General features: G+C 72.4%; 53 protein-coding genes and 5 pseudogenes (1 of these 58 running past the window's edge). 29 read left to right on the forward strand and 29 right to left on the reverse strand.

The window, feature by feature from the left end:
• On the reverse strand, nt 1-632 hold a 632-nt coding region (locus tag ACFYTE_RS17295), incomplete at its 3' end, for a CBS domain-containing protein (protein WP_388710393.1).
• A gap of 238 nt (nt 633-870) precedes the next feature.
• Here ACFYTE_RS17295 and ACFYTE_RS17300 point away from each other — a divergent pair.
• On the forward strand, nt 871-1,737 hold the full coding sequence (locus tag ACFYTE_RS17300) for a universal stress protein (RefSeq protein ID WP_388710395.1): 867 nt from the start codon (nt 871-873) through the stop codon (nt 1,735-1,737).
• 79 nt (nt 1,738-1,816) lie between these two features.
• Here the strand turns inward: ACFYTE_RS17300 and ACFYTE_RS17305 are convergent, their stop codons facing one another.
• On the reverse strand, nt 1,817-2,806 hold the full coding sequence (locus ACFYTE_RS17305; protein ID WP_388710397.1) for an Acg family FMN-binding oxidoreductase: 990 nt from the start codon (nt 2,804-2,806) through the stop codon (nt 1,817-1,819).
• Nucleotides 2,807-3,104: 298 nt separating this feature from the next.
• On the opposite strand from ACFYTE_RS17305, the gene ACFYTE_RS17310 reads away from it, so the two are divergent.
• Both ACFYTE_RS17310 and ACFYTE_RS17315 read left to right on the forward strand, forming a co-directional pair.
• Nucleotides 3,105-4,013 carry a universal stress protein gene (locus tag ACFYTE_RS17310; RefSeq protein ID WP_388710399.1) on the forward strand — a complete coding sequence of 303 codons (909 nt, stop codon included), beginning with the start codon at nt 3,105-3,107 and terminating at the stop codon, nt 4,011-4,013.
• A 123-nt stretch (nt 4,014-4,136) separates the two neighbouring features.
• Nucleotides 4,137-4,982: a CBS domain-containing protein gene (locus ACFYTE_RS17315; protein WP_388710401.1), complete on the forward strand. Its 846-nt coding sequence runs from the start codon at nt 4,137-4,139 to the stop codon at nt 4,980-4,982.
• Between the two features lie 103 nt (nt 4,983-5,085).
• Here the strand turns inward: ACFYTE_RS17315 and ACFYTE_RS17320 are convergent, their stop codons facing one another.
• Together ACFYTE_RS17320 and ACFYTE_RS17325 are read right to left on the reverse strand one after the other, a co-directional pair.
• Nucleotides 5,086-5,745, reverse strand: a complete 660-nt coding sequence (locus ACFYTE_RS17320) for a CBS domain-containing protein (protein ID WP_388710403.1) — start codon at nt 5,743-5,745, stop codon at nt 5,086-5,088.
• A 135-nt stretch (nt 5,746-5,880) separates the two neighbouring features.
• The gene (locus ACFYTE_RS17325) at nt 5,881-6,444 is read right to left on the reverse strand and encodes a hypothetical protein (protein ID WP_388710405.1); all 564 of its coding nucleotides are present in this window, start codon (nt 6,442-6,444) and stop codon (nt 5,881-5,883) included.
• A 356-nt stretch (nt 6,445-6,800) separates the two neighbouring features.
• On the opposite strand from ACFYTE_RS17325, the gene ACFYTE_RS17330 reads away from it, so the two are divergent.
• Both ACFYTE_RS17330 and ACFYTE_RS17335 read left to right on the forward strand, forming a co-directional pair.
• The gene (locus ACFYTE_RS17330; protein WP_388710407.1) at nt 6,801-7,892 is read left to right on the forward strand and encodes a zinc-dependent alcohol dehydrogenase family protein; all 1,092 of its coding nucleotides are present in this window, start codon (nt 6,801-6,803) and stop codon (nt 7,890-7,892) included.
• A complete protein-coding gene (locus ACFYTE_RS17335) occupies nt 7,889-8,605 on the forward strand; it encodes a helix-turn-helix domain-containing protein (RefSeq protein ID WP_388710409.1) in 717 nt (238 codons plus the stop codon). Before ACFYTE_RS17330 ends, ACFYTE_RS17335 begins: the two co-directional genes overlap by 4 nt.
• A gap of 35 nt (nt 8,606-8,640) precedes the next feature.
• On the opposite strand, the gene ACFYTE_RS17340 is transcribed toward ACFYTE_RS17335, so the two are convergent.
• Nucleotides 8,641-9,291: a CBS domain-containing protein gene (locus ACFYTE_RS17340; protein ID WP_388710812.1), complete on the reverse strand. Its 651-nt coding sequence runs from the start codon at nt 9,289-9,291 to the stop codon at nt 8,641-8,643.
• Between the two features lie 244 nt (nt 9,292-9,535).
• Nucleotides 9,536-10,264 (reverse strand): CBS domain-containing protein, encoded by a 729-nt coding sequence (locus ACFYTE_RS17345; RefSeq protein ID WP_388710410.1) that lies wholly within the window; start codon nt 10,262-10,264, stop codon nt 9,536-9,538.
• 535 nt (nt 10,265-10,799) lie between these two features.
• Here ACFYTE_RS17345 and ACFYTE_RS17350 point away from each other — a divergent pair.
• Nucleotides 10,800-11,699 carry a universal stress protein gene (locus ACFYTE_RS17350; RefSeq protein ID WP_388710412.1) on the forward strand — a complete coding sequence of 300 codons (900 nt, stop codon included), beginning with the start codon at nt 10,800-10,802 and terminating at the stop codon, nt 11,697-11,699.
• A 48-nt stretch (nt 11,700-11,747) separates the two neighbouring features.
• Here the strand turns inward: ACFYTE_RS17350 and ACFYTE_RS17355 are convergent, their stop codons facing one another.
• Together ACFYTE_RS17355 and ACFYTE_RS17360 are read right to left on the reverse strand one after the other, a co-directional pair.
• Nucleotides 11,748-12,773, reverse strand: coding sequence for a 6-phosphofructokinase (locus ACFYTE_RS17355; RefSeq protein WP_388710414.1), 1,026 nt, complete (start codon nt 12,771-12,773; stop codon nt 11,748-11,750).
• 183 nt (nt 12,774-12,956) lie between these two features.
• Entirely contained in the window at nt 12,957-13,382 is a 426-nt protein-coding gene (locus ACFYTE_RS17360; RefSeq protein WP_388710416.1) for a cupin domain-containing protein, read from the reverse strand.
• 142 nt (nt 13,383-13,524) lie between these two features.
• On the opposite strand from ACFYTE_RS17360, the gene nsrR reads away from it, so the two are divergent.
• From nsrR to ACFYTE_RS17375, 3 genes and pseudogenes are all read left to right on the forward strand, one after another.
• Nucleotides 13,525-13,968, forward strand: coding sequence for a nitric oxide-sensing transcriptional repressor NsrR (gene nsrR / locus ACFYTE_RS17365; RefSeq protein ID WP_388710418.1), 444 nt, complete (start codon nt 13,525-13,527; stop codon nt 13,966-13,968).
• Nucleotides 13,969-14,036: 68 nt separating this feature from the next.
• Nucleotides 14,037-15,205, forward strand: a pseudogene (locus ACFYTE_RS17370) (FAD-binding oxidoreductase).
• Nucleotides 15,206-15,250: 45 nt separating this feature from the next.
• Nucleotides 15,251-15,601, forward strand: a pseudogene (locus ACFYTE_RS17375) (hypothetical protein); the annotation flags it as partial.
• Between the two features lie 49 nt (nt 15,602-15,650).
• Here the strand turns inward: ACFYTE_RS17375 and ACFYTE_RS17380 are convergent.
• Together ACFYTE_RS17380 and ACFYTE_RS17385 are read right to left on the reverse strand one after the other, a co-directional pair.
• On the reverse strand, nt 15,651-17,462 hold the full coding sequence (locus ACFYTE_RS17380) for a stealth family protein (RefSeq protein WP_388710420.1): 1,812 nt from the start codon (nt 17,460-17,462) through the stop codon (nt 15,651-15,653).
• Nucleotides 17,463-17,476: 14 nt separating this feature from the next.
• Complete coding sequence (locus ACFYTE_RS17385; protein WP_388710422.1) at nt 17,477-19,174, reverse strand: stealth family protein; 1,698 nt, start codon at nt 19,172-19,174, stop codon at nt 17,477-17,479.
• Between the two features lie 327 nt (nt 19,175-19,501).
• On the opposite strand from ACFYTE_RS17385, the pseudogene ACFYTE_RS17390 reads away from it, so the two are divergent.
• Both ACFYTE_RS17390 and ACFYTE_RS17395 read left to right on the forward strand, forming a co-directional pair.
• Nucleotides 19,502-20,283: pseudogene (locus tag ACFYTE_RS17390) on the forward strand (helix-turn-helix transcriptional regulator).
• A gap of 303 nt (nt 20,284-20,586) precedes the next feature.
• Nucleotides 20,587-21,051 (forward strand): CAP domain-containing protein, encoded by a 465-nt coding sequence (locus ACFYTE_RS17395; protein WP_388710424.1) that lies wholly within the window; start codon nt 20,587-20,589, stop codon nt 21,049-21,051.
• Nucleotides 21,052-21,657: 606 nt separating this feature from the next.
• On the opposite strand, the gene ACFYTE_RS17400 is transcribed toward ACFYTE_RS17395, so the two are convergent.
• Nucleotides 21,658-21,996 carry a hypothetical protein gene (locus tag ACFYTE_RS17400; RefSeq protein ID WP_388710426.1) on the reverse strand — a complete coding sequence of 113 codons (339 nt, stop codon included), beginning with the start codon at nt 21,994-21,996 and terminating at the stop codon, nt 21,658-21,660.
• 223 nt (nt 21,997-22,219) lie between these two features.
• Between ACFYTE_RS17400 and ACFYTE_RS17405 the strand changes: the two genes are divergently transcribed.
• Both ACFYTE_RS17405 and ACFYTE_RS17410 read left to right on the forward strand, forming a co-directional pair.
• Complete coding sequence (locus ACFYTE_RS17405; RefSeq protein ID WP_388710428.1) at nt 22,220-23,422, forward strand: permease; 1,203 nt, start codon at nt 22,220-22,222, stop codon at nt 23,420-23,422.
• Nucleotides 23,423-23,569: 147 nt separating this feature from the next.
• Nucleotides 23,570-24,814 (forward strand): MFS transporter, encoded by a 1,245-nt coding sequence (locus ACFYTE_RS17410; RefSeq protein WP_388710429.1) that lies wholly within the window; start codon nt 23,570-23,572, stop codon nt 24,812-24,814.
• A gap of 108 nt (nt 24,815-24,922) precedes the next feature.
• On the opposite strand, the gene ACFYTE_RS17415 is transcribed toward ACFYTE_RS17410, so the two are convergent.
• From ACFYTE_RS17415 to ACFYTE_RS17425, 3 genes are all read right to left on the reverse strand, one after another.
• Nucleotides 24,923-25,084 (reverse strand): hypothetical protein, encoded by a 162-nt coding sequence (locus ACFYTE_RS17415; RefSeq protein WP_388710431.1) that lies wholly within the window; start codon nt 25,082-25,084, stop codon nt 24,923-24,925.
• 32 nt (nt 25,085-25,116) lie between these two features.
• Entirely contained in the window at nt 25,117-25,767 is a 651-nt protein-coding gene (locus ACFYTE_RS17420) for a dienelactone hydrolase family protein (RefSeq protein WP_388710433.1), read from the reverse strand.
• Nucleotides 25,768-25,940: 173 nt separating this feature from the next.
• On the reverse strand, nt 25,941-26,762 hold the full coding sequence (locus tag ACFYTE_RS17425) for an SDR family oxidoreductase (protein ID WP_388710435.1): 822 nt from the start codon (nt 26,760-26,762) through the stop codon (nt 25,941-25,943).
• A gap of 328 nt (nt 26,763-27,090) precedes the next feature.
• Here ACFYTE_RS17425 and ACFYTE_RS17430 point away from each other — a divergent pair, with 328 nt between their 5' ends.
• A complete protein-coding gene (locus tag ACFYTE_RS17430; RefSeq protein ID WP_388710437.1) occupies nt 27,091-27,285 on the forward strand; it encodes a DUF2795 domain-containing protein in 195 nt (64 codons plus the stop codon).
• A 56-nt stretch (nt 27,286-27,341) separates the two neighbouring features.
• Nucleotides 27,342-28,292, forward strand: coding sequence for a polysaccharide pyruvyl transferase family protein (locus ACFYTE_RS17435; RefSeq protein WP_388710439.1), 951 nt, complete (start codon nt 27,342-27,344; stop codon nt 28,290-28,292).
• Between the two features lie 435 nt (nt 28,293-28,727).
• On the opposite strand, the gene ACFYTE_RS17440 is transcribed toward ACFYTE_RS17435, so the two are convergent.
• Nucleotides 28,728-29,198: a pyridoxamine 5'-phosphate oxidase family protein gene (locus ACFYTE_RS17440; protein WP_388710441.1), complete on the reverse strand. Its 471-nt coding sequence runs from the start codon at nt 29,196-29,198 to the stop codon at nt 28,728-28,730.
• A gap of 407 nt (nt 29,199-29,605) precedes the next feature.
• Between ACFYTE_RS17440 and ACFYTE_RS17445 the strand changes: the two genes are divergently transcribed.
• Nucleotides 29,606-29,929, forward strand: a complete 324-nt coding sequence (locus ACFYTE_RS17445) for a hypothetical protein (protein WP_388710443.1) — start codon at nt 29,606-29,608, stop codon at nt 29,927-29,929.
• A 98-nt stretch (nt 29,930-30,027) separates the two neighbouring features.
• Nucleotides 30,028-31,236, forward strand: a complete 1,209-nt coding sequence (locus tag ACFYTE_RS17450; protein ID WP_388710445.1) for a PP2C family protein-serine/threonine phosphatase — start codon at nt 30,028-30,030, stop codon at nt 31,234-31,236.
• Nucleotides 31,237-31,363: 127 nt separating this feature from the next.
• On the opposite strand, the gene ACFYTE_RS17455 is transcribed toward ACFYTE_RS17450, so the two are convergent.
• Complete coding sequence (locus ACFYTE_RS17455) at nt 31,364-32,467, reverse strand: LacI family DNA-binding transcriptional regulator (RefSeq protein WP_388710446.1); 1,104 nt, start codon at nt 32,465-32,467, stop codon at nt 31,364-31,366.
• Nucleotides 32,468-32,769: 302 nt separating this feature from the next.
• Here ACFYTE_RS17455 and ACFYTE_RS17460 point away from each other — a divergent pair, with 302 nt between their 5' ends.
• The 7 genes from ACFYTE_RS17460 to ACFYTE_RS17490 all read left to right on the forward strand — a co-directional run bounded on the left by ACFYTE_RS17460 (nt 32,770) and on the right by ACFYTE_RS17490 (nt 39,444).
• Entirely contained in the window at nt 32,770-33,918 is a 1,149-nt protein-coding gene (locus ACFYTE_RS17460) for a Gfo/Idh/MocA family protein (protein WP_388710448.1), read from the forward strand.
• Complete coding sequence (locus ACFYTE_RS17465; RefSeq protein WP_388710450.1) at nt 33,915-34,838, forward strand: PmoA family protein; 924 nt, start codon at nt 33,915-33,917, stop codon at nt 34,836-34,838. The genes ACFYTE_RS17460 and ACFYTE_RS17465 overlap by 4 nt, the downstream gene beginning before the upstream one ends.
• On the forward strand, nt 34,832-35,560 hold the full coding sequence (locus ACFYTE_RS17470; protein ID WP_388710451.1) for a cupin domain-containing protein: 729 nt from the start codon (nt 34,832-34,834) through the stop codon (nt 35,558-35,560). The genes ACFYTE_RS17465 and ACFYTE_RS17470 overlap by 7 nt, the downstream gene beginning before the upstream one ends.
• 127 nt (nt 35,561-35,687) lie before the next feature.
• Nucleotides 35,688-37,028, forward strand: a complete 1,341-nt coding sequence (locus ACFYTE_RS17475) for an ABC transporter substrate-binding protein (protein ID WP_388710453.1) — start codon at nt 35,688-35,690, stop codon at nt 37,026-37,028.
• Complete coding sequence (locus tag ACFYTE_RS17480) at nt 37,025-37,993, forward strand: carbohydrate ABC transporter permease (protein ID WP_388710455.1); 969 nt, start codon at nt 37,025-37,027, stop codon at nt 37,991-37,993. The genes ACFYTE_RS17475 and ACFYTE_RS17480 overlap by 4 nt, the downstream gene beginning before the upstream one ends.
• Entirely contained in the window at nt 37,990-38,826 is an 837-nt protein-coding gene (locus ACFYTE_RS17485; RefSeq protein WP_388710457.1) for a carbohydrate ABC transporter permease, read from the forward strand. Before ACFYTE_RS17480 ends, ACFYTE_RS17485 begins: the two co-directional genes overlap by 4 nt.
• Nucleotides 38,827-38,832: 6 nt before the next feature.
• Nucleotides 38,833-39,444: a hypothetical protein gene (locus ACFYTE_RS17490; RefSeq protein WP_388710458.1), complete on the forward strand. Its 612-nt coding sequence runs from the start codon at nt 38,833-38,835 to the stop codon at nt 39,442-39,444.
• 101 nt (nt 39,445-39,545) lie between these two features.
• On the opposite strand, the gene ACFYTE_RS17495 is transcribed toward ACFYTE_RS17490, so the two are convergent.
• From ACFYTE_RS17495 to ACFYTE_RS17545, 11 genes and pseudogenes are all read right to left on the reverse strand, one after another.
• The gene (locus ACFYTE_RS17495; protein ID WP_388710459.1) at nt 39,546-39,758 is read right to left on the reverse strand and encodes a hypothetical protein; all 213 of its coding nucleotides are present in this window, start codon (nt 39,756-39,758) and stop codon (nt 39,546-39,548) included.
• A 79-nt stretch (nt 39,759-39,837) separates the two neighbouring features.
• Nucleotides 39,838-40,392, reverse strand: a complete 555-nt coding sequence (locus ACFYTE_RS17500) for a hypothetical protein (protein ID WP_388710833.1) — start codon at nt 40,390-40,392, stop codon at nt 39,838-39,840.
• A gap of 308 nt (nt 40,393-40,700) precedes the next feature.
• Nucleotides 40,701-40,814, reverse strand: a pseudogene (locus tag ACFYTE_RS17505) (hypothetical protein); the annotation flags it as partial.
• Nucleotides 40,815-40,852: 38 nt separating this feature from the next.
• Nucleotides 40,853-41,236 carry an AMP-binding protein gene (locus ACFYTE_RS17510; protein WP_388710460.1) on the reverse strand — a complete coding sequence of 128 codons (384 nt, stop codon included), beginning with the start codon at nt 41,234-41,236 and terminating at the stop codon, nt 40,853-40,855.
• A gap of 508 nt (nt 41,237-41,744) precedes the next feature.
• A pseudogene (locus ACFYTE_RS17515) lies at nt 41,745-41,840 on the reverse strand (metalloenzyme domain-containing protein); the annotation flags it as partial.
• An 8-nt stretch (nt 41,841-41,848) separates the two neighbouring features.
• Nucleotides 41,849-42,721 (reverse strand): STM4011 family radical SAM protein, encoded by an 873-nt coding sequence (locus tag ACFYTE_RS17520; RefSeq protein ID WP_388710461.1) that lies wholly within the window; start codon nt 42,719-42,721, stop codon nt 41,849-41,851.
• A gap of 10 nt (nt 42,722-42,731) precedes the next feature.
• The gene (locus ACFYTE_RS17525; protein WP_388710462.1) at nt 42,732-44,090 is read right to left on the reverse strand and encodes an STM4012 family radical SAM protein; all 1,359 of its coding nucleotides are present in this window, start codon (nt 44,088-44,090) and stop codon (nt 42,732-42,734) included.
• On the reverse strand, nt 44,087-44,893 hold the full coding sequence (locus ACFYTE_RS17530) for an STM4013/SEN3800 family hydrolase (protein WP_388710814.1): 807 nt from the start codon (nt 44,891-44,893) through the stop codon (nt 44,087-44,089). Before ACFYTE_RS17530 ends, ACFYTE_RS17525 begins: the two co-directional genes overlap by 4 nt.
• Nucleotide 44,894: 1 nt before the next feature.
• Nucleotides 44,895-46,187 (reverse strand): STM4014 family protein, encoded by a 1,293-nt coding sequence (locus ACFYTE_RS17535; RefSeq protein WP_388710463.1) that lies wholly within the window; start codon nt 46,185-46,187, stop codon nt 44,895-44,897.
• Nucleotides 46,168-47,127 (reverse strand): STM4015 family protein, encoded by a 960-nt coding sequence (locus tag ACFYTE_RS17540; RefSeq protein ID WP_388710464.1) that lies wholly within the window; start codon nt 47,125-47,127, stop codon nt 46,168-46,170. The genes ACFYTE_RS17535 and ACFYTE_RS17540 overlap by 20 nt, the downstream gene beginning before the upstream one ends.
• A 7-nt stretch (nt 47,128-47,134) precedes the next feature.
• Nucleotides 47,135-48,091: an STM4015 family protein gene (locus tag ACFYTE_RS17545; protein WP_388710466.1), complete on the reverse strand. Its 957-nt coding sequence runs from the start codon at nt 48,089-48,091 to the stop codon at nt 47,135-47,137.
• Between the two features lie 199 nt (nt 48,092-48,290).
• On the opposite strand from ACFYTE_RS17545, the gene ACFYTE_RS17550 reads away from it, so the two are divergent.
• On the forward strand, nt 48,291-48,617 hold the full coding sequence (locus ACFYTE_RS17550) for a hypothetical protein (RefSeq protein ID WP_388710468.1): 327 nt from the start codon (nt 48,291-48,293) through the stop codon (nt 48,615-48,617).
• A 26-nt stretch (nt 48,618-48,643) separates the two neighbouring features.
• Nucleotides 48,644-49,678, forward strand: coding sequence for a DUF6745 domain-containing protein (locus tag ACFYTE_RS17555; RefSeq protein WP_388710470.1), 1,035 nt, complete (start codon nt 48,644-48,646; stop codon nt 49,676-49,678).
• Nucleotides 49,679-49,794: 116 nt separating this feature from the next.
• Here ACFYTE_RS17555 and ACFYTE_RS17560 read toward each other — a convergent pair whose 3' ends face one another.
• Nucleotides 49,795-50,496: a TetR/AcrR family transcriptional regulator gene (locus ACFYTE_RS17560; protein WP_388710472.1), complete on the reverse strand. Its 702-nt coding sequence runs from the start codon at nt 50,494-50,496 to the stop codon at nt 49,795-49,797.
• Between the two features lie 87 nt (nt 50,497-50,583).
• Between ACFYTE_RS17560 and ACFYTE_RS17565 the strand changes: the two genes are divergently transcribed.
• From ACFYTE_RS17565 to ACFYTE_RS17575, 3 genes are all read left to right on the forward strand, one after another.
• The gene (locus tag ACFYTE_RS17565; protein ID WP_388710474.1) at nt 50,584-52,212 is read left to right on the forward strand and encodes an amidohydrolase; all 1,629 of its coding nucleotides are present in this window, start codon (nt 50,584-50,586) and stop codon (nt 52,210-52,212) included.
• 90 nt (nt 52,213-52,302) lie between these two features.
• A complete protein-coding gene (locus ACFYTE_RS17570; RefSeq protein ID WP_388710476.1) occupies nt 52,303-53,697 on the forward strand; it encodes an APC family permease in 1,395 nt (464 codons plus the stop codon).
• Nucleotides 53,698-53,746: 49 nt separating this feature from the next.
• On the forward strand, nt 53,747-53,977 hold the full coding sequence (locus ACFYTE_RS17575; RefSeq protein WP_388710478.1) for a hypothetical protein: 231 nt from the start codon (nt 53,747-53,749) through the stop codon (nt 53,975-53,977).
• 64 nt (nt 53,978-54,041) lie between these two features.
• On the opposite strand, the gene ACFYTE_RS17580 is transcribed toward ACFYTE_RS17575, so the two are convergent.
• Nucleotides 54,042-54,596 carry the 3' portion of an alpha/beta fold hydrolase gene (locus ACFYTE_RS17580; protein WP_388710480.1) on the reverse strand. The gene runs 342 nt beyond the window's last position, so the window shows 555 of its 897 coding nt (coding positions 343-897); its start codon lies beyond the right edge, outside the window; it ends in the stop codon at nt 54,042-54,044.

The following is a 54,596-nucleotide window of genomic DNA, read 5'->3' on the forward strand; positions in this document are numbered from 1 at the left end:
AGTGCGCAGTCGACGTCGACCACGCCCTCGACCCCGCGCACCAGCCGGGCCACGACGGGTACGAGCGTGGTGTCCCGGACGCGGCCGGTGAGCGTCACGACACCGTCGTGCACCTCGACCCGCAGCGATTCGGGCGGAGCCACGAACAGACGCCCCACGACGTCGCGGCGCACCTCCTCCGCGATCTCCTCGTCGTCCCGCAGGAACACCTTGAGCAGATCGGACCGGCTGACGATGCCCGTGAGCACGCCGGCGGCATCCACGACGGGCAGCCGTTTGATCCCGTTGCGGGCCATGATCCGGGCGGCCAGGGCCAATGTCGCGCTCCCGGCCACCGTGACGGCGGGTGCTGTCATCAGCCGGTCCGCGGTGACCGCGGCCGCCTTGGCGGCGGCCGAACCGTCCGCCGCCCGCGTGACAGGAGCCGGATCGCCGTCCTTAACCTCTTCCTTCGGCAGCAGATCGGCCTCGGAGACGACGCCGACGACCCGTCGGTCGTCGTCCAGCACCGGCAGCGCCGTCACCCCCCACTGGCGCAGGGTCCGCACGATGTCCTTGAAGGAAGCCTTCGCCTTGACGGCGACGACCTTGCGGGTCATCACATCACTGACGGCGTAGCGACGGCCGGTCATCTCGACCTCCCGGGCTGCTCGGAATCGTCGTCCCACAGTCCAGGCTCGGTCAGCACGCCCAGGACGGCATGGGCCGGGTGGCCCACACCGGGGGACTGCGCGGCTCCCGCACCTCGGTTGGGCCGAAGGCCCCCGGAAGGGGCCGAAGGACCCCTCGTACCGTTCCAGTACGGGGTGCGACGGTGAAAACGGCCCCTGCGCCACGGCACCCGGCCTCCCCTGAAAGGCGGTGGGGAAGATGACACTCCCTCTGGTGGTGGGCGTGGACGGATCGGATTCGTCCCTGCTCGCGGTCGACTGGGCGGTGGACGAGGCGTTCCGCCACGGCGTTCCGCTCAGGCTGGTCCACGCGTCCCTCTGGGAACGCTACGAGGGCGCCATGCCCTCGGCCGGCTCGGGGCGCCCCTCCGAACAGGTGCTGGTCGAGCATCTCGTGGCCTCCGCGGCCGAACGCGCCGAGCGGCGCAACCCGGAGGTCAAGGTCACCACCGACGTCCTGCCGGACGATGCCGCCGCCGCCCTCGTCCGGGCCGGCGACGGCGCCTTCGCGCTCGTCACCGGGTCACGCGGCCGTGGTCAGCTCAAGGGGATGCTGCTGGGGTCGGTCGGTCTGGCCGTGGCGGCCCGCGCCCCGTGCCCGGTGATCGTGGTCCGCGGCGACCGCGCGGGCATCGCCGGGACGCACGAGCGGATCCTGCTCGGTCTGGGAAGCGCCGAGACGACACCCGAAGCCGTGCGGTTCGCCTTCCGGGAGGCCGAGGCCCGCGGGTGCGTCCTCGACGTCGTCCATGCGTGGCGCACGCCTGCCCGCGACACGCCCAGCGGGCCCGGGCCATGGCCACACGGCAGCGAGGAACGGGTCGTCGCCGCGTTCGACGCGCCGCTCGCGGACGCGGTCGGTGAGTACCCGGGCGTCCGCACCCGGCGTGCGGCGCCCGAGGGACCGGCAGGCAAGGTCCTGGTGGACCGGTCCGCGGCCGCCGATCTCGTGATCGTCGGGGCGCGCCGCCGGGCAGCGGGCCACTTCGGGCTTCAGCTCGGCCGGGTGAACCACACGCTGCTGCACCACGCGCAGTGTCCGGTCGCGATCGTGCCGCAACGGTAGGGAGAGCGCACGGGCAGTCCCGGTCCGGAGCACACCGGGCAGTCCCGGTCTTTCCCGTGTCCGCGCGGGAAAGACCGGGTCAGACCACCGTGAGCACGTCGGTCACCGGTCGGCGTGGACTCGGCCGGCCCTCGGGACCGTAACCGAGCCTGAGCACCATCTGCACATGGGCCATGGCCGAGACGGGGTCGCGGGCCACCCACCGGAGTTCTTCCCATTCGAGCGGCTGGGAGGTCAGCGAGGCGACCAGCCCGTCCGTGGTGGCCCGAAGCAGCACGCGCTCCAGTGCCTGCCCGGCGCGCAGCCAGTCCGCGGGCAGGTCGCCGGCCGTGCCCAGGAGGGCGATCCGCGGGTTGTCCTCGAAGGTCGCCCAGCGGCGCCCGGGCATCGAGCGACCGACGGCGAAGTCGCGTACGGGCGCCGTCCATTGCCGTGGGCGGGGGCCGAACGCCTCGGCAGGGATGCCGTCGGCCGTCTCCGCGCCGTCCGGCGGTTCCGTCCGAGCCCACCGTGCCGTCTCGCCCCGCATGTCCGGGTCGAGTGCCTCCCGGCCCTCGGCGTCCCGCACCAACTCCAGGATCGACCGCACATGCCAGGCGCTCGGGAAGAGCAGTTGCGCGCCCTCCGCGCGGGCCGCGTCACACAGCCGTTCCGTCACCGCGGCCGGGATCTCCTCGGCCCGGAAGGGCAGACGGCTGCAGTGGCGGCGGCGGATGGCCGGCTCCAGCGGGGCCAGCGACTCGTCGCGGGGCGCGGCGCGGTGCAGGTCCGCCTCCGCCAGCAGCTCGGTGTCGTCGGGGTCGGGCAGCAGCCGCACGGCCGGTGCCCGACCCGCGGCCGCGGCGGCCACACGCAGGTTGAACAGCGCGGCACCGCAGCCCAGGTGCAGACCTCGTTGCTCCGGGTCCGTGCGCGGCAGGGCGCGCCGCAGGTCGCCGTACAGGCGCAGGACGCCGCTGTCGCGCAGGAAGCGGAACCTCCAGGGCTGCGCGTTGTGCAGCGAGGGCGCCGCCGTGGCCGCCGCGACGAGAGCGGTGACGGCGTGAGGGTCCAGGGAGTGTGCGGTCACGGCGGCCACCCTTCAGCTGGGAAGGCCGGCTGCGGCCCGGACCGCGCCCGTGCCGCGCACGGCAGGCGGAGGAGTTCTCCGTGGATGTTTCCCGCCTCCAGTGTGTGGGCCGCGTACCGGGCGGGGCAGGGGCCGCCCGGACCCGACGCGGGGACGAGTGGACCATCCGGGCCTCGTGCCCGCGCCCGGACCCGGTGCGCGGGAGCGCCCTCCTTCTGCGGATGCGGCCGGGTACGTGCGAGCGTAGGAACGGGGGACTACCGCGCTGGGCGCGGCCCGACGAGAGGCGGTGAGGGTGATGCGTCTGCCCCTGGTCGTAGGCGTCGACGGATCGGACTCCAGCCTGCGTGCGGTGGACTGGGCGGCCGACGAGGCGGTGCGCCACGCGGAACTGCCCCTGCGGCTGGTCCACGCGTCGCTCTGGGAGCAGTACGAGGGCGACATGCCCTCGACCGGCGACCCGGGGTCCGTCCAGCCTGCCGCCGCCGACCGGATCGTGACGGCCGCGACAGCGCGCGCCCTGCGCCGCGCCCCCGCGGTCCGGGTCGAATCCGTGGTCCTGGACGAGGACCCGGTGTACGCGCTGCTGCGCGAGGGCCACAACGCCACCGCCGTGGTGACCGGTTGCCGAGGCCGGGGCGAGATACCGGGCCTGCTGCTCGGCTCGGTGGGACTGGCCGTGGCCGGCCACGCGGACGGGCCGGTGATCGTGGTCCGCGGCGAGCCGGCGGGCGTCGCGGGCACGCACGAGCGGATCGTGTTCGCGGTCGGGGAGCCGGGAACGAGCGGCGAGGCGGCGCGTTTCGCGCTGTGCGAGGCCGCGGCGCGACACTGCGCCCTCGACGTGGTCCGCACCTGGCTCTGTCCGGCGCACCAGGCCGCCCGGCATTCCCTGCTCGTGGGTACCCGTGGCCACGGGTACGAGGAACGGGCGGTCACGCCCACGGCCTGTGAGGAGCAGGCGTCCGCGCTCGTCGACGACGTGCTGCGCCACCCCATGAGCGAGTATCCGCAGGTGCGGGTGCACCGGTGCGTCCTCGAAGGACCGGCGCGCAAGGTGTTGCTCCACCGGTCCGGCACCGCGGACCTGCTGGTCCTCGGCGTACGGCGCAGGAACGGTGACGGAGGGCTGCAACTGGGCCTGGTCGCGCACGCGCTGCTGCACCACGCCCTGTGCCCCGTGGCCGTCGTACCGGACTTTCCGTGACCGCGGTCAGTACCTGCGCCAAGGGCCGCCACGCCGTTGCACCAGGGCCGTTCGGCTCTTGGCAGGGACCGGGGGAGCGGAAGACTGGGACGGTAGGCGACCCGACGGCGTCCGGAGGCTGTCGTGAACGAGCAGGAGAACTTCCACGCGGAGAAGGATTCCCGGCCAACCCGGCCAACCCGGCCCGCCCGTCCCTGGAGTCCCGGCGAGACCGAACGGCAGGACATGCTCATCCGCTACCTGGGCGCGGTGGCCGGCGCCGCGGCCCGACAGGCGCGTCTCGCGGAACAGGCACACCCCGCTCCGCCCGGCTCCGCCGCCCCGCCGGCGCGGGACGTGCTGGTGCGGGACGTGATGGACGTGCCCGCGGTCTCCCTGCGCGACGACATGGCATTCCGTGACATCGCGCGGCTGCTGGCACGCGAGCGGGTCGGCGCCGCCCCGGTCGTGGACGCCCAGGACCATGTGGTCGGCGTCGTCTCGGAGTCCGATCTGCTGGCGAAGGTCGCCTTCGAGACGTCCGGTCACCGACCCGGACCCATCGGCAGACTGCGCGAGCGGCGGCTGCACGGAAAGGCCCACGGCGAGACCGCGGCCGATCTGATGACGAGCCCCGCGATCACGGTGCTCCCGGGCGCGGGTGTCGCCGAGGCCGCCTGGCTGGCGGCCCTGTCCCGGCTCAAGCGGCTCCCGGTCACCGACCGCGACGGACGGCTGGTCGGCGTCGTGCGCCGCAACGCGCTGCTCCAGGCCCTCATCAGGGACGACGCGGCGATACGGGCGGAGGTCGAGGCCAGGCTCGAAGCCTGCTGTCCGCCGGCCGACCGGAAAGCGGTGGAGGTGGCCGTGCACGACGGCATCGTGGAGCTGACCGGACGGATGCCGGCGGCCAGCACGGCCCGCCTGGTGGCGGAGGTCGAGAACATCGCCGACGTCGCCGAGGTGAAGAACCTGCTCACCGCCGGCTGACTCCCCGGGCGTCCGCGTCCCCCGGCGCGGGTGCACGTCGGACCGGCGCCGGTCCGAAGGAGCGCCGGTCCGAATCCGAAGGAGCGCCGCAGACCCGGCGCCGCTACCGGCGCGGCGCGTCGCCTTCCCGCGCGAGGTCGAACTCCACGTCCACCACGCCCTCGACGGCCCGCACCAGGCGGGCGGCGACGGGCAGCAGGGCGGTGTCGCGGACCGTGCCGCTCAGTGTGACGACTCCGTCGCTCACCTCGGCCCGGACGGCCGACGGCGGCGGGAAGAGAGACGACACGATCTCGTGGCGCACCTCCTCGGCGATGTCGTCGTCCTCGCGGAGGAAGACCTTGAGCAGGTCGGATCGGCTGACGACGCCCTGCAGCAGTTGGAGGTCGTCGACCACGGGCAGCCTCTTGACCCGGGCGCGCGCCATGACGCGCGCCGCCTCGGCCAGGGTCGCGTCGGCCCGGACGGTGACCGGGGGCGAGGTCATCAGATCGGCCGCGGTGACCGCCTCGGCCTTGGCCAGGTCGGCGGGTCGGCGCAGCCGCAGGTAGCCCACATCCGGGTCGTCGCGCAGTTCCTCCGTCGGGAGCAGATCGGCCTCGGAGACCACACCGACCACCCGGCCCTCGCCCTCGATCACGGGGAGTGCGCTGACCCTCCAGTCCCGCATCAGCCGCACCATCTCCTTGAACGGGGCCCGGGGGCCGACGGCGGCGACCGTGTGGGTCATGACGTCACTGACGATGTGGGGAGCGCCGTACATGATGACTCCGTCGGGTCACTCGCGGGCGGGTGTGCCACTTCCAGCGTGGCCCGGTGCCGGCCGGCGTGCCAGGGGCCGCCCGGCCCGCAGGCCGGGCCGTTCGGGCCGGGCGGCAGAGCCTGGGGGACGGACCGGTCAGGCCGCCCTCGGACCCCGGCGGCGGCCCATCAGCTCCCACTCCCGGTCCCAACGGGCCATACGGCGCCGGTCGAGCCGTGCTCGCGCGAGGGCTCCCGCACCCACCGCCGGGGCCGCCACGAAGCACGCGGCCGCGGTGCCGTAGAGACCGGCTGCGACGGCTGCCATGGCACGGCCCGGCGGCTGCGTGGTCAGCCGGCCCCGGTCGTCCTGCCAGACCACCACCCCGGCGCCGCTCTTCAGCCCCGCGTCGACCTGCGTCCACGCCGTACGCGAGGCGCCGTCCGGCGCGGTCCAGCGCACGGAGCCCCGGACCTGGCCGCGCGCCGTCCAGGCGGTCACGGGCGGAGCGTCGGCGAGCAGGACGGCCCGGACGGGATGCCGGTGGGCACGCTGCCGCGCCAGCATGTCCGAGGCGGCGTGTGCGGTCACCGCCCCGGCGACCGCACCGCCGACCACCACCACGACCCAGACGGCCAGGACGATCCATGCCTCGACGATGTCTTCGCGCCGCCGCAGCGGATTGCTCCGCCACCGCCACAGCCGCCGTGTCGCGCTCATCGCGGAACACCTCACTCCTCGTCGCCTCATCGCCTCGTCGTGGTGCTGCCTCGACGGTGCGCCTGACGCAGTCGCCGCTGCCAGGGCCGATGGAGCCCCGCCGGCAGGCGGACGGCCCATCTCCCGCGCCGGCAAAGGGGCCATGGGTCCCGGCGTGCGGCCGCCCCGGTGGGCGACGCAGCCGATGGGCGGACCGGCGGCAGGCCAGGGCCGGTCGGCCCAAGCGCGGGCCCCCGCGCGCCGCACAAGCTGAAACCTGCGGGGCGGTACCGGCACCGTGCCGGGTCCGCAACCGCGGCCTCGGCCGTATCCGCCGGGACCCGGCCCCGCGACAGGTCCAAGAGGTGAGGAGCGTCATGAAAGGCTTCGTCTTCCACGGTCCCGGACAGGCGTCCTGGCAGGACGTCCCGGATCCGGACATCAAGGAACCGACCGACGCGATCGTGAAGGTCGGTGCCGTCACGATCTGCGGGACGGACCTGCACATCCTCAAGGGGGACGTGCCCGAGGTGCACTCCGGGACGGTGCTCGGCCATGAGGCCGTCGGCGAGGTCGTCGAGGTCGGCAGCGACGTGCGTACCGTCCGGCCGGGGGACCGGGTGCTCGTGTCCTGCATCACCTCGTGCGGCCGGTGCCGGTTCTGCCGGGAGGGCGGCTACGGCCAGTGCCTGGGTGGCGGCGGCTGGATCCTCGGGCATCTCATCGATGGCACTCAGGCGGAGTACGTGCGCGTGCCCTACGCCGACCTGTCCGTGCACGCGCTGCCGGGCGCCGTCCGCAGCGAGGACGCCGTGCTGCTCGCGGACATCTTCCCGACCTCCTACGAAGTGGGCGTGCTCAACGGGCGCGTACGTCCCGGCGACACCGTGGCCGTCGTGGGCGCCGGTCCCATCGGGCTCACCGCGATCGCCACGGCACGCCTGTTCGCACCGGAGCGGATCATCGCGGTGGACCTGGCCCCGGCCCGGCTGGAGGCGGCACGCCGGTTCGGCGCCGACGCGGTCGCCGACGGCCGTGAGGACCCCGCCCAGTTGGTCGCCGACCTGACCGACGGGCTCGGGGCGGACGTGGTGATCGAGGCCGTCGGCGTGCCGGAGAGCTTCGAACTGTGCACCCGCATGGTCCGCCCCGGCGGGCATGTGGCCAACGTCGGGGTGCACGGCAGGCCGGCCACGCTGCACCTGGAACACCTCTGGAGCAAGAACGTGACCATCACGACCGGGCTGGTGGACACCTACTCGACGCCCACGCTGCTGCGGATGGCCGCGGCCGGCCGGCTGCCGACCGGCCAGTTGGTCACCCACACCTTCCCGCTGGACCACATGGAGGAGGCCTACGACGTCTTCTCCCGGGCGGCCGACACGGGCGCGCTCAAGGTGGTGCTGGACGGGGAGCAGCACGAACTCGCCGTTCCCACGGCCCGACCTGAAGGGCTCGACGGAACATGAGCGAACGGACGAGGACCGGCACGGGCACGGCGCCCGCGAAGCCGGTGGGCGATCTGGGCCGCCGCCTGACCGCGCGGCGGATACAGGTCGGCCTGAGCCGACGGGAAGCCGCCGCGCGGGCGGGCATGGCCACCAGCTACCTCGGCTACCTGGAGAACCATCCCGGCGCCACGCCGAGCACGGGCGCGCTGCTGCGGCTGGCCGAGGCACTGGAGACCACCGTCACCGATCTGAGCGGCGGCACCGTCAACCAGGCGGACCAGGCGGACCAGGCGGCCCAGTCGGCCCTGCCGGCCGGGACCGGACGCGCCGGACGGTCCCCGGAGTTCACCGAACTGCGCCCGGGCGAGTGCCGGGCCCTGCTCGCGTCGCACGGAGTGGGGCGGATCGCGGTTCCCACCTCTTCGGGGCCGGTGATCGTACCGGTCAACTACAGCGTCGTGGACGAAGCGATCGTCTTCCGCACCGCGCGCGGCGCGACACCGGCGCTGGGCGACGGCCGCCAGGTGGGTTTCGAGGTCGACCACATCGACGAGGCGTTCAGTCAGGGCTGGAGCGTGCTGGCCCGCGGAACCGCACGTGTGGTGACGGACCCGCAGGAGCAGCGCCGGCTGACACAGCGGGCGTACAGCGCGCCCTGGGCGGGGGGCTCCCGCAATCTGTGGGTGCGCATCCGTCCCTTCACGGTCTCCGGACGCCGGATCACCGTCTGAGCCCCGACTCCCGCGTGCCGACGGCCCGGTGGGGACTATGCGTCGGCCGCGGTGAGCCGGCAGTCCACGCTCACCACGCCCTCCACGCCGCGTACGAGGCGGACGGCCAGCGGGATCCGGCTGCCGTCCGGGACGCATCCGGTCAGTGTCGCGACGCCGTCGGCGACCGTGATGTGCACGGGCTCGACCGGTGCCGGGAACAGCGGGTCGACGACATCGCGGCGTATCTCGTCGGCGAGGTCGTCGTCCGGACGCAGGAAGACCTTCAGCAGGTCCCCGCGGCTGACCACGCCGTCGAGCAGACCCTCGGCGGTCACCACGGGCAGCCGTTTCACCTGCCGCAGCGCCATGATGCGCGCGGCCTCGGCGAGCGTGGCGTCGGCGCGGACGGTGACGGCAGGGGTGCTCATCAACTGCTCGGCCGTCAGCGCCCCGGCCTTGGCCAGGTCGGAAAGGCGGTGCTGCTGGGTGCGCCGGTCCGGGTCGTCGTCCCGGAACTCCTCCTTGGGCAGCAGATCCGCCTCGGAGACCACGCCGATCACCCGGCCGTCGCCCTCCACCACGGGAAGGGCACTGATCTGCCACTGTTCCATGCGTCCCACGATGTCCTTGAACCGGGCCTCGCGCCCCACGGCGACGACGGCGCGCGTCATCACGTCACCCACCCGGTGCGGGCTGCCCTCCATGCTCTCCTCCTCGGGGTTCTCGGCGCGCATCGCCGGGTGGGCCGGCATGGCCGGGTGAGCCGGCACGAAGGGACGGGAAGGGCCACCCGCTTCTCGCGGATCCGGATTGCGCGGTGCACGGCCGCGAGCCGTTTCCCCGCGTCGCCTACGCTCCTTCCCGTCACCTCCAGCACACCACGGAAACGGTCCGCCGACGAGTGCCGATCGGCCCCATTCGCGCGACGGCGCCGGCCTTGCGCGCCCGTCACGGTCCGCGCGGCCGGTCCTCGCCCGTGCCGCGCACGGTCGGTCCGGCAGGGTGGGCGTGCCGGTCGTCGAGCCGGTAGGTGAGGCGGTCGACGACGTCGACGACCCCGTCCAGGCGGCGGGTCACGGCCACCACCGCCGTGGCGTCGCTACGCCGCTCCACCCGCCCGGTGAGGGTGACCACGCCGTCGTACACATCGGCCTCGACGGTGTGCGGGGCGAGCCACGGGGCGTCGGCGGTCACCTCGCGCCGCACGGCACGGCGTATGTCGTCGTCGGACCGCAGGAAGACCCGGAGCAGGTCGCGGCGGGTGACGATGCCGACGAGCCGGCCCTCCTCGTCGACCACGGGAAGCCGTTCGACGCCGCGCTGTGTCATCAGCCGGGCCGCCTCGCGGACGGTGGCCTGCGCGGGCACCGTCACGGCGGGTGCCGACATCAGCCCGGCGGCGGTACGCGCCCGGCTCCTGGCGGCGCTCTCGCGCGCACCGCGCCGGAACCGGCGCGTCCAGGCATCGAGGCGCCCCTCCGATCCCGGCGCGCGCACCTGATGCTTCATCAGATCGGTCTCGGAGATCACACCGATGACCTTGTCGTCCTCGTCGATCACCGGCAGCCCGCCGATGCGGTGCTCGCCCAGCAGGCGTGCGACCGTCTTGAACGGGGTGCTCTGCCGGGCGGTCACGACGTCCTCGGTCATCACGGCGCCGACCCTCGTGGCTTTCATGGCGGGCCTCCTCGGCGTGTGCGGGCCGGGTCAGGGCGGTCTGCGCCGACTGGGGCACGTCGCAGACCGGTCGGGACAGCCGGTGCGGCAGCTGTTCCAGGGCGCCGAGGTCGGCGGCCGGGCTGCCGAGACCGCTTCACACGGCGGTACGGCCGGTGGCGGGCCGCGAACGATCCGAGGGGGAAGGCCGCGCGGCGCTCACATTCCGGCCCCGTCCGGCCTGGGCGGCGCACCTGCGCAGCAGGTCGGCCCCGGACGCCGGGCACGGACGACGTCCTTGGGCATGAGGTCATCGACGGTGCGGCGATGCATGGTGCTCCCTCCGTCCCCCAGATGGCGGCACGCGGGGCTCATGGGTCAAGCGTGCCAGGCAGCGACGGGACGCAGGTGAGCCGCCCGGGCCCCGCTTCGGGGCCGGTCGGCCCACGGGCCGGACTGAGCGGCCCCACTCGTGGAACAGTGGACCGACGGCCGTCGACGACGGCGGGCCGTACGGTGTCCGCGCAGTGCGGAGTCCGCGGCGAAGGAGGACACGGTGAGTCACCCTGTGCTGGCGGGTGTCGACGGCTCCCGGCGGAGCCTGGAGGCAGCCGACTGGGCGGCCCGGGAGGCCGTGCTGCGAGGGGTCGCGCTGAGTCTCGTCCACGTCTCTCCAGTCCCGCCCACGCTTCCGGGCGACCGCGTGCCCGTCCTGGCCGCGGAGACGTTGCAGGACGTGGGCGAGCGGATGCTCCGCCGGGCGGTCGCCGACCTGAGCGGCCGGTACCCGGACATCGAGGTGCGGGGCGAGCAGACCGACGGCGCCGCGGCGGCTGCACTGGCCGCAGCGGCCCGCGGCGCCGCGCTGCTCGTCGTCGGGACGCGCGGATCGGGCGGCTTCGACGGTCTCGCGGTCGGCTCGGTGGCCTTGGCGGCGGCGTCAGCGGCGCCCTGCCCCGTCGTGCTGGTGCCCGCGCCGTCCGCCGGTGCCCACGGGGGAGGGACGGGCCCGGCGCCCGGTGCCGCCCAGGTGGTGGTCGGCCTCGACCCGCACCGTCCCGCCGGCCCGGTGGCGGACTTCGCGTTCTCGGCCGCTCAGGCGCGCGGGGCGGCTCTGCGGGCGGTCCGTGCCTGGGCCCTGCCCGCCGAGTCGGTGTCCCCGCGGACGCTCTTCGTGACCGAGGAGGACCGTGCCACCTGGGAGGACCAGGAGGTCCTGGAGTTGTCGGACGCCTTGCGCGGATGGCGGGAGCGGTACCCGGCGGTGACGGTCCGCACGGATGTCGTGCTGCTGCACCCCGCCGAGGCGCTCCTGAACGCCGCTCGCCGGGCCGGCCTGCTCGTCGTGGGCTCCGGTGCCGGTCCCGGCACCGCGGGGGGCCGGCTCGGGCCGGTCACCCACGCGGTGCTGCACCATGCGCACTGTCCCGTGGCGGTCGTTCCGTACGCCGGATGATCTCCAGGGCCCGTCGCCGGACCCGGGCCCGCCCGCGGCGCCGTGCGGTCAGCCGAAGAACACCTCGAACTCCTCGTACAGCGACGGATCGACCTTCTTCGTCCGGCCCGTGACATCGGCCAGCGGAACGCGGACGATCCCGGTGCCGTCGAGCGCCACCATCACGCCGAAGTCACCGGCCTCGACCGCGTCCACGGCGTGCAGCCCGAACCGCGTGGCCAGCCAGCGGTCGAACGCGCTCGGCGTACCGCCCCGCTGGACATGACCGAGGACGGTGGTACGGGCGTCCGTGCCCGTGCGCTCCGAGATCTCCCGGGCCAGCCACTCGCCCACTCCGGACAGCCGTACATGGCCGAACTCGTCCACCGCGTGGTCCTTGAGGACCATCTGCCCCTCCTTGGGGACCGCACCTTCGGCCGCCACGACGATGGGCGCATAGTTGATCTTGAATCTGCTCCGCACCCATCCACACACCTCGTCGATGTCGAACGGCCGCTCCGGGACGAGGATCACGTTGGCGCCGCCCGCGATGCCGGCGTGCAGGGCGATCCACCCGGAGTGCCGCCCCATCACCTCCACCACGAGCGTCCGCATGTGCGACTCGGCGGTGGTGTGCAGCCGGTCGATGGCCTCGGTCGCTATGCCGACGGCGGTGTCGAAGCCGAAGGTGTAGTCGGTGCCGGACACGTCGTTGTCGATGGTCTTCGGCACGCCGACCAGTCTGATCCCCTGGCGGCTCAACTCGGCGGCCACGCTGAGGGTGTCCTCGCCGCCGATCACGACGAGCGCGTCCACGTGCTGCGCGGCGAGCGTGTCCCGCACGCGGCGCACCCCGTCCTCGTGCTTGAACGGATTGGTGCGGGAGGATCCGAGGATGGTCCCGCCGCGCGGGAGGATCCCGCGCACGCTGGAGATGTCCAGCGGGACGACGCTGTTGCGGAGCGCTCCGAGCCAGCCGTCGCGCAGTCCGACGAACTCGAAGGCGTACTTCTGCACGCCTTTGCGGACGACGCTGCGGATCACCGCGTTCAGGCCGGGACAGTCTCCGCCACCGGTCAGTATGCCGACCTTCATGGCTGTCTCCCTTGCGTCCGTCACCCCGTCCCGGGCCGCCGCTTCCCGGCGGGCGAGAGTGTCGCCGGTGCCGGTTGCCTCCGCCCTTTTCAGCGTCCCCCCACCGGCTGGGCGTGACCAGTTCGCGGCCGGCGGGGCACACGCCCACCCGCCCGAGCGGGCGGCAGCCACCCGCCTCGCCGGTCAGGACGGGGGAGCGGTGCCCGGTGCGGCCGGGCCGAGGATCCGCATGCCGGGCCGGCGGCGGTGGACGGTGAGGTAGGTCATGCCGTCCTCGCCGGCGACCAGGCTGCGGCCGGAGCCATGGGGGAGCCAAGCCAGACAGCCTTCGGTGAGCGGCTGGTGCTCCTGCGCCGTGGTCAGCGTGCCCTCCCCGGAGACGACGAGGAGGAGGACGTCGAGGTCGGGCTCGACGTGGCGGTCGATGGCACCGTTCGGCGGGAGGCGGACGAGATTGGCGTCGAGTTGCCGTCCGGGCTCGGCCAGTCGCCACAGCGCTCCGGTCCGTGCGGAATCGAGGCCGGCGAGCGTCTTGGTGTCGTGGAGCACCCGCGGAACCGGGACGGTGCTCGGGGTGGAGCGGGAGGGGTCGTGGTGTGGCTCAGCCATGTGTCGTCAGCGTCCGGTGCGTCTGTGCCCGCTCGGGGCCGGGTGATGGCGGACGGAGGCTCCCGGCACGTGGCGGATGCCACAGGGCAGACCCCCGGCCTTTAATTGGAATCTAGCATGCGCATTTGTTAGCGTGCCGCATGTGCGATTGACGAAGTTCACGGACCTGGCGCTGCGCGCGGTGATGCGGCTGGCCGTCTCCCCGCGGGGTGACGCCCTGACCACGCGTGAGGTCGCGGAGGTCGTGGACGTACCGTACGCCCACATGGCGAAGGCGATCGCCCGGCTGCAGCATCTCGGCGTGGTCGAGGCCCGACGCGGGCGTGGGGGCGGGCTCGCGCTGACCGAACGCGGGCGTGAGGCATCGGTCGGCTGGCTGGTCCGCGAACTGGAAGGGGAGGGCGAGGTCGTCGCCTGTGAGGGCGATCCGCCCTGCCCGCTGCGCGGCGCCTGCCGGCTGCGCCGGGCGCTCGGCGCCGCGCAGGAGGCGTTCTACGCCGCTCTCGACCCGCTGACCGTCTCCGACCTGGTGGCCTCGCCCACAGGTCCGGTGCTGGTCGGACTCGCCGGTGCCCGCCCCGAGTGACCGGGCAGTGAACCGCGGGCACCCGCGCCCAAAAATTGGAATCTGATATGCAAATTAATGGAGGTACTGTGCTCTCCGAGCAGTCCACGCCCGTCGTCCGCGCAACCCTGCCCGTCGTCGGCGCCGCCATCGGTGAGATCGCCGAAGTCTTCTACACCAGGCTGTTCGACGCCCATCCCGAACTGCTGTCCGATCTGTTCAACCGCGGCAACCAGGCCAACGGCGAGCAGAGAAAGGCGCTGGCAGGCTCCATCGCCGCCTTCGCCGAACTGCTCCTGGCCAACCCCGAGGCCCGCCCCGACGCCATGCTCGCCCGCATCGCGAACAAGCATGCGTCCCTCGGCACAAGTACCTGTTCACGGCGATAGGCGCGGTACTCGGCGACGCCGTCACCACGGAGGTGGCCGATGCCTGGGACGAGGTCTACTGGCTGATGGCCAACGCCCTGATCGCCATCGAGAGCCGGCTCTACGCCGAAGCCGGTGCGGCCGAGGGCGAGACATGGCAGCAGATGACGATCGTCGAGCGGCACCAGGAGTCCGCCGACGTGGTCTCCTTCACCCTGCGGCCCGCCGACGGCCGGCCCTGCGCGTCCTTCCGGCCGGGCCAGTACGTCAGCGTGCAGGTCGAACTGCCGGACGGCGCACGGCAGATCCGCCAGTACAGCCTCTCCTGCGCCCCCGGCCGCCCGCAGTGGCGGATCAGCGTCAAGCGCGTCAGCGGTGCCGAACTGCCCGACGGTGAGGTCTCGTCCTGGCTGCACGACAACGCGCGCGTCGGCGACACGCTCACTGTCTCGGCCCCGTTCGGAGACCTGACGCTGCGCCCCGGCGACGGACCGCTGCTGCTGGCGTCCGCGGGAATCGGCATCACCCCCGTGCTGTCCATGCTGAACCACCTGGCGGCCGGCGGATCGCCCCGGCCCGTCACCGTCGTGCACGCCGATCGCACACCGGACGATCACGCCCACCGCGAGGAGTTGAAGCACCTGGTCCAGGCGCTGCCCGACGCCAGGCTGCACCTGTGGTACGAGGAGCCCGACGGTCAGGAGCCCGAAGCGGCCACCGGACTGGCCGACCTCGACGCCGTCGAACTGCCGAAGGCCGTCACCGTCTACCTGTGCGGCCCGCTGCCGTTCATGCGGTCCGTGCGCGGTGACCTGCTGCGCCGCGGCGTCCCGGCCCGGGACATCCACTACGAGGTGTTCGGGCCGGACCTCTGGCTCGCCGCCTCGTAGGAGAGACCGGGCGGTCCCGGACCCCGCCGGCCCGGGGCGGGGCCTCTTGAGGCCCCGTTGAAGTTCCGCGCTCCGGGAGTGACCGTGCCGATCGGACTCGGTATCGGCCGTATCGTCTTCCGGGCGCTCAACACCGTCGAGGCCGCGCTGGCCGTCGTCGTCGTGTCGGCGCTCGCCGCCTTTGGCCCGCCCGTCCCGGTGGTCGTGCCGGCCGCCGCCGTGCTCCTGCTGGTCCTGCAACTCGCCGCCGTGCGGCCCGTTCTCAACCGCCGATCCGACCGGGTGCTCGCGGGAGAGACCCTTCCGCGCTCCCGCGCCCACCTGGTCTACGTGGCCTTTGAGGTGGCCAAGGTGGCGGCGCTGATCGCCCTCGGCGTCAGCGCGTTCGCTGCCTGAGACGCGGCGCTCCCCGCCGGCCGGTGAGCCGGCGGGGAGCACGGGCAGGTCAGTCGTGGCGCCGCGCGTCCTCCAGCCTCGCCCGCTGCGGGCGAGGTGCCGCACGGGGCCCGATCAGCTGCGACAGGGGCCGTGACGCACCCTCGAAGCGGCTGGGGAAGGGGAACCGGCGTTCCAGGAAGGCGCGGATGGCCGTCTGGGCGGCGGCCCTGGCCTCGGGGGGCGTCTCCACGTCGTTGAGGCAGAAGAAGTCGATGTCCTCCCCGGCCGCAAGGCGGTCCAGGCGGCGCTGCATGTCCGGTGTGCCCAGCTGTATGTAGCGGAAGCGGTAGTCGGCCGGGACGGCCCGGCCGGTCGCGATCGCCCAGTGGTGGTGCAGGGTGGACGCCGGAGCGACGTCGGTGATGGAGCGGAAGCGCGAGTAGGAGGTCTGCTGCAGCTCCTCGATCCCGAGGCTCTCCATCTCACGCATCACCGACAGCAGTTGTGGATGCGGGGTGTGCAGCGACTTGTGCGTGATGTATCTGCCGTGGAAGCGTCTGATCACCTCACGGGCGTTCTTCCCGGCGGAGTTCGGCGCCGGCTCCAGCGGATGCGGGGCGCCGACGCCGAGCTTCAACGGGGACAGCGGGATGCGGGCGATGCCGTTGCCGTGGAAGAAGTGCTCGGCCCGCACCGGCCGGTTGATGAAGACGTCGTCGTTGAAGTAGAGGTAGTGCTCCGACAGCCCCTCAATGTGGTGCAGTCGGCTCTCTATCGCGTGCGAGTTGAAAACGGGCAGGGCGTCGGCCGGGAGGATGTCCCGGTGATCGACCACGGTCAGGCCCGCCGCTTCCGGATCCAGCCAGTCGGGGATCTGGGAGTCGGTCACGAGGTAGACATGCCGGACGAACCCGGCGTACATCTCCAACGAGCGCAGCGCGTACTTCAGCTCGTCATGGCTGGTGTAGCGGGAGGCGCCGGTCTCGCGCGGGGCGATGGGGTTGTCGGAGAGCGCCTGATGGGCGCGGCGCTTCTCGGCCATGGCCGGGTCGTCCCCGTCGACCCAGGTGTACACGGCGTCCACGGGAAAGCGCACCTCGTCGATGCCCGGCTCGGCGAACGGCGCGAACGTCGGCACGCTGCCGCGGCGGGCCGCCACCGCGGCCGGCCGCAGCGCCGCCGCCGGAAGCACCTCCGAGACCGGGTTGCGGCGCGGGGCGACGAGCGCCGTGCCGAAGACGTCCTCAAGCCGGCCGCCGGGCACGGTGAGCCAGGCGGGGTCCGAGGCGGCGCCCAGGTCCCGGCCGCGGCACCAGAACTCGATGTCGCAGCCGGTCTCAAGACCGCTGAGCACCTGCCCCGCGGGGCCGAGGCGCACCACGCCGGTACGCAGCACGGCGGCCCGCCGCAGCGCCCTCGGCAGCCTTCCGTCGGCCCACAGCACCGCGTGCGTCACGGCGCCGTCCGGGCCGACGGCGCCGACGTACCCGGCAGTGCGGGCGAACCGCTGCGCGGCCCGGTCGAGCACCGTGCCGCGGTACTCCTCCTCGACACCGATCACCTGCCGCGGCGCGCCGAATCCGTGGTCGGCGGGGACGACGAAGTAGGGGACGCCGATCCCCTCCAGCAACGTGCACACTCGTTCCCGGTCGGCTTCAGCGGCATCCGCGGCGGTGAACTCGGCGACCGTGCGTCCGTACAGCCGCAGCGGCCCGCAGGTGATCGGGCGCAGCCCGGGGACGGCGGCGCGCAGCCGCCGGCGCGCCCGGCCCGTACGCAGGGTCCAGAGCCGGGCGGACTGCCAGAGCCGGAGGTGGACGAACAGGTCCCGGGCGGCCCGCATGCCCGTGGGCGCCGCGAAGCGATGGCGTAGGTCCATGGGGTGCGTTCCCGTCAGCTCTGCTTCTCGAAGGGGCTCGGGAACGGGAAGTAGTCCTCCAGGAACTCACCCATCCGGATGCCGACCTGCTCCCGCTCCTCGGGCGGCACATCGACGTCGTTGAGGCAGAAGAAGTCGAAGCGGCGGTTGCGGCGCAGATCGGCCAGGCGCGCCTCGGCGTCCGGGCGGCTGATGTTCACATACCGGAAGCTGAACCTGCCCGGCACTCCGAGGCCGGTCATCAGCGCGTACTGGTACAGCAGCGGGGCCGTCATGGCGATGTCCTGCGGCGAGCGGAAACGGGACGCCGTGGTGCGCCGCACGTCCTTTGCGAACAGCTCCTCGATCGCCGTGAGCGCCCCGCGCTGCTGCGGCAGCGGAGTGTGCATGAAGTTGTTCGTCGTCATCCGCCCGAACTTCTCCAGCAGCAGGCGCCGGACGTTCTTGCTGGCGGAGTTGGTGGCCGTCTCCTCCGCGTGCGGCTTGCCGATGCCGATCTTGAGCGGGGACACCGGGACCTTCATGAGGCCACTGCCGTGGAAGAAGTGCTCGGCGGTGACCCGGCGGCCGACGAACACGTCGTCGTTGAAGTACAGGTAGTGCTCGGACAGCCCCGGAATGTGGTGCAGCCGGGTCTCGATCGCATGCGAGTTGAACACCGGCAGGACGTCCGGCGGGAAGATGTCGCGATGGTCGACGACCGTGATCCCCGGCACCCGGTCGTCGAGCCAGTGCGGCTTCTGACCGTCGGTCACGAGGTAGATGTGCCGGACGAAGTCGGCGTACATCGCCAGCGAACGCAGCGAGTACTTCAGCTCGTCATGGCTGGTGTACCGGGAGGCGTTGGTCTCCTTGTCCAGGATCTCGGCGGTGCCGCGATCCTGGTACCGGGACCGCTTGGCCCGCATCTGGGGCTCCTCGCCGTCCACCCAGGTGTAGACGACGTCGACGGGAAACGTCACGTCGTTCACGGTCGGCCGGGTGAACGGGACGAAGCTCGGCAGTTCCCGGTCGCCGACGCGCACCGTGGCCGGCCGCTGCTCGGAGGCCGGCAGCACGTCCGTGATGCCGTTGTTCCGCGGCGCGATCAGGGACTCGGCGAAGATGTCCTCCGACGCCTGCGGCTGCACCTTGGCCAGTCGCCGGGGTCCCTCGGGGGAGGCGAGGAGTTGTGCGCCGTCCTCCCAGAACTCGACATCGCAGGCGAGTTCGGGACCGGCGAGCAACTGGCCCGCGGGACCGAGGTGGTTCTCCCCGATCCGCAGCGTGGGCGAGGCGCGCAGCGCGGTCGGCAGCACCCCGTCCAGGAACAGCGCGGGATGGTTGAGCTTGCCGCCGGGCAGCGGCCTGCCGATGAACACCGCCTTCCCCGCGTTCTGCTCCTCCAGAGCGGTCAGGAATCGCTCCCGGTCGACGGCGTTCACACCGACGGTGTGACGCGTACGGGAGGCCGGCACCAGGAAGTAGGGGATGCCTTCCCGTTCCAGCGCGGCCACGACCAGGCCGAGGTTGGCCGCCGCCGCCTCGGCCGCGCAGAACCGGGTCACGACCCGTCCGTACAACTGCTGGCCGCGCACCGCCACCGGGCGCAGCACCGGGTCTGTGACCGCCGCCCTCCGGCGCCGCCGCATGGTACGCAGCTGCCACACCCTCTCGGCGGCCTTCCGCTCGACTCGCGGTCGTATCCGCCGGGCAAAGGAACGCACGGTCACGTTCTGAACTCCTCTTCGTCCACCTCTGCACAGATCCTGCGTAAACCAGACGCATGGACGTGGCGAAAGGTTGTATGAGATTTCTCCGAGAATTAACTCTGCCCGAAGTCGGCTCATAACCGGGGGTGGTAGGGCCGCGGACGGACGCGGTCAGGCGGCGGTCCGTTCGCCGACGGGCCGGCGCCGGAGGTCAGGACGCAGGATTGCCGGGGGCGTATACGCCTGGTCGAGGGTGCCGACCGACGTCGGTGCAGGGCGGGACGATCTCGTCGATCCGGTCGAGGACCTCGTCACCGAGTGCGACGTCCACCCGGCGAGCAGGTCGGCGTGGACCGATCCGAGCCGGCCGACTTCCTGCGCCGCCGCCGCGCCCGGCTGACCCCCGCCGCCGTGGGGCTGCCACAGGGCGCGCGGCGCCGCACCCCGGGCCTGTGCCGCGAGGAGGCGGCGCAGCTGGCGGGCATGTCCACCGACCACTACACGCGGCTGGAGCAGGCCAGGGGCTCGCGTCCGTCCCGCCAGACGCTCGCCGTCCTCGCCCGCGCGCTGCGGCTGACCGGCGACGAGCGTGACCATCTCTTCCACCTGGCCGGCGAGGAGCCGCCGCGGGACCGGCCGAGCACGGACCACGTCCGCCCCGGCCTCCTCGTCGTCCTCCTCGTGCTCGACCGGCTGACCGACACCCCGGCCCAGGTCGTGACCGACCGCGGCGACATTCTCGCGCAGAACGCGATGGCCCAGGCCCTCTCGGACGACGCATCCGCCCGCCCGGAGGCAGAACGCAACATCATCTGGCGCTACTTCACCGACCCGGCGGCGCGCGAGCTGTTCCCGGTCGAGGACCGCGGCCGGGGCGCCCGCGCGGTGGTGGCGCATCTGCGTGCCACGCTCGCCGGCCGCCCGGACGACGCGCGGCTCACGGGCTCGTGCGCAGGCTCCGGGCCAGGAGCGAGGAGTTCGCCGCGCTGTGGGACGCCCATGACGTCGCCGTACGCCCCGCAGACGTCAAACGCTTTCTGCATCCGGTCGTCGGCCGGCTGGGCAGCGAATCCCACGAGCGGCTCGAACTGCTGCGGGTGGTCGGGCTCCAGGACCTCACCGGAAGCTGAGCCGCCGCGACGGCCTCCCGTCTTTGTGCCTCGCCTACGCGGCCGCCGTCAACTTCGCCCTGGGATACCACTGGCCCCTGTGGGCAGCGGGCACGAGGCCCGCGCTGCTCGGCCATTCGGCCGGGGGCGTGCAGTTGCAATCTGGGAGTGAAATGTGTCCCCCCGAAGTTCCCGTGACGCTGCGAGCTACTCAATCCCCTGTTAGCTACGAAGAGTAGCGTTGACGTTACTTTCGATAGTCGTGAGTCTGAGGGTGCTGGTGTGGCCGGTGGTGTTCCGGGCCCATCCTAGAAAGGAGCCTCTATGCGACGGACGGCCGCTGTTCTCCTCCTGGTGCTGACTTCCTTGCTCACCGACGGGCACGCCGCGACCGCGCAGCCGCACGTCAGCGACGCGGCCACACGCATTCTGGATCTCACCAACGCCGCCCGGGCGAAGGCCGGGTGCGGCCCGCTCCGGTTGAGTCCGGCAGTCGGCCGCGCGGCCCGCCGACATGCCCGTGATCTGGTCCGCCACGAGCGCTACTCCCATACCGGCTCGGACGGATCCGACCCGGGGGAGCGCATTCGGTCGGCCGGGTACCGCTGGCACCGGGCCGGCGAGAACATCTTCCTCGGCCCGCACGATGCCCAAGAGGCCGCCCAAGGATGGCTGCGCAGCCCGGAACACCGGGCCAACATCCTCAACTGCGCCTACCGTGACACCGGCATCGCCGTGCAGGGGCCGCCCGGCCACCGCATGTGGGTACAGGACTTCGCCGCCCGATGACACCCGGTTCGATCCGGGCGAGAGGGTCAACGGGCAAGCGGCGCGGCCACTTTGGACAGCGTCTCGTGGATGCCGGCCTCCGCGATCGCTTCGAGGGCACCGGTGCGGCGACAACCGCCGAAGGGGTGCGGCCGGGTTCTCCGGGCGCACCCCTTCGGGGGTTGCGGTCATGGCCCGGACGGGAGCGGCCGGTGACCGGTCGGACACCCGATCCCCGCCCGTGACCGGGTGATGCGCCTGTGACGCGTTACGAGCGTGCTCGCTGGGGCGGCCCCATCCGCCGCCCGCACAGGGCCCGAAGCCGGGCGAACAGGCCGGGGTGGCGGGGGCCGTCGGCGGGACATGGCCGAGGCGGGGTGGCGGCGTCGGGCTCTTGCCGTGTCACCGGCTCCGCGGCGGGCACCGCCCCGATGGTGCCTTCGAGGATCGGGGCGGGTTCGGGTTCTCGGGGAGGCGTACGGTAACTCAGGGCGCGCAGATATCCTTCCAGCGCGCGACCGGGGTCGGCCGGCATGACTGCTCCTGCTGCGTTGGTGAGCGAAGAGGGAGGCGCGAGCGGTGTCCTCCTGTGCCACGCGGGCACCGGAGCCGACACCGTGGTTCCTCTCAGCAGCGCAGGACGACGCAAGAAGCGCCGGCAGTCGAGGGGATCGCCCGCTCCGGCAGTGGCCAGGCGGCGGAAACCCGCTGTGCGTCCCCGGGACGCTCGGCGGGGAAGGACGGACAGAGCGCGGCGAGCTTCTGGGCCTTACGGCCGGGGCGTTCCACGCCGTCGACGGCGAGCGGCTTCCTCGTGTCGAGCACGCAGGCGACACTCTCCGTCACTTCGACCTCGCCGGTGTGCTCGGCCACGAGCGCGGCGCACAGCGCGAGCAGCACGGAGGCCAGAACCAGGACGGCTCTCCGCGCGGCCGTGCGATGCGCTCCGCTACCCCAACCGATCACGTACGCAGCGTAACCGTCCCGCTACTGTGTGCGCATTCCATCGGACGAGTGAAGCCCGCGCACCCGACCGCCGCCCCCGGCGAGTTCCCGCCCCCGCGCCCTTCGGTGCGCGCTTCGCCGAACCCGGCGGACCGATGCGTGGTCGCACCCGGTGGCCGAACCGGCTCTGACGGCGAGGGCGTGTCCGCCTCCGTACGTCGATCTCGGAGGGGAGGCTTCACACATGCATGCCGTACTGCACGCACTGTCGATCACCGGGTCCATGACCTGGGAGATCACCTGGGCACTGATCCTCGGCTTCGCCCTGTCCGCCGTCGTCCAGGCCGTGGTCCGCAAGTCCACCGTCGTCTCCCTGCTCGGTGACGACCGGCCCCGCACCCTCGCCGTCGCGGCGGGCCTGGGCGTGGCGTCCTCGTCCTGCTCCTACGCCGCGGTGGCGCTGGCCCGCGCGTTGTTTTGCAAGGGAGCGAACTTCACCGCCGCGATGGCCTTCGAGATCGCCTCCACCAACCTCGTCGTGGAACTCGGCGTCATTCTCGCGCTGCTGATGGGCTGGCAGTTCACCGTCGCCGAGTTCGTCGGTGGCCCCGTCATGATCGTCCTGCTGGCCGTGCTGTTCCGGCTGTTCCTGCGCGAGGAACTGCTGCGCCGGGCCCGACGGCAGGCGAATCGGGGGCTCGCCGGGTCGATGGAGGGCCATGCCGCGATGGACATGTCCGTCCGGCGCGAAGGCTCCTTCACCCGCCGCCTGCTCTCCCGTGAGGGATTCACCGCCACCAGCCATGTGTTCGTCATGGAATGGGCGGCGATCCTGCGCGATCTCATCGTCGGCCTGCTCATCGCCGGCGCCATCGCCGCCTGGGTCCCGGACTCGTTCTGGCGCGCCTTCTTCTTCGACGGCCACCCGCTCGCCGCCAAGCTGTGGGGACCCGTCGTCGGCCCGCTGGTGGCGATGGTGTCGTTCGTGTGCTCGATCGGCAATGTGCCGCTGGCGGTGGTGCTGTGGAAGGGAGGGATCAGCTTCGGCGGCGTGGTGGCGTTCATCTTCGCCGACCTGCTGATCCTGCCGATCCTCAACATCTACCGGAAGTACTACGGCGCGAAGACGGCCGCCTTCCTCCTGGTCACCTTCTACCTCGCGATGGTCCTCGCGGGATACGCCGTGGAGTTCGCCTTCGGCGGCCTCGGCCTCGTTCCCGACCAGGCGGCCGCGAAGGTCCCGATGGAAGGCGTCCGATGGAACTACACCACGTGGCTCAACATCGTCTTCCTCGCCCTGGCCGCCCTGCTCGTGGCGCGGTTCGTACGGACCGGCGGCCCCACCATGCTCCGCATGATGGGCGGTTCACCCGACACCGGCCATGCCGCCGCCGGCCGGGGACGGCACGGATCCCCCGCGGGGGACGCCCCCGACGAACCCCGCTGAGCAGGGCCCTGCGGCAGCCCGGCGCAGGCGGCACAACACATGGTTGTGGCGTGCCGGACGACAGGTTGTTTGATCCGACGGCGTGGTCCTCGCTTTGATGCGGGCGGACAGCGGATGGTGTTCGGGTCGGCGAGAGGTGAGTGGGGCATGCCGGGTGGGCGGGCGCTGGGGCGGCGGTTTCGATGGCTGTGGACGGCCTACGCGGTCAGCTCGTACGGTTCGGGGTTCGGGTTCGGCGCGTTCGCCCTGATTGCGGTCCTCGTGCTGCACTCCGGGCCGGCCCAGGTGGCGGCACTGTCCGCCGCGGGGCGGGCGGTGGGGGCCCTGGTCGCGGTGCCGCTCGGACCATGGGTGGAGTTCCGCCGCAAGCGGCCCGTCATGATCGCGATGGACCTGACCCGGTTCGCGGCGCTGATGAGCGTCCCGGCCGCGTTCGCGTTCGGCCGGCTCGGTTTCGCTCAACTCCTTGTCGTCTCCGTCGTCGTCGCCGCGGCCACCATCGCCTTCAACGCGGCCGGCGGAGCGTTCCTGAAGGCGTTGCTGCCACCGGAGGACCTGCTCGTCGCCAACGCCCGTTTCGAGTCCACGACATGGAGCGCGACGACGGTCGGACCACCGCTCGGCGGCGCGGCGATCGGGCTGTTCGGGCCGATGACGACCGTGACGGCCGATGGGCTCAGCTACCTGCTCTCGGCACTGGGCATCCGCGCCATCGGCGGGAAGGAGCCACGCCCCCGGCCGACCGGTGCACCGCGGCTGCGGGCGGGCGATCTGCTGGAGGGCTGGCGTCACATCCTCACCCACCCCGGGCTGCGCCCGCTGTTGCTCAACGCGATGGTGGTCAACGGACTGATCATGGCGTCGGAGCCGCTGCTCGCCGTACTCCTGCTGGGCCCGCTCGGGTTCGCGCCCTGGCAGTACGGTCTCGCGTTCGCGGCTCCGTGCGTCGGCGGCCTCGTCGGCTCGCGGCTGGCGCGCCGGCTCGTGGCACGGTTCGGGCAGCGCAAGGTGCTGCTCACATCCGGGGTGCTGCGGGCCTGCTGGCCCGTCGGACTGGCGTTCGTCCGGCCCGGTGTTCCCGGGCTCGTGCTGATCATCGTCGTCCAGTTCGGCCTGGTCACCTGCTGCGGGCTGTTCAACCCGGTGCTGGCCACCTACCGGCTCGACCACACGCCGGCGGACCGGGTCGCCCGCACGCTGTCCGCGTGGTCGGTGAGCACCAGCGCCGCCATCGCGGCCCTGACCGCCGTGTGGGGTCTGCTGGCCGCTCTCACCGGCCCCCGCACCGCGATCGCGGCCGCCGGAATCCTCCTCCTGGCCACCCCGCTGCTGCTCCCGCTCCGCGTGAACGCCCGCCGGACCAGCGGGGAACCGGCCGTGAGCCTTCCATGACACGCGGCGCGCCCCGCGGCGTTCGCCGCCGTCGGCCCCGTACCGCCGGCGCCGCACCCCGGTCCGGGCGCTCCCGTCGCGGCGCGAGAGCGGCGGCGACCGCGCGGATCAGGTGAGTTGCACGCAGCCGTCCACGTCGACCACCGAGCCGGTGGCGTAGCCGTCGGTCATCAGGAACACCGCGGCCGAGGCGACGTCCCCAGGCAGGCCGACGCGGGCCGTGACGGATGTGGGGGACCCCCATCGCGGCGGAGCCGCATATCGATACAACCCCACGCCCCTTCGGGGCGCTGTTTCGAACCTCACCCGGAGCGCAGTCGGGCCTCGCACCACTGTCTGGCCGTTACGGCGACCTCTTCCAGGGCGCCGGGTTCTTCGAACAAGTGGGTCGCGCCCGGAACGACGCGCAGCGCATGCGGGGCCACGAGCCGCCGGGCCGCTTCCTTGTTGAGTTCCAGCACCTGCTGGTCCTGCCCACCGACGATGAGCAGTACCGGGGCCGCCACCCGCTCCAGGGCGTCGCCCGCGAGGTCGGGCCGGCCGCCTCGCGACACCACGGTCAGCACGCGGTCCGGCCGTTCGGCCGCGGCCACCAGTGCGGCGGCCGCGCCCGTACTGGCACCGAACAGCACGACGGGCAGACCGCGGGTGTCGGGCTGCTCCCGCAGCCAGTCGATCGCGACCACGAGCCGCCGGCCCAGGAGCCCGATGTCGAAGCGATGCTCGGCGGTCAGCGCGTCGTGCCGCTCCTCCCGTTCGCTGAGCAGATCCATCAGCAGCGTGCCCAGGCGGGCGGTACGCAACTCGGCGGCCACCCTCCGGTTGCGCGAGCTGTGCCGGGAACTGCCGCTGCCGTGTGCGAAGAGCACCACCGCCCGTGCCGGTGTCGGCACAACGAGGTCGCCGGGGAGCGTGGCGTCACTGGTGGGCAGCATGACCATCTCGGAGATCATCGCGTCACCTTCTTCCCCCTGTGCCGCCTGCGGATCGCTGCGACGGGGATGTCCCGTACCGCGTACCCCGGCAAGTCCCGGGCCTACCTCCGAGGCGGCCGGTCCTTCGCGGGTTGTGCTCGGCACCGGCACGCCCCGCCCGTCGCCCCCGTGCCGCGCCGTTCCCACCCGGCTCAGGGACTCCGCCAGCGATCGTCGGGCAGGTGGCTGCCGGCCTGCGGCCCCATCCGCAGCATCCCACCGTCCACCACCCAGGAGGCACCCGTGACATAGGAGGCGGCCGGACTCGCGAGGAAGGCGATCACCGCGGCGACCTCACGGGCGTCGCCGGGGCGGCCCAACGGCACGCCGGGCCGCCGCTCGGCGGTGACATCGGTGTCCTCCTGGCCGGTCATCGGCGTGGCGATCTCACCCGGCGCGACGGCATTGGCGGTGATCCCGTGTTCGGCCAGCTCCAGGGCCATGACCTGGGTGAGCAGCCCGAGCCCGCCCTTGGCCGCACAGTAGGGCGCCGCGCCCACCCGCGGCTGGTGTTCGTGGACGCTGGTGACGTTGATGATCCGGCCTCCGTCGCCCTGCGCGATCATGCGCTGAGCGGCGCGCTGACCGCACAGGAACGGCCCCACCAGGTCCACCTCGATGACCTCGTGCACGGTGTCGAGGGCCAGATCGAGGAACGGCGTCATGGTGCCGGTCCCCGCGTTGTTGACCAGGACGTCGACCCTGCCCAGCTGCTCCGCCAGCAGGTCGATGACCCCGGCGGCATCCGGGAGCCGGGTGAGGTCCAGGTGCTCGACCGCGGCACGGCGTCCTCGCGCGCGTACCTCGTCCGCCGTCCGCTGTGCCCCTTCGTGATCGCGGTGCCAGGTGATGCCGACGTCCAGACCGTCCGCCGCCAGCCGGACGGCGGTGGCACGGCCGATGCCGGAATCGGATCCGGTGACCAGGGCCACGGGGGCGGTACGAGGGGCGGGGGCGTCTTCATGCGGTGCCATGAGGGCTCCAGGTGTCGCGTCCGATGCGTGATCCGGCGTCGTGCCGCAGGCCGCAGGCAGGGCCGGGCACGGGCCGCAACGGCACCGCCCTCGTCCCCGGCGATGTCACTCACTTCCGGCGTTCCCGCCGCACGGCTCCCCGGATCTCGGGCACCGCGTACCCGTCACGCCGCCCACCACACAGGGCGGTCCGCGTCGCAGCACGGCACAGGGCGGCCGACGGCAGCCGCACATGTCTTTCCCGGCGACGCGCAACACCTCGCCGCTCGCGGGGTACTCGACGACTTCACGCGCAGGTCGACTGCGCCGACGCAGGCAGGAGGCCGCCATGGCCGAGATGAGCCCGATCGATCTTCAAAAGGCCCTGAAGGGCGCCGACTACCCGGCAAGCCGTGACGATCTCGTCTCGCTGGCCAGGAGCAACGGCGCGGATGACAAGATCGTGGACAAGCTCTCGCACGCCGGGACCCGCCGGTTCGACGGTCCCAACGACGTGCAGAAGGCAGTCTTCGGCAGCGAATAGGGACTACGCCCCGGGGACCGGCTCGCGCCCGCGTGATCGCCGGTCCCGCAGGCCTGATGTGCGCTTCCGCGGTGATTGCCGCGCCTTGCGCAGGGCACCCGGACGCCGTGGAGCGGCGACGGCGGATTCTCCTGACGGGGTGGTTCAGCTTTCTGGAGGGCGAGGCCACGGCCGGGGACCTGCTGGCTCTGGACCGGGTACGGGACGAGCTACGGCGCGCCGGATGGGACCACGACATCGCCTGGAGTCCCGGATTCCGCCCGGAAGGCCCGTCGCTCACGCACGTACGGCCCGATGCCTACTCGCACCTGGTCTTCGTCTGCGGACCCCTGCACGGACCGCAGATCGAGCAGCTGCACCTGCGCTTCCCGCACTGTGTCCGCATCGCCGTGGGCACCTCGGTCCTCGACGCCCGGAGCCCCGCCCTGGACGGCTTCCACCATGTGCTGGCGAGGGACGCTCCGGGCACGGCTCCGACGCTGGACCTGGCGGCCCGGGCGCCGTCCGCGCACGCCCTCCCGCTGGTCGCGGTGATCCTCACGCACGGCCAGGGGGAGTACGGACCGCGTCGGCGGCACGGGCGGGTCGCCCGGCAGGTGACACGGTGGCTGTCCGGACGGGACTGTGCGCGCCTTGAGCTGGAGACCCGGCTGGACAGCCACGACTGGCGGCTGAGCACCACGCCGGCCCAGCTGGAGACGGTGGTCTCCCGCTGCGACATGGTCGTCACCGACCGCCTGCACGGGCTGGTACTCGCGCTGCGCGCGGGCGTTCCCGCACTGGCCGTCGACCCCGTCGCGGGCGGCGCCAAGGTCACCGCACAGGCGCGCGCCTGCGGCTGGCCCGCGCTGCTGCCCGCCGACCAGGTCGACGCCGCCGCGCTGGATCACTGGTGGCAGTGGTGCACGACAGCCGGGCAGCGGCTCGCCGGGCAGATCGGCTCCCGGTTCCGGTCGGGCGCCCCGCCGGACACCGCGGACGACCTCCTGCGGATCCTGGCCCCGTAGCGGCCGACCCCTGCGCCGACGATGTGACACGCGGCGGCTCCGCAGGGGCCGCCCCGCATTCGCTGCGTGCGAAGACGCGCCCGGTCCCTTTTGTGCGCCGCCGGCTTCACGTCATGGCGCCGGCACGGCCGCGCGCCCCGAAGCCGAGGCGGTGCACGGGCAGATCGCCACCGAGCAAGAAGGTGCCGGAGGCCTCGGCGGGACGGGAAACGGAAGCGGTGGTCATGTGGTGTCCTTCGGATGAGGGGACGGTGAGGGCGCCCAAGGTCTTCCCCGTGCTCGGCCGGTCACACCGGGCGGCCCGCACCTCACCGGCGCGGCGCGCACCGGGAGCGCGAGGAGACTCTCGCCGGGCGATTCCCTACCATCCTGGTCCGCCGACCGCCGCGTCGCACCTCGCGGCGATCCCGCGCCCGTGCGGCGCGGGGCGTACGCTCACGACGGCGGCGCCGACCAGGCCCCTTCACGCATGATCACCCGGCCGGACAGCTCCGATTCGCCCCGCCAGGCACGCACCGTCCTCGGCACGACACGCAGATAGACAAAGGCGTCGTCCTCCGCGCGCGGGTCCCACCCGAACTTCTCGGCGAACCTGTCCGCCGCCTGCGCCGGCACGTCCTGGTCCGAGAAGCACCGCGCCTCTCCGAGGAGCAGCACCACATCGAAGGAGTCCGGCAGTGCCAGGCGTACCCGCGGTTCCGCGCGGACGTTGCGCACCGTGGCGGAGGCCGCGCCGGTGCACACCCACACCGCTTGCCCGTCCCACGAGAACCACAACGGGACCTGGTGGGGCCCGTGCTCGGGATGGGCGGTGGCCAACCAGATGTCCCGCTCCGTGGCAAGCCGCGTCAGCGTCTCACGTGTGCGTGCGGCCACCGAGCGAGGGACGGTTCGCGTGTTCTGCATGGCGCCGACCCTAGCCAGCTGGTTCGAAACGCGCATGGGGCCGCGGCCCTACGTCTCACGACGGACCCCTGCGGACTCTGCCGCACCGGCCGCGAGGGGCGGCGGCCCGGCACCGCGGGGCACGTCCGAGGCGAGCGCGGGACCGCGTGGACGCAGGGGAACACCACGGTTACGGACAGTGCGGGGACGCCATCGCCCTCATCGCTCCACCCGGCTCCGGTTGCGACGGCGCCGATGAGTCGCTGGACTGACTCAATGACGCCGACACCTTCACTCCACCGATGATCTCGCTCGGGTGATCGCGGCCGGCGAACCCCATGACGTTCGCACGCCGTATTCCGGCCGTGCCACCCGCCCGACACCCGGACAACCCGGCACCGGCCGGGGACCAGCACTAAGGAAACACCATGACCTGCAGCATCGCCCGCCGGGCCTCGATCGCACTCGCCTCCGCGGCCGTCGCCGTGCCGGCACTCCTCGCCACCGGCGGCCCCGCCTCGGCGGCGACGGCTGCGCCCGGCGCCGGAGCCACGGTCGTCTCCCACACCGACCGCTCCGCACACACCGACCGCACCCCCGGTCCCCAGCACTGGGCGGAGATCTGCAAGCAGGTGAACCGGGTCGGCGGCGTCAAGATCGTCCCTCGCGCCGACCAGCAGGGGCACGCGGGTGACGCCGCCCGGATCCGCTGGATCTCGGACCAGATCAGGTGGCTGTGCACACATGGATGATCCGGCGCTTCGGCATCGGTGATCCGGCCCGGCCGGTCCGGGGAAACCAGTGGACTTCCCCGGTGGATAGCGGCCAGATGATCGTGCACATTGGAGATATGGCCGTCGGGCGGTACCTCGTCCGTGTGTGGCAGCGGTGGCATTCCAGTCAGGCGCTGGTCGTGCTCCCGCTTATCCTGATTGTGGCGATCATGCTGGCCGACATCCAGTCCCCGGCCCGTGTTCACCTCGGTCCGCTGCTCGTCGCGGCCCCCGCCATCACCACGTCCTTCGCCGGACCCCGGTTGACCGGACTGATCGGAGCGCTGGCCCTGGGCGCCCAGGCATTCCTGGCCGCACGCAGCGGCGGAGTGGCCACCACCAACAACGTCGCCCAGCTGGTCGGACTCGCCGCCCTGTCGGTCTTCTCCGTGCTGGTGTGCTGGGTGCGTGACCGGCACAAGGAGCAGCTGGCCCGGGTGCGGTCGGTCGCCGAGGCCGCGCAACGGGCCCTGCTGCGCCCGCTGCCCGACCGCCTCGGCCCCTTGCACATCGCGTGCTCCTACCTGGCCGCGGAGAAGGAGGCCCACATCGGCGGCGATCTGTATGCGGTGGCACGCACCGCCGAACGAACCCGCGTGCTCATCGGTGACGTCAGGGGCAAGGGACTCTCCGCGATCGGGGAGGCGGCCATGCTGCTGGGCTCCTTCCAGGAGGCCGCCCACCAGCACACCACACTCCAGCTCCTGGCCGACGCCCTCGACCGCAGCGTCCACCGCTACCTCACACAGTTCCCCGAAGCCGACGAGGAGGCACAGGAGCACTTCATCACCGCACTGCTGCTGGAGATCCCCGACCACAGCCCCGTGGTCCGCATGACCGTGTGCGGGCACCCGCCGCCCCTGCTGCTCCGACACGGCAAGGTGACGTCCGTCGCCAGCCCGCACACGGCACCGCCCCTGGGCACGTGGGAGCTGGTGCCGGACACCCGCACCATGCACGCGTTCTCGTTCCTCGCCGGTGACACCCTCCTCCTCTACACCGACGGCGTCGTCGAGGCCCGCGACCCGGGCCGCGTTTTCTACCCCCTGGAGGAGCGGGTCGCCTTCTACGCGAAATGCAGCCCCCCGACGCTCGTCCACCACGTCCGGCAGGACCTCCTCTCCCACACCGACGGCGCCCTCGGCGACGACGCGGCCATCGTCGCCATCCAGCGCACACCCACCGCACTGAGCGGGCTCCACCTCAGTGATCTCCACCTGAGCGATCTGCTGCACGGCGCCAGCCGTCACGGACGGGCCCACGCACGCCATGAACAGGCCGTCTGAGCAGGTCCGGCACAGTCCACTGCGGTTCGACAGCGCCCTGAAGGGGCGCGGGGAACTGCGCGACCAGCCACGATGATGCCGCGGACGACCGACGGCGCATCGCGGCATTTCCAGCGGAGCGCTCAGCTCAAAGGCCCGGGGGGCCGGGGGCGGGGCGGGCCGCCCCCGCCGCGCCGCGTGGGTGAGCGTGCCCGGACAACGGCCGTCGTCCGCCGACCGTGGACTCGCGCGCGTCCAGCCGGTGCGGGGCCAGATGGACCTCGAACGGCAGGGGCTGCGTCGCGCGGATCCGGGTCGCCAGACACTTCACGGCCAGCGAGGCGATCGCGGCCTTGTCGGGGACGACGGATGTCAGGGACGGGGTGCTGTAGAGCGCTTCTTCCGAGCCGTCGACGCCCACCACGGCGACATCCTCGGGAATCCTCAAGCCCGCCTCGTACAAGGCGCGTTGCGCGCCGACGGCCAGCATGTCGCTGAAGCAGAAGACCGCGTCGGGCCGCACGCCCGCGGGCAGCGCCGTGAGGGTGCGCATCGCCCGCAGTCCGTTGTACCGGTTGAACTCCCGCACGCGCGGCGCGAGCCGCGGGTCATAGGTCAGCCCGGCCTCGTGCAGGGCGAGTTGGAAGCCTTCCAGGCGCTGGCGGCTGGTCTCCGACGTCTTGTGGTCCACGCCGATCGCGGCGATCCGGGTACGGCCGAGACCGACCAGGTGCGCGGTGGCGTCGCGCGCCGCCGCGACGTTGTCGATCAGCACGTGGTCGGCCACGACCCGCTCGCGCTCATAGCTGCGCTCGCCGAGCAGAACGAGCGGGAACTCGTTGGCGGCAGCGGCCAGTTCATCGGGTGCGACATGCAACGGTGACAGGATCACGCCGTCCAGCAGGGACGCGCCGATGCCGGTGGCGAGGCGCAGTTCCTCCGTCGCGTCGCCCAGGGTCTCCTCGATGAGGACGGTGAGGCCCAGCGCCGCGGCCTGTGCCCGCACATGATGGGCCAGCTCCGCGAAGTAGGGCATGGTCAGTTCCGGGACGGCCAGGGCGATCAGACCGCTGTGCCCCGTGCGCAGACGGCGTGCCGACGGGTTCGGCCGGTAGCCCAGCTCGTGCACGGCCTGCATCACCCGCCGACGGGTGGCTTCGGACACCCGCGGAGCATGACGTACAACGTTGGAGACAGTCTTGATGGACACCCCTGCCCGCTCCGCGACGTCCTTGAGTGTCACCGCTGTCACCGACCAACCCCCTCACCGTGGTTCCCCGGATTATGCACGAGCGCACCACCGGCGTCAGCCCTGAGGACCGCATGGAAATCCCTTTCTGACAGGGGGTTGACCCTGGCGACGCCCCACGGTTACAACGTTGGAACCGCACGCCGACGGTCGCGTCGGCGGCAGCTCGGACGGCCGCCCCACCTGGGCGGCCGAGCCCGCCCGCCCCGACGAGACGGCGCCGCTCGCGGGCTCGCGCCGATGCCGCCATCCCGAACCCACGCTCTGCGCAGTGGCCCGTCCGTCCGCCGCACGAGAGGATCCGTATGTCTCCGCATCGTTCCCCCACCCCGCTGCGCACAGCCGTGGTCGGCACCGGGGGCATCGCCCGCTCCAGCCATCTGCCCGCGCTGCGGACGCTGGCCGGCGAAGGCGAGGTGGACGTCGTCGCCGCGGTCGACGTCGACGGGCGGGCGGTGCGTGCGTTCGCCGCCGAAACCCAGATCCCGTACGCCTCGACGGACCTCGACGCGACGCTGGCCGAGGTGCGCCCGGATCTGGTGGTGCTGTGCACACCTCCGGCGGTGCACCGGGAGCAGTGCGTGGCCGCGCTCCGGGCGGGAGCCTGGGTGTGGTGCGAGAAACCGCCGTGCCCGTCGCTGGCGGACTTCGACGCCATCGAGGCGGCGGAGCGGGCCGGCGGCACGGGAGCATACGCGTCCATCGTCTTCCAGCACCGCTTCGGCTCCGGTGCCCGCCATGTCCGCCGGCTGCTCCGGGCCGGCGAGTTAGGCCGTCCGCTGGTGGCCCACTGCCAGACCACCTGGTACCGGGATGCCGCCTACTACGCGGCTCCGTGGCGCGGCCGGTGGGCGACCGAAGGCGGCGGCCCGGCGATGGGGCACGGGATCCACCAGACGGATCTGCTGCTGGACCTGATGGGGCCCTGGAGCGAGGTGCGGGGCATGGCGGCGCGGCTCGTGCACGCCGTGGAGACCGAGGATGTCTCCACGGCGCTGGTGCGCTTCGCGAACGGCGCCGTCGGCACCGTCGTCAACAGCGTGCTCAGCCCGGACGAGGTCAGCCGGATCCGCATCGACTGCGAACGCGCCACGATCGAACTGACCCACCTGTACGGATACCGCAACGCCGACTGGCGCATCACCCCCGCGCCCGGTGTCCCCGAGGAGACCGCGGCGGCCTGGCGCGACTTCGGCGCCGACGAGCCCAGTTCGCATGTGGCCCAACTACGCGTCCTGGTCGCCGACATCAGGGCCGGCCGGCGCCATCCCAGCAGCGGCACCGGCGGCCGGCGCACGCTTGAGTTCATCACCGCCCTGTACAAGTCCGCGTTCACCGATGCCGCCGTCCACGCCGGGGACATCGGCCCAGGCGATCCCTACTACACCGCACTGCACGGCGGCGCCCAGGGCTGGGCGCCGGCCGCCGCCCGCAAGGAGGCAGCCCCCGCATGACGCTCGCACTCACTCACGCCCACGGCGACCGCATCACCGTGACCCACCAGGCCACCGGAACCGAGCTGTTCGCCTACGTGTACCGTCCCGAGGCCGCGTGGGAGGCGCCCAAGCCCTACCTCCACCCGATCCGGACCCTGTCCGGCGCGCTCGTCACCGACTACCGGCCCAACGACCACCGATGGCACAAAGGGCTACAGCTGACGGCCTCTCATCTGTCGGGTCAGAACCTGTGGGGCGGCAACACCTATGTGCACGGGCAGGGATACCTCGCGCTGCCCGAGAAGGTGGGCTCCATGGCCCATGCCGCCTTCGCCGAGGTCGCGGCCGAAGATGACAACGTCGTCATCGCCGAGCGCCTGACCTGGCACCCGTACGACGGTGAACTGTGGGCCGAGGAAGAGCGCCGGATCGAGGTGTGCGAGGTCGACCCGGACGCCGGCAGCTGGTCGTTCACCTGGACCTCCGCCGTGACCAACCGCCGTGACGAACCCCTGCGTTTCGGCAGCCCCACCACGCATGGCCGTCCGGCCGCCGGATACACCGGGCTGTTCTGGCGCGGCCCGCGCGCCTTCCGCGACGGGCAGGTCTTCACGGCCGGGACGACCGGCGGCGACCTGATGGGAAGTCAGGCACCCTGGCTGGTGTACGTAGGTGAGCACGACGGGCGCGACGGCCATGCCACCCTCGTCTTCGAGCACGCGCCGGCCAACGACCACGCGGGCGACAAGGGGACGCACCCGGCCCACTGGTTCGTGCGCACCGACCCGTTCGCCGCGGTCGCGCCCTCCTGGGCGTTCCACGAGGAACTGGTCCTCGCCCCCGCGGACACGCTGGCCCGCAGCTACCGGGTGACCGTCGCCGACGGCGCCTGGGACCGCGAGCGGGTCGCCGCGCAGCTGCGGGGGCGGCCGTGGTGAGCGCGACGTACGACGGATTCCCCGCGGCGGTCGGCGTGTCCCGGCTGAGCGTGTACGACTGGCCCACCCTTGACGGCCGGCCCGGCGGAGGCACGCCGCACATGCACCTGACGTGCAGCGAGGGATACGTGGTGACGGCCGGCCGGGGAACGGTGCAGACCCTCACCGCCTCCGGCTACGAGGAGACACCCCTGGAACCGGGCACGGTGGCCTGGTTCACGCCCGGCACGATCCACCGGCTGATCAACGACGGCGGCCTGCAGATCACCGTGGTGATGCAGAACAGCGGCCTGCCCGAGGCGGGCGACGCCGTGCTCACCCTGCCCCAGGACCGCCTCACCGACACCGACACCTACGCGCACGCGGTCCGTATCCCCGCCGACGCTCCCGAGACCGAGCAGGCCAAGGTCGCGCGCGCCCGCCGCGACCTGGCGACCCGCCGTTTCCAGGAACTGCGGAAGGCCACCGCGAACGGCGATCCGGAGCCGCTGGCGGCCTTCCACCGGGCGGCCGCCGCACTGGTGCGGACCCGACTGGACGCCTGGGAACAGCGCTGGCGCTCCGGCGCCCACGCCGCCGCGACGGCGACCGGAACCCAACTCCGGGCGCTGCGCGAGAAGGACGAGCGGCATCTCGCCGCGGCCCGGGTCGCCGCGACCGGTCCCACCGCACGCGGACGCTTCGGCATGTGCGGCCGCCTGGACGTCTACCCCGGCATCTGACCCCGTTGCCCCTACGACAGCAGGGGCTCGGCCGCCAACCCGGCCCGCTGCGCGTCCGGCGCCGCCCGCCGGTGTGCCGGCCCGTTTTCCTCATATCCCTCTCCTGTACCTGTCCTGGAGGGCCACCATGTCCGAGCCCCGAAGCGGCCGGCGCCGGCTCCCGCGCCGCCGGGCCGTGCTGGCCGCGGCGGCCGTCGGCCTCAGCACCGCCCTGACGGCCGCGCTCAGCGCGTGCTCCACCGCAAGCGTCGGCACCACGTCCGAAGGAGTCACCCTCAGGTTCTCCTGGTGGGGCAACGACGACCGTGCCGCGCGCACCGAGAAGGCCGTACGGCTCTTCGAGAAGGAACACCCGGGTGTCACCGTCCGTACGTCGAACGGCGAGTTCGGCTCCTACCTGCAAAAACTGGCCACGCAGGCCGCAGGGGGCGGCATACCCGACGTGGCCCAGCTCGACTACCGGCAGATCTCCCAGTACGCGGCCGGCGGCACACTCCGACCGCTCGACGAAGACATCGCGAGCGGCACGATCCGCACATCGGAGATGGACCGGCAGTTCCTGCGGACGGGCACCTACAAGGGCGGACAGTACGCCCTGCCCATGGGCCGCGGCATCACCGGATACGCCTACGACTCCGCCCTCTACCGCAAGGCCGGCATTCCCGCCCCGCAGCCGAGCTGGACCTGGCAGGACTGGGCGAGGGCCAACAGGAAGATCGCCGCCCTGGGCCTGAGGGCCCCCGACGGCCGCCCGGTCACCGGCGCGAACGACGGCGGCGGCAACCAGGACGTGTTCGAGACCTGGCTGCGCAGCCGGGGCAAGCAGCTCTACGCCGGCCAGAGCCGACTCGGATTCACCGAGGACGACCTCACCGCGTTCTGGACGTTCTGCGACACGCTGCGCAAGGAAGGCGCCGTCGCGGCGGCCGAGGACACCGTACAGGCCAAGACCACCGAGACCAGCCCCATGGGCCGCCGCCTCGCCGCCGCCGACTTCACCTGGGACGCCCCGTTCCCCGGCTACCCGGCGCTCCTCGGTGACGGGGTCCACTTCGCGCCCACGCCGTCGACTAACGGCCGTCAGGGCTCGTACTTCAAGCCCAGCATGCTCCTGGGCATCGGAGCCCACAGCGCACACCCGAAGGAGGCCGCCGAACTGGTCGACTTCCTCCTCAACGACCGCCGGGCGGGCGACATCCTGGGCTTCACCCGGTCCACTCCGCCCAATCGTGTGATCGCCGCCCGCGTCGCCAAGACGCTCGAAGGCCCGGAGCGCGAGATCTACCAGTACGCGCGGACGATGGAGAAGTACGGCCTCGACGCCCCGCCGACCGCACCGCCGCGGGGCGACGTCGCGATCAACAAGGCCTTCAACCGCACCTACCAGCGAGTGCTGTTCAACCTCGCCACGCCGCGGCAGGCGGCGCGCGAACTCATCGAAGAAGCCAGGCGGGAGCTGAGGTCATGAGCACAGTGTCGACCAGGGCGCCCGCGCGCGCCGACGGAACGACCGACCGGCGCCCGACCGCCGAGCGACGCCGCCCGGTTCGGGAACGGCAGTGGCCCGCCTATGTGTTTCTCTCACCGTGGATGATCGGCGCGGCCGTGCTGACCCTGGTGCCGATGGCCGTGTCGCTGTACCTGTCGTTCACGGACTACAACCTGTTCGATCCGCCGCGCTGGGTGGGCCTGCGCAACTACACCGACATGCTGACCGAGGACCCCCGCTACTGGAGGTCGGTCGGCACCACCCTGCTCTATGTCGTGGTGGCCGTCCCGTTGAAACTCGGCCTCGCGCTCGGCGTGGCGATGCTGCTGAAGAACCTGGCCCGGGGCCGGGCCTTCTACCGCTCCGCGTTCTACGCGCCGTCCCTGCTCGGGGCCAGCATGTCCGTCGCGCTGGTGTGGCGGGCGCTGTTCAACGACGGCGGCTCCGTCCCCGACGTCCTGGGCACGTTCGGCATCCACACCGGCAGCTGGGTCGGCAATCCCAGCCTCGCGGTGTACGCGGTCGTCCTGCTGTCGGTGTGGCAGTTCGGGGCGCCCATGGTGATCTTCCTGGCGGGACTGCAGCAGGTCCCGCCCGATCTCTACGAGGCGGCGGCCCTCGACGGCGCCGGCCGCTGGCGGCAGTTCGTCTCCATCACCGTGCCGATGCTGTCCCCGGTGGTCTTCTTCAATCTGGTGCTGGAGATCATCAACTCCTTCCAGGTCTTCACCCCGGCCTTCGCCATCAGCGGCGGCGACGGCGGACCAGCCGACTCGACCATGTTCTACACGCTGTACCTGTACGAGCGCGGATTCACCGCCTCGCACATGGGCTATGCGGCGGCCATGGCCTGGCTGCTGCTGATCGCCATCGGCGTCATCACCCTGATCCTGTTCCGGACGTCCCGGTCCTGGGTCTTCTACGCGGACGAGGAGACGCGATGAACATCGCCACGAAGCGGTGGCTGCCGCACACGGTCGCGGCGGTGTGCCTGCTCGTTCTGCTGTACCCGCTGGCCTGGCTGCTTGCGACCTCGCTGAAGCCGGCGAACGAGGTGGTGACCAGCCTCGACCTGTGGCCCAGCCACCTGGAGTGGTCCAACTACACGACCGCCCTGGACGGCGTGTCGGGCATCTCCGTCACCCGCCTCCTGTCCAACACCCTGCTGATCGCGGCAGGCGCCGTCGTCGGCAACGTCCTGTCCTGCTCCCTGGCCGCCTACGCCTTCGCCCGGCTGCGCTTCCGCCTGCGCAAAGCGATGTTCGCCTTCATGGTCGCGACGCTGATGCTGCCGCACCACGTCGTGCTGATCCCGCAGTACATCATCTTCAACCGGCTCGGCATGGTGGACACCTACTGGCCGCTGATCCTGCCGAAGTTCCTCGCCACCGAGGCGTTCTTCGTCTTCCTCATCGTCCAGTTCATGCGCGGACTGCCACGCGAACTGGAGGAGTCCGCACGCATCGACGGCTGCGGCGCCTTCCGCACCTACTGGTCGATCACGCTGCCGCTGAGCCGGCCCGCGCTGATCACGACGGCCATCTTCACGTTCATCTGGACGTGGAACGACTTCTTCACCCAGATGATCTACCTGTTCGCGCCGGAGAAGTTCACCATCACCCTCGCCCTGCGCAGCTTCGTCGACCAGTCCAGCACCTCCGCCTACGGTCCCATGTTCGCGATGTCGGTGATCTCCGTGCTGCCGATCGTGCTGTTCTTCTTCGTCTTCCAGCGCTACCTGGTGCAGGGCATGGCCACCACCGGACTGAAGGGCTGAACCACCATGAGCCGTGCACCCGCACCACCCCGTGACCGCCGGGAGGCGGGAGAGATCTTCAGCCCGGGCTTCGCCCTGTTCGCCGACATGCTGCTCGTGGGCCTGCTCACCAGCCTCGCCTGTCTCCCGGTCGTCACGGTCCCGGCCGCCTTCTCCGCGGCCTCGGCAACCCTCAGGGAGACCGTCGGCACCGGCACCCAGATCCGGATCGGCGCATACGTCGGCCATCTGCGGGCGCACCTGTGCGCGGGCTCGCTGGCCGCCGGCCTGGCCGTGCCACTGCTCGCGGTCGTCCTGCTCGTCGATTCCGCGCTGGTGCGCGGCGCACTGCCCGGAGCCGCCGTCATGGCGCCCGCGCTGGTGCTGCTCACCCTGGGCTGCGTGACCGTGGGACTGCGTTCCACCGCGCTCACGGCCCCGTACCGGCTGTCCGCACGTGAGGGACTGCTCCGCTCGGCCGCCGACCCGCGCGGCACGCTCCTGCTGGGCAGCGCCGTACTCCTGGCCGCGCTTCTCGCCTGGTCCATGCCCCTGCTGACACCGCTGCTGCCCGGCCCCGTGGCGCTCGCCGCGACCGCGGTGGACCTCCGCACCACGACGCCCCAGCGACAGAGCTGAGGCGCCGCCGTCGGACGTGGCGGCCCCGTAGGGCTCCACGAGAAACCCGAGCCGAACGGCTTGCGCGCATCGCGCACCGGCCGCGGGACGGGGCGCACCGGTCAGTCGTCCCGCCGCACCGCGTCGCCGGCCGGCTGCTGCCCGCCGGACATGACGGCGCAGGCGGGGCACAGGACCCGCGCGTTCCGGCCGTAGCGGTGGGTGAGTCCCAGGCAGCGCGGGCAGTACCCGACCTCATGCGGTGCACAGCCGAGCAGGATCGCGGCGGCCACCCGGTCCGTCGAGGGATCGATGCGCTCCGGCACCCCGTCCATATGTCCGAATCTACGTTCGGGACCGCGCCCTGGCAGGGCAAGGAGGCCGGACAGGCGTGGAGGGGACAGAGGCCGAGGGTCACGGCGTGGTCAGTGCCTGGAACCGGTTGCTGTGGGGGGCGAGGGCGCGGACTGCATCGATGGCGGAGCGGACGGCTCCTTGCTGGCTGTCGGCGTCGTCCAGATAGCTGCCGACGTAGTGGACGCCGTGGTGCCCTTGGCAGGCGGTGAGCCGGGTGGCGGCCTGGCGGCCGGGCACGGTGGGCAGGAGCTGCCGGAAGTGGCCCGTGGCGATGATCTCGTTCGGCAGGGCGCGGTGGGTGATCCAGCTCTTGAAGAGATCGGTGCCCACGAGCGGCCCGAGCCAGCCGGTTGTTTCTGCCCAGTGGCCGTCACTGGTGGTGTTCGAGCCGGACCAGTGGGCACGGTCGGCGGGCATGTGCCCGGGATCGCGGTGGAGGACCACGGTGGTGGGGACATAGCTGAATTCGGAGAGACGGGCTGCGGCACCGGTGAGCTGCGGGCACTGGTGCAGGAGCCGGGCCGCATGGGGAGCGGGCAGGGCCAGGCCGCGGCGGCGCGGGCGGGCATCCGGGCAGCCTGATCGAGGGTGCAGCCGATGAAGGAGGCACACCAGGCCAGGACGGCGTGCCGGTACAGGTCGTCGGGGAGGCCGAGGGGGATGGCGAGATCGGCGACGGTGATGGTCTGTGGCCCGTTCTCGGCTTCGAGACGGGCGGCCTGGGCCAGGAAGGTGCCCAGGGCTTCCCAGGCCGGCCCCGCGAGCGGCTTGCGCCCGGCTTCCGCGTCCCCGGGAGCGTGCGGAGTGACCAGCAACGGCTCGTCCTGCCCGGCGCGCAGCAGTGTGGTGGTCAGCGGCACCGTGGTGGTGTCGTGGGCTGTGATGCCCAGGGCGCGGCACAGGGCGGTGTGGTCGGGGTAGGCGGTCGGCGAGAGGAACTGGGCGCCCAGGTCGATGTCGAGGGTGCCGTGTTCGGCGGTGGTGACGGGGATGGTGCGGATGTTGCCGCCCGGCCGGTCGGTGGCCTCGTACACGGTGATGTCATGGTCTTCGTCCAGGAGCCAGGCCGCCGTCAGTCCGGCGATGCCTGCCCCGTGCCGTCCGCACGCACCACGTAAGCCGTGGAGTTGGCCACCGGCGTGCCGATCGGCATCGTCTCCGCACCGGCGCCCAGCCCGGTCATCGCGTGCACCGCCGACAGTGAGGAATTCTCGGTCGGGCCATAGCCGTTGACCAGCGCCCCGGGTCGGCCGTGGGCGAGCATCCGACGCACCGCCTCAGGTGAAAGGGCATCCCCACCCGCGATCAGGCACCGCAAACGGGCGAACATCTCCGGACGTACCTCGGCCATCTGGTGGAACAGGCCCGCGCTCAGCCACATGACACTCACACGCTCGCTGCCGAGCATGTCTTCCAGGGCGTCGGCGGCCAGCAGAGTGTCCACCTCGGCCAGCACGAGCCGGGCCCCGTTGAGCAGGGCCGCGAACCACTCGAAGCGCCAACCGGCCCACTCGCCCCTCCAGTTCGCCGTAGGTCACTCGTTCACGGCCCTGACAGACCGCGACCGCCCCCGGGTGTGCATGCTCCGCTTGCTCGTAGGGACAGTTCCAGGGCCGCGGACAGAAACCGGCCGGTACGGGTTCGACCTGGGCGACCGCATCCTCGACCATGGCCGGCGACTCCCCGTGAGCCAGGCCGAAGGCGGCCACCTCGCGAGCGCCGTCGACGAAGCGGTCCGGCGCATTCCGGAACAACTCGAAGTAGTCCGTCACCGGCTCGGGCAGCCGGGAGCCCGACGCCCTCAGGGCATCGGTCGGTGCGGAGCAGACGCTGCACCACAGCAACAGATCCGCACGGATCGCGCAGGCCGCCGCGGCCGGTCCCGCCCCCATCGCCAGCCAACCCATCAGTGAACCGAATGCCCGCATCCCGGCCGGCGGACGCTCACCGCGTATCTCGTCGGGCAGGTCCGACACGTTCACGAAGAGGAACAGCCGCTGCTCGGGCGGAAGCCCGGCGACGACCTTCTCGGCACAGACCACCTGCGCCTCGAACGACGTAGCCGGCATCATCGGCCCAGTTCGCCGGTCCTGTGACGCGACTGTGCGGGAATGCGCTCCAGGACACCGCCGGCGAAGACGTCGTACAGGGGCAGTGTCTCCAAGTGGACGTAGCCGATATGGCAGTCGCAGACGGCCAGCGGGCACACGCGGGGCCGCAGCGCCCGCCGGTAGGAGCCGTCGTACAGGTTGCCCAGCTCGGACCGGACGAAGTGGCAGCGTCGCACCGTGCCGTCGCCGTCCACCGATATGACGGACTCTCCGGTACGGCAGGGCAGACCCGCGCTGCGGTGCGGGTGTCGGCTGTAAGGGAAGAGCGGGTCGAGGGCGGTCCACCGGTCGGCCTCGGCATCGGTGTAGGTGTGCCCCTCGGCGGCGTTGACCCACAGATACACCTGGGCGGGCAGGTCCGCGCGCAGCCGGCGCGCCTGCTCCAGGTGCTCGGGGAGGCCGACGACGCCGACACTGTGACGGACCCCGCGGCCGGCCAGGTCCTCACACTTGGCGAGGAAACGGTCGTACGGTGTCTGCCCGGGATGGAAGGTGCACCACAGGGCGAGGGTGTCCAGGTCGGCGTCGGCCAGCCAGTCCGTACGGCAGCTGAGATTGGTCTGTATCGCCACCCGGCGGACCTGCGGCAGCCGGCTCAGTTCCACGAGCGTACGCCGGTACCAGGAGCGCACCAGGCCCTCACCCCACGGCGTGAACAGCAAGGAGAGCCGGTCGTCCCGCTGCGCCGCCGCCCAGGCGGCGAAGCGCTCCAGCGCGGCCCGGTCCGCGGCCAGTTGGGCGCGGGTGTCCCGGCGCTTGGCGAACGGGCAGTACGGGCAGTCGTAGTCGCACGACGCCAGCGGGCCACGGTAGAGGATGGTCAGGTCCATGCGGGCTCCGTCACTTCGGCTCATAGGCGGCCATGCGCTCGCGCACCGCGGCGGAGAACAACTCGGTACCCAGCGCGTCGGAGTGGGCCAGTCCCTCCGGGGAGAGCCGCAGCAGCCGCGGACCGGCCGAGTCGTCCAGCCAGCCCCGCTCGCGGAACCGGTCCAGCTCGGCGGCGAAGTCGTCACCGGGCGCGCTGCCGAAACGGGTCCGGTAGTCGGCGACGGGCATCCCCTCGGCCTGGAGCAGCGACTGCAGCAGATGGCGGCGCCGGGCCTCGTCCGCGGTCATCTCCCAGCCGTAGTCGGCATGCCGGAAGTCGTCGGCCGAGCGGGAAGCGTAGTCGTCGATGATCCCCCGTACGCGGTGCATGTCCACCGCGTAGTCGAAGGAATAGTGCAGCGTGGACGTGTAGGAGCGGGCGCCGCAGCCGAGTCCGACCATGCCGTCGGTCTGGCATGCATAGTCCTCCCCGCCGGTCGTGGGGGCGCCCGTACGGCGGAACATGCGCATCGACACCTGTTCGTAGCCGCGCGCGAGCAGGTGGTCGCGGCCGTGGCGGTACAGCCGCAGCCGCTGTTCGTCCCACGCGGCCTCGCCGTGCGGCCCGCCGTGCCGCCGGCCGAGACCGGTGAGCGGGCGCACATAGAGGGGGTACAGGTACAGCTCCTCCGGCTGCCAGGCGAGGGCGGCGTCCAGGGAGTGGCGCCAGGACGCCTCGGTCTGGCCGTCGATGCCGTAGATCAGGTCGATGTTGAGGACGGGTATGCCGGCGTCGCGGATCCGGGCGAGGGCCGCTTCCACGTCCGCCCGGCGCTGCGGGCGAACGGCCGTCCGCGCCTCGGCGTCGACGAAGCTCTGCACGCCCAGGCTCAGCCGCGTGGCACCGCGGGCGGCGAGCACGGCCAGCCGGTCGGCGGTCGCCGTCGCGGGCGAGGCCTCCACCGACAACGGGACGGCGGTCAGATCGGCGCCCAGGCCCCGCTCGGCCAGATCGCACAGCCGCTCCAGCTCCGCCGCCTCCAGAAAGGTCGGAGTTCCGCCGCCGAAGGCCGCGTTGGCGAACCGCGCCGCGCCGCCCAGCGCCTCGCGCACCGCGCCGGCCTGACGCTCCAACGCGTCCAGGTAGGCGGCGGCCAGGCCGTCCGGCGCCCCGATCCGGGTGAACAGATTGCAGAAGCCGCAGCGCACTTCGCAGAAGGGGATGTGGACATAGAGGGACAGGGCGCCCTTCGGCTCGTCCGCCCACAGCTCGCGCAAGGACGCGCGTTCCCGGGGCAGCGGCCGGTACGCGGTCTTGTGCGGATAGGCGTAGACGTACTGCTGGTAGGGGCGGACGGCGGGCGCCGGCGCCGCTTCGGTGATGGTCATCGGGCCTCGTCGACGAAGAAGTGGGCATAGGGAACGGTCCAGACGACCTCATGGCCGATGCGGTGGCCGCTGTAGCCGTCCTCGCCGTACGCGGTGCCGTGGTCGGAGCAGACGATGGCGAAGCACGGGCGGCGGCCGGCGGCGGCTGCCAGGAGCCGCCCGATGTGCCGGTCCACGTACTCAAGCGCCGCGGCGTGGGTGGCCCGCGTGTCGCCCGCCTCGCGGGTGGCCCCGTCGAGGTGGAACCAGTTGGGCTGGTGCAGGGCCGACACGTTCACGAAGAGGAACAGCCGCTGCTCGGGCGGAAGCCCGGCGACGACCTTCTCGGCACAGGCCACCTGCGCCTCGAACGACATGGGGGACGTCACCCCGAACTCCGGCTCCCAGTGGCTCTCCTGGAACATCCCGGGCAGCACCGAACCGAGCGGCCCCCGCTTGTTGAAGAAGCCCACGCCGCCGATGCAGACCGTGCGGTAGCCCACGGCGGCCAGACCCGAGACCAGGTCGGGTGTGTCGTAGACGAACGTGCCGCTCGCCGTGGTCTCACTACCCGCGAAACGGGCGGCGAACAGCCGCGGATGCGGACCCGGCGCGGCCGGTGTCGGCAGGAAACCCGCGAACATCGCCTGGTGAGAGGCGTAGGTGAAGCTGCCCGGTGCGTGTCGGCGCTCCCAGGCGCCGCCGGGCAGATGCCTCGCCAGGTTCGGGATGCGTCCGGCCGCCGCCAACTCCTGCGCCACGTCGTGGCGGAGGGTGTCGAGCGTGACCAGCAGGAGGTCGTGGCTGCCGACGACCTCGTTCATGTCAAGCGGTGGTGTCATGGCGCTGCTCCTCGTATTCCGCGTATTCCTCGTATTCCGCGTATTTCGCGTATTTCGCGTACTCCGAGTGTTCCGCCCGCCGCACGGCGGCCGATGCCGCGGCGACCTGCGCGGCGTAGGTGTCCAGGCCCTCGGCGCCGCTGCCGGGCAGGCCGGTCAGCCGGGGCAGCAGATCCCCGAAGGCGTTCACCTCACCGACCGTGAAGCGGCGCCACCCGGTGGCCGGCAGGACGTCGACTCCGACGCACCACGTGCCCGGGAAACACGCGGCCGCCCGCTCGGCCACCTCCAGCACGTCCGTGAAGCGGCCGCCCGCGGCGCGGATCGCCGCGCGTGCCGCCTCCAGATCGCCGCGGGCGCCGCCGAGGTGCAGGTTCGTCATGGGGTGCCGGCTGGTCCGCACCACGGCATGCGTGGCGCGCCCCGCGACCACGACCACCCGCAGATCGGCGGCCCGGCCGCCCTGCGCCGCCTTGGGCAGCCACCGCTCGACGTGGACCCCGTCCGGGGCCAGGGCGTCGACGAGGGCGGCGACCTCGGTCTCCGAGGTGTAGTGGCGTATCCGCAGGGAGTTGTACAGGCGGCCGTCGGCAGTGGTCTCCACGGACGTCGTCGCTTTGATCCGGCCGGGACCCGCCATCGACAGGGCCACGACACCGGAGGCCGACGAGCCGTGTGCCGGCTTCACGAACGCCCGTGAGATCCGGGCGGCCTTCAGCTGCTCCCTGAGCCCGTCCCAGCCGCCGACCGGGCCCGTCAGGGCCGGGGGTACGGGGACGCCGGCCGCGGCGAGCCGGGCATGGCAGCGGCGCTTGTCGAACATGACCGCGACATCCTCCGGGTCGGCGGACGTCGCCGCTCCCGCGCGGTGCGCCGCGCCGGACAGCTCCCGGACCGCGGCGGTGAATCGGCGGTACCACAGGGCCGTTCCCTCGACCCGGGCGGGCTCGTCGGTGCCCCGCAGCAACCGGTCGACCTCGGCGTTCTCACCGGGGGAGTCGATCCGTACGAACTCGCCCGGCGTGAAGGCGTACCGCCCGCGCAGCACGTCACGCCACGCGAGCACGCGAGGTGCCGCGTGGCCGGCCGAGCCGACGGCATCGGCGAACATCGTCGTGCGCCGGTTCTCGGGATTGCCGACGACGGCGAACCGCAGTCCGGTACCGGGCGCCGCGCCGCGAGGACCGGAACCGGGTGCCAGGTCGCGCGGACCCGTACCGGGCGCCGGGGCGCCAAGTCCCGTACCGGGCGCCGGGCTACTCGGAGACGGCGACATAACGCCGCTCCTCGTCCCGCCGCCGGTGCGGAGTCCGACGGTCCGACAGGTCCACCTCGGCCCCGGCGGACCCGAAGGCCGTACGGATCCGTTCGGCCATGGACTCGCTCAGGAAGTGATGGTGCAGGTCCAGCCGCCTGAGACGGGTCAGCGGCCGGCCGCGCAGCAGGGCTTCGGCACCGGTGTCGGTGAGCGTGCCCATGGACAGGCTCAGCGATTCCAGCTGCGCCACGACCGGCGCCGAGGCGAGTGCCGCCGCGATCTCGTCCTGCAACTCGCTGTCCTGCACACCGAGATGGCGCAGCGCCGGGAAGCGTCCCTGGGCGAGGATCGGCGCGAGGTCGGCCACGGTCGCGTCGCCGCCGTAGTGGGACACGCCGAGCCACAGCTCCAGATGTTCCAGCGCGGGCAGCTCGCACGCTCCGACGGCCCGCACCACCTCCCCGGGCAGGCCGCCCGACTCGAACCGCAGCACGCGCAGCGCGTCGTGCCGCACCGGGCGCAGCGACAGGGGCTCCTCGCCGAGTCCGTGCGAGCTGCCGCCGCGCACGCCCAGCTCCTCCAGCCGCGGGAAGCGCTCCAGGACGGGAGTCACATCGGTGAGCCGCAGCCAGGAGACCTCGCACTCCTCGCCGGTGACATCGGCGAGGAACAGGGCGCGCAGCGCGGGGAAGCGCTCCGCGTCGGCCAGGATCAGCTCCAGCGCCGGACGCAGGTCGCTGTACTCGTCGTGCCACCACGGCCCGATGACCAGGGCCCGTACTTCCGTGCTCGGCACCCGGTCCACAAAGCTCTGCCACAGGTCGGCGAACGGCGTCTCCCAGGAGCAGTCCAGCCGCCAGGCCACCTCGCCGGCGGCCGGAAGGGCCCGCTCACTCGGCTCGGCAAAGGTGAGGACGGGCAGCCCGTGGAAGGTCTCGAAATGAGCGGCGAAGGTCATGACGGTCTCATTCCGCGACGGCGGTGAAGCGGTGGACGACGCCGTCGTTCTCCCAGGTGTCGCCGGGCTCGGACAGATCGACCTCGACGCCGGACGGCTCCAGCGCCGCCCGTACCCGCTCGGCCACCGGCTCGGTGACGAAGTTGTGGTGGAGGTCGAGCCGGTTCAGGTGGGTGAGCGGCTGGCCGTCGAGCAGCGCCGCCGCGCCCTGGTCGGTGAGCACTCCGAGTGACAGGTCGAGCGACGTCAGTTGTGCGACGACCGGGGCAGCGGCGACGGCCGCGGCGATCTCGTCCTGGATCTCGCTGTTGCGCAGGCCGAGATGGCGCAGTGCCGGGAAGCGTCCCTGGGCGAGGATCGGCGCGAGGTCCGCCACCGTCGCGTCGCCGCTGTACTCCTCCACGCCGAGCCACATGTCGAGGTGTTCCAGCGCGGGGAGTTCGGCGGCGGCGACACCGCGCACGACCTCGCCGGGCAGGCCGCCGGCCTGGAAACGCAGCGTCCGCAGACGCTGGTGAGAGAGCGCCGGGAAGCGCAGTCCGGTGCCGCCGCGGATCCCGAACTCCTCCAGCAGCGGATAGGCGTCGAGGACCGGCGTGACATCGCACTGCTCGATCCAGGAGATCTCCGCCTCCTCCATCTCAAGGTCGCCGATGAACACGGCCCGCAGCGCGGTCAGTCGGTCACGGGCGTCCACCAGGCACCGCACGACGCCACCGGAGTCGTTGTCGTACACCTCGCCCCACGGGCCCACGACGATCGCGCGGACACCGGCGGGGTCCACGGTTTCGAGGAAGCGGTCCCACAGGTCACCGAAGTCCTTGTCCGCGGAGTCCTCGTAGGGATCGAGGGCCAGCCGCCAGGCCACGGCGCCCGCCTCCGGCAACTCCCCCCGCTCCCCGGGATCGGGGAAGTCGAAGGCCGGCAGACCGTGCAGTTCCTTCAGATGCTCGACATAGGACATGAGCGCTGGCCTCCTGGGACCCCGACGTGAAGCAGTGATCGCGAGAAGTTGTACCAAGCGGCACTGACACCACCGGCAGCGGGCCGTGCGGCGGCCGGTCCACGGCCGCCGGAACCTGAGTATCAGCATCAGTGTCAGACCCCCGGCGTAGCGTCGTGGACATCGAGCGGCGAGGCGCCGACGGGGGAGGGAGACGCGTATGTACCGGCAGGGGGACGTCCTGATCGTGCCCGTGGCCAGGTCGGCCGTGCCACCGGGCACCGACCGGCTGCCGCAGCAGCCGCGGGACGCGCGGGGCAGGCTCGTGCTGGCGCTCGGCGAGGTCACCGGACACGCCCACGCGGTGGTCGGGCCCGGGACACTGGTCCGCGAGGCCGGGCCGTTCGCGGCCTCCTACCTCCATCTCCCGGACGGCGGCCGGGTGGTGCACGAGGAGCACGCGGCGATACCGCTGCCCAAGGGCTGGTACCGCGTGGTGCGGCAGCGTGAGTACGTGCCCGGCGCGGTCCGCGTCGTGGCCGACTGAGACGGCGGGGGAGCGGAGCGGTGACGATGGCGATGCAAGCGTGGGCGGACGCGACGGGGACATGGCGGGAGGTGGCGGCGGCGACCGGGCCCGCCGACCGGAGGGCCGCCGAGGAGGGTGTGCATCTGGCCTACCGGCTGGCGGGCCTGCCCGAGCCGGAGCGGATCGTGTGGGTGGGATCGCCCCGCGAGGGTGCTGTGGCGGCCGCACGGCTCACGGCGGAAGGGACGGCCGGCCGCTGTGTCCGCGACGCGGTGCGTACCCGGCCGTGGGCCGTCGCCCGGGAGCGTGTTCTCGGCCGGCTCGGGCCGGCCGGCTGGGCCGAGCACTGGGCCCTGACGGGCGCCCCGTTGTGGGACGGCACGGTCATGCTGACCGAGCGCATACGCACCGGCGTGGTCGAGGACTCGACCGGTGCGGCAGGGGACGAGCAGGCGGTCCGGCTCGCACTGCTCGACGCGGTCCTCGGCCAGCACGACGCGGCCTGGCTGGCCGCCTTCGACGGCCAGGACGGCGGCGAGACGCTTGCCGGGATCGCCGCGGTCGCCCGCGCCGCGGGCTGGTGGTGGCCCTACGAGAAGACCGTGATCGTCTGCGAACGCCCGGTGGAACTGCACCGTGACGAGGCGGGCAGGCTCGACCGCGGGGACGGGCCGGCGCTCGCCTTCCCCGACGGATTCACCCTGCACGCCTGGCGCGGCATGCCGGTCCCGGCCGCGTTCCTCGGCGAACTCGCCGGGCTGACCCCGCGGCGCATACGCGCGGAGGAGAACGCCGAACTGCGCCGCGTGATGCTTGAGTACTACGGCTACGACCGCTACCTGGAGGAGTCCGGCGCCGAACCCCTGCAACGGGACGAGGCAGGAGTGCTCTGGCGGATCGAACTGGACGGTGACGAACCGCTGGTGATGGTCGAGGTGGTCAACTCCACCCCGGAGCCCGACGGCACCCACCGCATCTACTGGCTGCGGGTGCCGCCACGCACCCGGACCGCCAGGGAAGGCGTCGCCTGGACCTTCGGACTTGAGGAGGCCGAGTACGCGCCGCAGCGGCAGACATGATCCGCCGCTCCCCGGAGCAGGGCGCGGCGGACGGGACCGGGGCCGCTCACGCCACGTACGTGAGGCCACGGGTGCGCCCTCGGCGGTGGGGCCCATCCGCATGCGGCGGTGTGCTGTCAGCCTGACGTGGCGTCAGTCGGCGTGGCCTGCTCGGCGAGTTCCGTGGCCAGTCGGGTGCGCAGGCCGTCGACCAGTGCCCCGAGGCAGACCTCGAAGGCCAGGTCGGCGGCGGGCCGTCGCTCGGCGGCCGAGACCTCGTCGCGGGCGTGCACCGCGGCGGTGAACCGGGGCACCTCGGGTGAGTCCGGCCCCGGGTCGAACATCGCGGGCGGTGCCACCAGGTCCAGCGCCGAGCCCAGGACGAACGACTCCACGCCGACCATGACGGGGATGACCGATGTGGTCGGCCATCCGCCGCGCTCCAGCCCGGCCACCACCGACTCGTACATCCGCAGGGTGCGGTGCGCACCCGACACCGGGATGGTGGCCAGCAACGAGATGGTCTGCGGATGCGCCGCGAAGGCCGCCCGGTAGAGCCTGGCCCAGCTGACCAGGGCCTCGTCCCAGGGAAGGGTGTCAAAGATGCCGGCGTCGATCGGGTCGGCCACGAGTTCGCGCACCCCGGCCAGGATGTCGTCCCTGCCCCTGACGTGGTTGTACAGCGACGAGGGCCGCACCCGGAGCCGCCGGGCCAGCAGGGCGACGGAGAAGCCCTTGGCGCCCACCTCGTCGATGAGGTCGAGCGCGCCCCGCACGATCACCTCGCGGTCGAGTACGGGTGTGCTCGGCCGCCCCGTCCTGCGCGTCCCGGCGCTCATCCGGTGTCCCGCCCCTCTTCCCAAGCGTCGTCGCGTGAGTCTAACCTGCGTCCACTAAAACGAATGGCTTTCGCTTTGGGAGCGCGTATGCCCCTCACCGTCTTCCGGCACGCCACCGTGTGGACCGGTCTGCCCACGCCCTCCGACGCCGGGCAGCCACCGACCGCGCTGGCCGTGCGGGACGGCCGGGTCGAGGCCGTCGGCGCCGCGGCCGAGGCGCTCGCCGGCGCCGCCGACGAACTGCTGGACCTCGGCGGGGGCCTGCTCATGCCCGCGTTCGGCGACGGCCACTGCCACCCCGACCAGGGCGGGTTCGAGGCGCTGGGCCCGCGGATCAGGCCGTGTACCAGCGTCGACGAGCTGGTCGCGGAGATCGGCCGGTACGCCGCGGAGCACCCGGAGGCCGAGTGGATCCTCGGCGGCAGCTACGACGCCACGCTCGCCCCCGACGGCCTCTTCGACGCCCGCTGGCTGGACGCCGCCGTACCCGACCGCCCGGTCGCCCTGCGCGCCTGGGACTACCACACGCTGTGGTGCAACACCGAGGCCATGCGCCGGGCCGGACTCGACGACTCCGTGCGGGACAGCGAGCGGGGGCGGTTCCCACGCCGTCCCGACGGCAGCCTGATGGGCACCATGGTCGAGTGGGACGCCGTCGACGCGGTCCTCGGCGCGGCACCCCCGTGGAGCCCGGACGACCGGGTACGGGCCCTGGCCCTTGCCACCCGCGCCTACGCCGCGGCCGGGGTCACCTGGATCCAGGACGCCTGGGTGGAGCACGAGGCCGTCGACGCCTATCTCGCGGCGGCCGGGCAGGGCGTACTGGCCACGCGGGTGAACCTCGCCCTGCGCGCCGACCCGTCGCGCTGGCGCGAGCAGCTGGCCGGCTTCGCGGCCGACCGTGACCGGATCGAGGCGGCGGGCCATGACCGGCTGACCCTGCGCACCGTCAAGTTCTTCGTCGACGGCATCATCGAGAACCGCACCGCGGCGCTGCTCGAACCGTACGCCGACGACCCCTGCACCCGGGGCATGCCGCTGTGGGCCGCCGCCGAGCTGCGCGCGGCACTGCTGGAGATCGACCGGCTGGGACTGCAGCCGCATCTGCACGCGATCGGCGACGCCGGTATCCGTACCGCCCTGGACGCCGTCGCCCACCTCACCGGGGCGGGCGGCCCCCGGGACCGCCGCCCGGTGATCGCCCATGTGCAGATGGTCGACCCCGAGGACCTGCCCCGCTTCGCCGAACTGGGCGTGATCGCCAATATGGAGCCGCTGTGGCTGCAACCCGACCCGGCGATGACCGACCTCACCGTGCCCCGCCTCGGTGAGGCACGGTCCCGGCAGCAGTACCCGCTGGGATCGCTGCTGCGCAGCGGCGCCCGGGTCTCCTTCGGCAGTGACTGGCCGGTCACCGACCACCGGCCGCTGGCCGGCCTCCCGGTCGCGGTGACCCGGCAGACGCCACAGCGCCGTCCCGAGGGCGGCTGGCTGCCGCAGGAACGGATCGGCATCGAGACCGCGATGTCCTGTTACACGGCCGGCGTCGCCCACCAGGCGATGGCCGACGACCGCGGAGTCCTGGCCCCGGGACGGGTCGCCGACCTCGTCTGGCTCGACCGGGACCCCCGCGACTGCGACCCGCACGACGTGCCCCGCATCACCGTGCGCGGCACCTGGCTGGCCGGCGAGCGCACCCACCACGCGCACGGGTGAGCGTAGGGCGGGGCACCACCGCACGCCCCGCCACCGCCCATTGCCGGATCGCCCGGCCACCCGTCATTCTCTCTGCGGAAGGAACGGTTCATGACGGCGACAGACATCCCCCCGGAATCCGGGCTCAAGCGGGTCCTCGGACTGCCCGGACTCACCCTCTTCGGTCTCACCTATCTGGCTCCGGTGGCCGTGTTCACCACCTACGGGGCGGTCGCCGGCGTGACCGACGGACATCTGCCGGCCGCCTATGTGATCGCCTTGGTGGTGATGCTCTTCACGGCCATCAGCTACGGACGGATGGTGCGGGCGTTCCCGGCCGCCGGGTCGGCGTACACCTACACCCAGCAGTCGTTCGGCGGGCATGTCGGCTTCATGGTCGGCTGGACCCTGATGCTGGACTACCTCTTCCTGCCGATGATCAACTTCCTGCTGATCGGCATCTATCTGCACAGCGAGTTCCCGTCGGTGCCCGCGCAGGTGTTCGTGCTCGCCGCGCTGCTGCTCTCGCTGCTCGTCAATGTGCTCGGCGTGAACTTCATCAGCCGGCTCAGCACCCTGGTGGTGGGCCTCGCGGGGGTGCTCGTGGTGGTCTTCGTCGCCCTGTCCGTCCACCGCACGCTCGACCACGGTGCCTCCGCGCCGTTCGCCTCGTTCCTGCCGGGCGGTTCGGGGACCTCGGCGGCGTTCTCCGGGGCCGCGATCCTCGCGCTGAGCTTCCTCGGTTTCGACGCGGTCTCCACCATGTCGGAGGAGGCCAAGGACCCGCGGCGCACCATCCCGCGCGCCATCGTGCTGACCACCGTCCTCGGCGGCGTGCTGTTCATCGTGGTGTCCTGGATGGGCGCGCTGGTGCACCCGGGCGCCACCTTCAGCGATCCCGACAGCGCGGGCCTGGACATCATGCGGACGCTCGGCGGCTCCGCCTTCACCTCCTTCTTCGTCGCCGTCTATGTCGCGGGTGCCTTCGGCTCCGGGGTCGCCACGCAGGCCAGTGTGTCCCGGATCCTCTACTCGATGGGCCGCGACGGCGTGCTCCCCAGGCGGGTGTTCGGCCGTCTCCACCCGCGCTTTCGTACCCCGGTGAGCGCGACCGCTCTGGTGTCCGCCGTCTCGCTGGTCGCGCTGTTCATCAGCCTCGACAACGCCGTGGTGATGGTCAACTTCGGCGCGCTGATCGCCTTCTCGGTGGTCAATCTGAGCGTGGTCAAGCACTACCTGGTCGACAAGGGCCGCCGGAGCGGTCGCGATCTGCTGTCCTACGGACTGCTGCCGGTCGTCGGTTTCGCCCTGACCCTCTGGCTGTGGACCAGCCTGGAGGGCATCACCTTCGAGGTGGGGCTCTGCTGGATGCTGGCCGGGTTCCTGTATCTGCTGTTCCTGACCCGTGTGTTCAGCCGGAAGCCTCCGGTGATGAGCTTCAGCGAGAATTCGGCGGAGGCCGTGGTGGCTCCCCGTGACGGGTCCGACACCCGTTCACCGGCATGATGAACACGGATGAGTACATCGGCGTTCTGAGAAGAGGGGGGAGCACCAGATGACCTCGGTGCTCGTGTTGTTCGGGGTGCTCGGCGCACTCGTCGTGCTGCTGGTCGTCGTCCTGCTGCGCAGGAACAGCGGTCGCACGGAGACCGCCGACGGTCTGCTGATCGAGCGCGAGGCACGACTCCAGGCGGAGATGGACCGGGTCTCGTTCAACGCCCGCTCGGTCGACAACGCCGCGCCCACGTCGAGCGACGTCTACCACCGCCGTCACCGGCACCGCTGAGCAGGCGCCGAAAGCCCCGTCAGCCGGTTGTGCCCGAGCCGGTCATGGCCGGCCCCGCGGAAGGTCATGGCCGGCCCTGCAGAAAGGCGTCCAGCAGCCGCGCGGTCCGGCCGGGGGCTTCTTCGGGCACGTAGTGATCGCAGGGCAGCGCCTGGCCCTGTACGTCCGTGGCGTAGGCGCGCCAGACATCGAGGACGTCGTAGGTGCGGCCCACGAAGCTGTGTTCGCCCCACAGGGCCAGCACGGGACAGGCTACGCGTCGGCCCGCGGCGGCGTCCGCGTCATCGTGCACGAGGTCGATGCTCGCGGCGGCGCGGTAGTCCTCGCAGGAGGCGTGGATGGCCGCCGGGTCGGAGAAACAGCGCACGTACTCGTCCTGCGCACGAGGGTCGAAGGGGGTGCCGCCGTGGTGGCGGGCGCCCATGCGGGTGCGGACCCAGAAGCCGGGGTCGGCGCCGATGAGGTGTTCCGGGATGCCGTTGCCGGCGGCGAGGAAGTACCAGTGGTAGTAGCCGAGCCCGAAGCCGGCGTCGGCGTGCTGGAAGGCGTGACGGGTGGGCACGATGTCGAGGACGGCCAGCGCCGTCACGGCGTGCGGGTGGTCCAGGGCGAGGCGGTG

The sequence above is a fragment of the Streptomyces sp. NPDC004629 genome (assembly GCF_042873595.1).
In the GTDB taxonomy this organism is placed as follows: domain Bacteria; phylum Actinomycetota; class Actinomycetes; order Streptomycetales; family Streptomycetaceae; genus Streptomyces.

What these genes read in the sequence shown, in the direction of transcription:
- ACFYTE_RS17380 (WP_388710420.1), bottom strand. Translation starts at nt 17,462, where the DNA reads ATGGACCTACGCCATCGCTTCGCGGCGCCCACGGGCATGCGGGCCGCC.
- ACFYTE_RS17460 (WP_388710448.1), top strand. Translation starts at nt 32,770, where the DNA reads ATGTCTCCGCATCGTTCCCCCACCCCGCTGCGCACAGCCGTGGTCGGC.
- ACFYTE_RS17405 (WP_388710428.1), top strand. Translation starts at nt 22,220, where the DNA reads ATGCATGCCGTACTGCACGCACTGTCGATCACCGGGTCCATGACCTGG.
- ACFYTE_RS17545 (WP_388710466.1), bottom strand. Translation starts at nt 48,091, where the DNA reads ATGTCCTATGTCGAGCATCTGAAGGAACTGCACGGTCTGCCGGCCTTC.
- ACFYTE_RS17565 (WP_388710474.1), top strand. Translation starts at nt 50,584, where the DNA reads ATGCCCCTCACCGTCTTCCGGCACGCCACCGTGTGGACCGGTCTGCCC.
- ACFYTE_RS17530 (WP_388710814.1), bottom strand. Translation starts at nt 44,893, where the DNA reads ATGAACGAGGTCGTCGGCAGCCACGACCTCCTGCTGGTCACGCTCGAC.
- ACFYTE_RS17555 (WP_388710470.1), top strand. Translation starts at nt 48,644, where the DNA reads ATGGCGATGCAAGCGTGGGCGGACGCGACGGGGACATGGCGGGAGGTG.
- ACFYTE_RS17525 (WP_388710462.1), bottom strand. Translation starts at nt 44,090, where the DNA reads ATGACCATCACCGAAGCGGCGCCGGCGCCCGCCGTCCGCCCCTACCAG.
- ACFYTE_RS17410 (WP_388710429.1), top strand. Translation starts at nt 23,570, where the DNA reads ATGCCGGGTGGGCGGGCGCTGGGGCGGCGGTTTCGATGGCTGTGGACG.
- ACFYTE_RS17465 (WP_388710450.1), top strand. Translation starts at nt 33,915, where the DNA reads ATGACGCTCGCACTCACTCACGCCCACGGCGACCGCATCACCGTGACC.
- ACFYTE_RS17550 (WP_388710468.1), top strand. Translation starts at nt 48,291, where the DNA reads ATGTACCGGCAGGGGGACGTCCTGATCGTGCCCGTGGCCAGGTCGGCC.
- ACFYTE_RS17535 (WP_388710463.1), bottom strand. Translation starts at nt 46,187, where the DNA reads ATGTCGCCGTCTCCGAGTAGCCCGGCGCCCGGTACGGGACTTGGCGCC.
- ACFYTE_RS17395 (WP_388710424.1), top strand. Translation starts at nt 20,587, where the DNA reads ATGCGACGGACGGCCGCTGTTCTCCTCCTGGTGCTGACTTCCTTGCTC.
- ACFYTE_RS17340 (WP_388710812.1), bottom strand. Translation starts at nt 9,291, where the DNA reads ATGGAGGGCAGCCCGCACCGGGTGGGTGACGTGATGACGCGCGCCGTC.
- ACFYTE_RS17490 (WP_388710458.1), top strand. Translation starts at nt 38,833, where the DNA reads ATGAGCCGTGCACCCGCACCACCCCGTGACCGCCGGGAGGCGGGAGAG.
- ACFYTE_RS17495 (WP_388710459.1), bottom strand. Translation starts at nt 39,758, where the DNA reads ATGGACGGGGTGCCGGAGCGCATCGATCCCTCGACGGACCGGGTGGCC.
- ACFYTE_RS17320 (WP_388710403.1), bottom strand. Translation starts at nt 5,745, where the DNA reads ATGTACGGCGCTCCCCACATCGTCAGTGACGTCATGACCCACACGGTC.
- ACFYTE_RS17445 (WP_388710443.1), top strand. Translation starts at nt 29,606, where the DNA reads ATGACCTGCAGCATCGCCCGCCGGGCCTCGATCGCACTCGCCTCCGCG.
- ACFYTE_RS17435 (WP_388710439.1), top strand. Translation starts at nt 27,342, where the DNA reads ATGTGCGCTTCCGCGGTGATTGCCGCGCCTTGCGCAGGGCACCCGGAC.
- ACFYTE_RS17560 (WP_388710472.1), bottom strand. Translation starts at nt 50,496, where the DNA reads ATGAGCGCCGGGACGCGCAGGACGGGGCGGCCGAGCACACCCGTACTC.
- ACFYTE_RS17420 (WP_388710433.1), bottom strand. Translation starts at nt 25,767, where the DNA reads ATGATCTCCGAGATGGTCATGCTGCCCACCAGTGACGCCACGCTCCCC.
- ACFYTE_RS17355 (WP_388710414.1), bottom strand. Translation starts at nt 12,773, where the DNA reads ATGAAGGTCGGCATACTGACCGGTGGCGGAGACTGTCCCGGCCTGAAC.
- ACFYTE_RS17520 (WP_388710461.1), bottom strand. Translation starts at nt 42,721, where the DNA reads ATGGACCTGACCATCCTCTACCGTGGCCCGCTGGCGTCGTGCGACTAC.
- ACFYTE_RS17325 (WP_388710405.1), bottom strand. Translation starts at nt 6,444, where the DNA reads ATGAGCGCGACACGGCGGCTGTGGCGGTGGCGGAGCAATCCGCTGCGG.
- ACFYTE_RS17570 (WP_388710476.1), top strand. Translation starts at nt 52,303, where the DNA reads ATGACGGCGACAGACATCCCCCCGGAATCCGGGCTCAAGCGGGTCCTC.
- ACFYTE_RS17475 (WP_388710453.1), top strand. Translation starts at nt 35,688, where the DNA reads ATGTCCGAGCCCCGAAGCGGCCGGCGCCGGCTCCCGCGCCGCCGGGCC.
- ACFYTE_RS17360 (WP_388710416.1), bottom strand. Translation starts at nt 13,382, where the DNA reads ATGGCTGAGCCACACCACGACCCCTCCCGCTCCACCCCGAGCACCGTC.
- ACFYTE_RS17335 (WP_388710409.1), top strand. Translation starts at nt 7,889, where the DNA reads ATGAGCGAACGGACGAGGACCGGCACGGGCACGGCGCCCGCGAAGCCG.
- ACFYTE_RS17450 (WP_388710445.1), top strand. Translation starts at nt 30,028, where the DNA reads ATGGCCGTCGGGCGGTACCTCGTCCGTGTGTGGCAGCGGTGGCATTCC.
- ACFYTE_RS17480 (WP_388710455.1), top strand. Translation starts at nt 37,025, where the DNA reads ATGAGCACAGTGTCGACCAGGGCGCCCGCGCGCGCCGACGGAACGACC.
- ACFYTE_RS17300 (WP_388710395.1), top strand. Translation starts at nt 871, where the DNA reads ATGACACTCCCTCTGGTGGTGGGCGTGGACGGATCGGATTCGTCCCTG.
- ACFYTE_RS17330 (WP_388710407.1), top strand. Translation starts at nt 6,801, where the DNA reads ATGAAAGGCTTCGTCTTCCACGGTCCCGGACAGGCGTCCTGGCAGGAC.
- ACFYTE_RS17425 (WP_388710435.1), bottom strand. Translation starts at nt 26,762, where the DNA reads ATGGCACCGCATGAAGACGCCCCCGCCCCTCGTACCGCCCCCGTGGCC.
- ACFYTE_RS17430 (WP_388710437.1), top strand. Translation starts at nt 27,091, where the DNA reads ATGGCCGAGATGAGCCCGATCGATCTTCAAAAGGCCCTGAAGGGCGCC.
- ACFYTE_RS17310 (WP_388710399.1), top strand. Translation starts at nt 3,105, where the DNA reads ATGCGTCTGCCCCTGGTCGTAGGCGTCGACGGATCGGACTCCAGCCTG.
- ACFYTE_RS17575 (WP_388710478.1), top strand. Translation starts at nt 53,747, where the DNA reads ATGACCTCGGTGCTCGTGTTGTTCGGGGTGCTCGGCGCACTCGTCGTG.
- ACFYTE_RS17540 (WP_388710464.1), bottom strand. Translation starts at nt 47,127, where the DNA reads ATGACCTTCGCCGCTCATTTCGAGACCTTCCACGGGCTGCCCGTCCTC.
- ACFYTE_RS17485 (WP_388710457.1), top strand. Translation starts at nt 37,990, where the DNA reads ATGAACATCGCCACGAAGCGGTGGCTGCCGCACACGGTCGCGGCGGTG.
- ACFYTE_RS17440 (WP_388710441.1), bottom strand. Translation starts at nt 29,198, where the DNA reads ATGCAGAACACGCGAACCGTCCCTCGCTCGGTGGCCGCACGCACACGT.
- ACFYTE_RS17345 (WP_388710410.1), bottom strand. Translation starts at nt 10,264, where the DNA reads ATGAAAGCCACGAGGGTCGGCGCCGTGATGACCGAGGACGTCGTGACC.